Source organism: Ensifer sp. ENS03, from assembly GCF_014852035.1.
Lineage (GTDB): Bacteria > Pseudomonadota > Alphaproteobacteria > Rhizobiales > Rhizobiaceae > Ensifer > Ensifer adhaerens.
On the sequence record NZ_JACVAV010000004.1, the window covers coordinates 337,913 to 393,489 of the forward strand.

General features: G+C 63.3%; 54 protein-coding genes (2 of these 54 running past the window's edge). 28 read left to right on the forward strand and 26 right to left on the reverse strand.

The window, feature by feature from the left end; genetic code table 11:
• Window positions 1-157, forward strand: the final stretch of a protein-coding gene (lpdA, locus tag IB263_RS17980) for a dihydrolipoyl dehydrogenase (RefSeq protein WP_192438788.1). Its footprint begins 1,250 nt before the window's first position; the window shows 157 of its 1,407 coding nt (coding positions 1,251-1,407); the start codon falls outside the window, past its left edge; its stop codon occupies window positions 155-157.
• A gap of 146 nt (window positions 158-303) precedes the next feature.
• Here the strand turns inward: lpdA and IB263_RS17985 are convergent, their stop codons facing one another.
• On the reverse strand, window positions 304-798 hold the full coding sequence (locus tag IB263_RS17985; protein WP_060521394.1) for an acyl-CoA thioesterase: 495 nt from the start codon (window positions 796-798) through the stop codon (window positions 304-306).
• A 190-nt stretch (window positions 799-988) separates the two neighbouring features.
• Between IB263_RS17985 and IB263_RS17990 the strand changes: the two genes are divergently transcribed.
• Complete coding sequence (locus IB263_RS17990; protein ID WP_192438789.1) at window positions 989-1,465, forward strand: DUF2867 domain-containing protein; 477 nt, start codon at window positions 989-991, stop codon at window positions 1,463-1,465.
• Here the strand turns inward: IB263_RS17990 and IB263_RS17995 are convergent.
• Window positions 1,462-2,058, reverse strand: coding sequence for a TetR/AcrR family transcriptional regulator (locus tag IB263_RS17995; protein WP_192438790.1), 597 nt, complete (start codon window positions 2,056-2,058; stop codon window positions 1,462-1,464). The genes IB263_RS17990 and IB263_RS17995 overlap by 4 nt on opposite strands.
• A 124-nt stretch (window positions 2,059-2,182) precedes the next feature.
• Here IB263_RS17995 and IB263_RS18000 point away from each other — a divergent pair, with 124 nt between their 5' ends.
• Complete coding sequence (locus tag IB263_RS18000; protein WP_192438791.1) at window positions 2,183-3,421, forward strand: MFS transporter; 1,239 nt, start codon at window positions 2,183-2,185, stop codon at window positions 3,419-3,421.
• 44 nt (window positions 3,422-3,465) lie between these two features.
• Here IB263_RS18000 and IB263_RS18005 read toward each other — a convergent pair whose 3' ends face one another.
• Both IB263_RS18005 and IB263_RS18010 read right to left on the reverse strand, forming a co-directional pair.
• On the reverse strand, window positions 3,466-4,551 hold the full coding sequence (locus IB263_RS18005) for a TraB/GumN family protein (RefSeq protein ID WP_113187421.1): 1,086 nt from the start codon (window positions 4,549-4,551) through the stop codon (window positions 3,466-3,468).
• Between the two features lie 99 nt (window positions 4,552-4,650).
• A complete protein-coding gene (locus IB263_RS18010) occupies window positions 4,651-5,586 on the reverse strand; it encodes a tyrosine recombinase XerC (protein ID WP_034802532.1) in 936 nt (311 codons plus the stop codon).
• 135 nt (window positions 5,587-5,721) lie between these two features.
• On the opposite strand from IB263_RS18010, the gene IB263_RS18015 reads away from it, so the two are divergent.
• Complete coding sequence (locus tag IB263_RS18015) at window positions 5,722-6,645, forward strand: GNAT family N-acetyltransferase (RefSeq protein ID WP_034802530.1); 924 nt, start codon at window positions 5,722-5,724, stop codon at window positions 6,643-6,645.
• Window positions 6,646-6,713: 68 nt separating this feature from the next.
• On the forward strand, window positions 6,714-7,847 hold the full coding sequence (locus IB263_RS18020; protein WP_192438792.1) for an AAA family ATPase: 1,134 nt from the start codon (window positions 6,714-6,716) through the stop codon (window positions 7,845-7,847).
• Between the two features lie 55 nt (window positions 7,848-7,902).
• Here the strand turns inward: IB263_RS18020 and fsa are convergent, their stop codons facing one another.
• Complete coding sequence (fsa, locus tag IB263_RS18025; RefSeq protein ID WP_034802519.1) at window positions 7,903-8,556, reverse strand: fructose-6-phosphate aldolase; 654 nt, start codon at window positions 8,554-8,556, stop codon at window positions 7,903-7,905.
• Between the two features lie 179 nt (window positions 8,557-8,735).
• On the opposite strand from fsa, the gene IB263_RS18030 reads away from it, so the two are divergent.
• The 8 genes from IB263_RS18030 (at window position 8,736) to IB263_RS18065 (ending at window position 18,420) form a co-directional block, all read left to right on the forward strand.
• Window positions 8,736-10,952, forward strand: a complete 2,217-nt coding sequence (locus tag IB263_RS18030) for a primosomal protein N' (RefSeq protein ID WP_112983406.1) — start codon at window positions 8,736-8,738, stop codon at window positions 10,950-10,952.
• 138 nt (window positions 10,953-11,090) lie between these two features.
• The gene (locus tag IB263_RS18035) at window positions 11,091-11,477 is read left to right on the forward strand and encodes a DUF4345 domain-containing protein (RefSeq protein WP_113081103.1); all 387 of its coding nucleotides are present in this window, start codon (window positions 11,091-11,093) and stop codon (window positions 11,475-11,477) included.
• Between the two features lie 257 nt (window positions 11,478-11,734).
• Entirely contained in the window at window positions 11,735-12,301 is a 567-nt protein-coding gene (locus IB263_RS18040; RefSeq protein WP_034802509.1) for a F0F1 ATP synthase subunit delta, read from the forward strand.
• Window positions 12,301-13,830, forward strand: coding sequence for a F0F1 ATP synthase subunit alpha (gene atpA, locus IB263_RS18045; protein ID WP_034802507.1), 1,530 nt, complete (start codon window positions 12,301-12,303; stop codon window positions 13,828-13,830). Before IB263_RS18040 ends, atpA begins: the two co-directional genes overlap by 1 nt.
• A 27-nt stretch (window positions 13,831-13,857) precedes the next feature.
• Window positions 13,858-14,739 (forward strand): F0F1 ATP synthase subunit gamma, encoded by an 882-nt coding sequence (locus tag IB263_RS18050; protein ID WP_034802504.1) that lies wholly within the window; start codon window positions 13,858-13,860, stop codon window positions 14,737-14,739.
• 24 nt (window positions 14,740-14,763) lie between these two features.
• Window positions 14,764-16,281, forward strand: coding sequence for a F0F1 ATP synthase subunit beta (gene atpD, locus IB263_RS18055; RefSeq protein ID WP_034802502.1), 1,518 nt, complete (start codon window positions 14,764-14,766; stop codon window positions 16,279-16,281).
• 120 nt (window positions 16,282-16,401) lie between these two features.
• Window positions 16,402-16,803 (forward strand): F0F1 ATP synthase subunit epsilon, encoded by a 402-nt coding sequence (locus IB263_RS18060; protein WP_034803086.1) that lies wholly within the window; start codon window positions 16,402-16,404, stop codon window positions 16,801-16,803.
• 189 nt (window positions 16,804-16,992) lie between these two features.
• On the forward strand, window positions 16,993-18,420 hold the full coding sequence (locus tag IB263_RS18065; RefSeq protein WP_192438793.1) for a mannose-1-phosphate guanylyltransferase/mannose-6-phosphate isomerase: 1,428 nt from the start codon (window positions 16,993-16,995) through the stop codon (window positions 18,418-18,420).
• A gap of 86 nt (window positions 18,421-18,506) precedes the next feature.
• Here the strand turns inward: IB263_RS18065 and IB263_RS18070 are convergent, their stop codons facing one another.
• A complete protein-coding gene (locus IB263_RS18070; RefSeq protein ID WP_192438794.1) occupies window positions 18,507-19,610 on the reverse strand; it encodes a saccharopine dehydrogenase family protein in 1,104 nt (367 codons plus the stop codon).
• A gap of 125 nt (window positions 19,611-19,735) precedes the next feature.
• On the opposite strand from IB263_RS18070, the gene IB263_RS18075 reads away from it, so the two are divergent.
• Window positions 19,736-20,167 carry an Lrp/AsnC family transcriptional regulator gene (locus IB263_RS18075; protein ID WP_034802493.1) on the forward strand — a complete coding sequence of 144 codons (432 nt, stop codon included), beginning with the start codon at window positions 19,736-19,738 and terminating at the stop codon, window positions 20,165-20,167.
• Between the two features lie 36 nt (window positions 20,168-20,203).
• Here IB263_RS18075 and IB263_RS18080 read toward each other — a convergent pair whose 3' ends face one another.
• Window positions 20,204-21,118: a DUF6030 family protein gene (locus IB263_RS18080; protein ID WP_246811033.1), complete on the reverse strand. Its 915-nt coding sequence runs from the start codon at window positions 21,116-21,118 to the stop codon at window positions 20,204-20,206.
• Between the two features lie 283 nt (window positions 21,119-21,401).
• Here IB263_RS18080 and IB263_RS18085 point away from each other — a divergent pair, with 283 nt between their 5' ends.
• Window positions 21,402-22,307: an aminoglycoside phosphotransferase family protein gene (locus tag IB263_RS18085; protein ID WP_060586429.1), complete on the forward strand. Its 906-nt coding sequence runs from the start codon at window positions 21,402-21,404 to the stop codon at window positions 22,305-22,307.
• Between the two features lie 330 nt (window positions 22,308-22,637).
• Entirely contained in the window at window positions 22,638-23,387 is a 750-nt protein-coding gene (locus tag IB263_RS18090) for a F0F1 ATP synthase subunit A (RefSeq protein WP_090295342.1), read from the forward strand.
• 40 nt (window positions 23,388-23,427) lie between these two features.
• Here the strand turns inward: IB263_RS18090 and IB263_RS18095 are convergent, their stop codons facing one another.
• The 4 genes from IB263_RS18095 to IB263_RS18110 are packed head-to-tail and all read right to left on the reverse strand — an operon-like array spanning window position 23,428 to window position 26,970.
• Window positions 23,428-24,279 carry a metal ABC transporter permease gene (locus IB263_RS18095; protein ID WP_034802483.1) on the reverse strand — a complete coding sequence of 284 codons (852 nt, stop codon included), beginning with the start codon at window positions 24,277-24,279 and terminating at the stop codon, window positions 23,428-23,430.
• On the reverse strand, window positions 24,276-25,136 hold the full coding sequence (locus tag IB263_RS18100) for a metal ABC transporter permease (protein WP_034802481.1): 861 nt from the start codon (window positions 25,134-25,136) through the stop codon (window positions 24,276-24,278). Before IB263_RS18100 ends, IB263_RS18095 begins: the two co-directional genes overlap by 4 nt.
• The gene (locus IB263_RS18105) at window positions 25,133-26,068 is read right to left on the reverse strand and encodes a manganese/iron ABC transporter ATP-binding protein (protein WP_034802478.1); all 936 of its coding nucleotides are present in this window, start codon (window positions 26,066-26,068) and stop codon (window positions 25,133-25,135) included. The genes IB263_RS18100 and IB263_RS18105 overlap by 4 nt, the downstream gene beginning before the upstream one ends.
• A complete protein-coding gene (locus IB263_RS18110; protein WP_034802475.1) occupies window positions 26,065-26,970 on the reverse strand; it encodes a metal ABC transporter substrate-binding protein in 906 nt (301 codons plus the stop codon). Before IB263_RS18110 ends, IB263_RS18105 begins: the two co-directional genes overlap by 4 nt.
• Window positions 26,971-27,091: 121 nt before the next feature.
• Between IB263_RS18110 and IB263_RS18115 the strand changes: the two genes are divergently transcribed.
• Window positions 27,092-27,520, forward strand: coding sequence for a Fur family transcriptional regulator (locus tag IB263_RS18115; protein ID WP_034802472.1), 429 nt, complete (start codon window positions 27,092-27,094; stop codon window positions 27,518-27,520).
• 61 nt (window positions 27,521-27,581) lie between these two features.
• Here IB263_RS18115 and IB263_RS18120 read toward each other — a convergent pair whose 3' ends face one another.
• On the reverse strand, window positions 27,582-28,496 hold the full coding sequence (locus IB263_RS18120; protein ID WP_192438795.1) for a DMT family transporter: 915 nt from the start codon (window positions 28,494-28,496) through the stop codon (window positions 27,582-27,584).
• A gap of 158 nt (window positions 28,497-28,654) precedes the next feature.
• Window positions 28,655-30,139: a nucleobase:cation symporter-2 family protein gene (locus tag IB263_RS18125; RefSeq protein ID WP_192438796.1), complete on the reverse strand. Its 1,485-nt coding sequence runs from the start codon at window positions 30,137-30,139 to the stop codon at window positions 28,655-28,657.
• 333 nt (window positions 30,140-30,472) lie between these two features.
• Here IB263_RS18125 and IB263_RS18130 point away from each other — a divergent pair, with 333 nt between their 5' ends.
• Window positions 30,473-30,928, forward strand: coding sequence for a hypothetical protein (locus tag IB263_RS18130; RefSeq protein ID WP_127889535.1), 456 nt, complete (start codon window positions 30,473-30,475; stop codon window positions 30,926-30,928).
• Between the two features lie 116 nt (window positions 30,929-31,044).
• Here the strand turns inward: IB263_RS18130 and IB263_RS18135 are convergent, their stop codons facing one another.
• From IB263_RS18135 to IB263_RS18170, 8 genes are all read right to left on the reverse strand, one after another.
• Window positions 31,045-32,766, reverse strand: a complete 1,722-nt coding sequence (locus IB263_RS18135) for an ABC transporter substrate-binding protein (protein WP_034802459.1) — start codon at window positions 32,764-32,766, stop codon at window positions 31,045-31,047.
• Between the two features lie 82 nt (window positions 32,767-32,848).
• Complete coding sequence (locus IB263_RS18140; RefSeq protein ID WP_034802456.1) at window positions 32,849-33,271, reverse strand: DUF2160 domain-containing protein; 423 nt, start codon at window positions 33,269-33,271, stop codon at window positions 32,849-32,851.
• Window positions 33,271-34,089 carry a carbohydrate ABC transporter permease gene (locus IB263_RS18145; RefSeq protein ID WP_034802454.1) on the reverse strand — a complete coding sequence of 273 codons (819 nt, stop codon included), beginning with the start codon at window positions 34,087-34,089 and terminating at the stop codon, window positions 33,271-33,273. Before IB263_RS18145 ends, IB263_RS18140 begins: the two co-directional genes overlap by 1 nt.
• A 22-nt stretch (window positions 34,090-34,111) precedes the next feature.
• Window positions 34,112-34,978 (reverse strand): carbohydrate ABC transporter permease, encoded by an 867-nt coding sequence (locus tag IB263_RS18150; RefSeq protein ID WP_034802451.1) that lies wholly within the window; start codon window positions 34,976-34,978, stop codon window positions 34,112-34,114.
• A gap of 2 nt (window positions 34,979-34,980) precedes the next feature.
• Window positions 34,981-36,051, reverse strand: a complete 1,071-nt coding sequence (locus tag IB263_RS18155; protein ID WP_034802449.1) for an ABC transporter ATP-binding protein — start codon at window positions 36,049-36,051, stop codon at window positions 34,981-34,983.
• 21 nt (window positions 36,052-36,072) lie between these two features.
• Complete coding sequence (locus tag IB263_RS18160) at window positions 36,073-37,143, reverse strand: ABC transporter ATP-binding protein (protein WP_034802446.1); 1,071 nt, start codon at window positions 37,141-37,143, stop codon at window positions 36,073-36,075.
• 130 nt (window positions 37,144-37,273) lie between these two features.
• Window positions 37,274-38,791, reverse strand: coding sequence for a glycerol-3-phosphate dehydrogenase (gene glpD, locus IB263_RS18165; protein ID WP_034802443.1), 1,518 nt, complete (start codon window positions 38,789-38,791; stop codon window positions 37,274-37,276).
• A 131-nt stretch (window positions 38,792-38,922) separates the two neighbouring features.
• The gene (locus tag IB263_RS18170) at window positions 38,923-39,687 is read right to left on the reverse strand and encodes a DeoR/GlpR family DNA-binding transcription regulator (RefSeq protein WP_034802440.1); all 765 of its coding nucleotides are present in this window, start codon (window positions 39,685-39,687) and stop codon (window positions 38,923-38,925) included.
• Window positions 39,688-39,859: 172 nt separating this feature from the next.
• Here IB263_RS18170 and IB263_RS18175 point away from each other — a divergent pair, with 172 nt between their 5' ends.
• From IB263_RS18175 to IB263_RS18205, 7 genes are all read left to right on the forward strand, one after another.
• Window positions 39,860-40,627: an SDR family NAD(P)-dependent oxidoreductase gene (locus IB263_RS18175; RefSeq protein ID WP_192438797.1), complete on the forward strand. Its 768-nt coding sequence runs from the start codon at window positions 39,860-39,862 to the stop codon at window positions 40,625-40,627.
• 204 nt (window positions 40,628-40,831) lie between these two features.
• Window positions 40,832-41,728, forward strand: coding sequence for a LysR family transcriptional regulator (locus IB263_RS18180; protein ID WP_060521374.1), 897 nt, complete (start codon window positions 40,832-40,834; stop codon window positions 41,726-41,728).
• A gap of 176 nt (window positions 41,729-41,904) precedes the next feature.
• Window positions 41,905-42,384: a formate dehydrogenase subunit gamma gene (locus IB263_RS18185; protein ID WP_060586415.1), complete on the forward strand. Its 480-nt coding sequence runs from the start codon at window positions 41,905-41,907 to the stop codon at window positions 42,382-42,384.
• Window positions 42,381-43,937, forward strand: coding sequence for an NADH-quinone oxidoreductase subunit NuoF (locus IB263_RS18190; RefSeq protein WP_192438798.1), 1,557 nt, complete (start codon window positions 42,381-42,383; stop codon window positions 43,935-43,937). The genes IB263_RS18185 and IB263_RS18190 overlap by 4 nt, the downstream gene beginning before the upstream one ends.
• 10 nt (window positions 43,938-43,947) lie before the next feature.
• On the forward strand, window positions 43,948-46,827 hold the full coding sequence (gene fdhF / locus IB263_RS18195; RefSeq protein WP_060586411.1) for a formate dehydrogenase subunit alpha: 2,880 nt from the start codon (window positions 43,948-43,950) through the stop codon (window positions 46,825-46,827).
• Window positions 46,828-46,848: 21 nt separating this feature from the next.
• Window positions 46,849-47,688: a formate dehydrogenase accessory sulfurtransferase FdhD gene (gene fdhD / locus IB263_RS18200; protein ID WP_110818910.1), complete on the forward strand. Its 840-nt coding sequence runs from the start codon at window positions 46,849-46,851 to the stop codon at window positions 47,686-47,688.
• Window positions 47,678-47,911: a formate dehydrogenase subunit delta gene (locus tag IB263_RS18205; RefSeq protein ID WP_192438799.1), complete on the forward strand. Its 234-nt coding sequence runs from the start codon at window positions 47,678-47,680 to the stop codon at window positions 47,909-47,911. The genes fdhD and IB263_RS18205 overlap by 11 nt, the downstream gene beginning before the upstream one ends.
• A 146-nt stretch (window positions 47,912-48,057) precedes the next feature.
• Here IB263_RS18205 and IB263_RS18210 read toward each other — a convergent pair whose 3' ends face one another.
• The 4 genes from IB263_RS18210 to rocF all read right to left on the reverse strand — a co-directional run bounded on the left by IB263_RS18210 (window position 48,058) and on the right by rocF (window position 53,295).
• Window positions 48,058-49,842 carry a PAS domain-containing methyl-accepting chemotaxis protein gene (locus IB263_RS18210; RefSeq protein ID WP_060611057.1) on the reverse strand — a complete coding sequence of 595 codons (1,785 nt, stop codon included), beginning with the start codon at window positions 49,840-49,842 and terminating at the stop codon, window positions 48,058-48,060.
• A gap of 421 nt (window positions 49,843-50,263) precedes the next feature.
• Window positions 50,264-50,743 (reverse strand): chemotaxis protein CheW, encoded by a 480-nt coding sequence (locus IB263_RS18215; protein ID WP_034803080.1) that lies wholly within the window; start codon window positions 50,741-50,743, stop codon window positions 50,264-50,266.
• Between the two features lie 285 nt (window positions 50,744-51,028).
• Window positions 51,029-52,234 (reverse strand): ornithine--oxo-acid transaminase, encoded by a 1,206-nt coding sequence (rocD, locus tag IB263_RS18220; protein ID WP_112985084.1) that lies wholly within the window; start codon window positions 52,232-52,234, stop codon window positions 51,029-51,031.
• A 137-nt stretch (window positions 52,235-52,371) separates the two neighbouring features.
• On the reverse strand, window positions 52,372-53,295 hold the full coding sequence (gene rocF, locus IB263_RS18225) for an arginase (protein ID WP_060582860.1): 924 nt from the start codon (window positions 53,293-53,295) through the stop codon (window positions 52,372-52,374).
• A 155-nt stretch (window positions 53,296-53,450) separates the two neighbouring features.
• Here rocF and IB263_RS18230 point away from each other — a divergent pair, with 155 nt between their 5' ends.
• Both IB263_RS18230 and IB263_RS18235 read left to right on the forward strand, forming a co-directional pair.
• Window positions 53,451-53,885, forward strand: a complete 435-nt coding sequence (locus IB263_RS18230) for an Lrp/AsnC family transcriptional regulator (RefSeq protein WP_043614769.1) — start codon at window positions 53,451-53,453, stop codon at window positions 53,883-53,885.
• Between the two features lie 111 nt (window positions 53,886-53,996).
• Entirely contained in the window at window positions 53,997-54,479 is a 483-nt protein-coding gene (locus IB263_RS18235) for a VOC family protein (protein WP_034802409.1), read from the forward strand.
• 67 nt (window positions 54,480-54,546) lie between these two features.
• Here IB263_RS18235 and IB263_RS18240 read toward each other — a convergent pair whose 3' ends face one another.
• Window positions 54,547-55,338: an APH(3') family aminoglycoside O-phosphotransferase gene (locus IB263_RS18240; protein ID WP_060582920.1), complete on the reverse strand. Its 792-nt coding sequence runs from the start codon at window positions 55,336-55,338 to the stop codon at window positions 54,547-54,549.
• Window positions 55,339-55,569: 231 nt separating this feature from the next.
• Between IB263_RS18240 and IB263_RS18245 the strand changes: the two genes are divergently transcribed.
• On the forward strand, window positions 55,570-55,577 hold the 5' portion of the coding sequence (locus IB263_RS18245; RefSeq protein WP_192438800.1) for a MerR family transcriptional regulator. 487 nt of this gene lie beyond the right edge of the window; the window shows 8 of its 495 coding nt (coding positions 1-8); it begins with the start codon at window positions 55,570-55,572; the stop codon falls past the right edge of the window.

Consider the following 55,577-nt stretch of genomic DNA (forward strand, 5'->3'; position numbering starts at 1 on the left):
CTTCGGCGCCGGCGAGATGATCCACGAGATCGCGGTTCTGATGGAATTCGGCGGTTCGTCGGAAGACCTCGGCCGCACCTGCCACGCGCACCCGACCATGTCGGAAGCGGTCAAGGAAGCGGCACTTTCGACCTTCTTCAAGCCGATCCACATGTAAGGATCATGCAGGGGGCTGCGATCACGCGGCCCCCTGTTTCCGGCCGCGTTTCTGCGTGCCGGCTGGCCCTTGTGGCCATTGCTCACCTTATCGGCGTCAGCGCCCGCATTGCCGCTATCGGCGTTTCCGGTCGCCAAGCGACCGTATCATTCTTCTGAAGCAGACCTGAGGGCGTGGAAACGCTCCTCGAACTCGCGCCTCAGGCTGCGCCGTGCCTCGGCAGCGCGCTGCCGGCGCTTGCGGTCGGCCGTGTCGGTGACAAGGGTCGGAACCGGGGTCGGGCTGCCGTCGGCATCGACCGCGACCATGGTGAAATAGCAGGAATTGGTGTGGCGGCGCTCGCCGCTCCTGATGTTCTCGGCCTCGACCCGGATGCCGATTTCCATCGAGGTGCGGCCGGAATTGTTGACGGCTGCACGGAAGGTGACGAGCTCGCCGACATGGATCGGCTGGCGGAAGGTGACCTGGTCGACCGAGAGCGTCACGGCATATTGCTGCGAATAGCGCGAGGCACAGGAAAACGCCACGCGGTCGAGGAGGTTGAGGAGCGCGCCACCATGGACCTTGCCGCTGAAGTTCGCCATATCCGGCGTCATCAGCACGACCATTTCGAGTTCGCGTGTGTCGTAGCTGGTTTCCATTGTCCATCTCCAGATTTTGCAGCATCCCGCCTGAGTTATGCAGCTTGCCGGAGCGAAGGGAAGGGGGAGGATCTGGAAGAGGGGATGTGACGATTGGCCCGAGGGCTGCGACAAGCGGTCTTCTGTCCAGGCACGGGGGAGGGCGCGATCATGTCTGCAAGGACAGACGACGCGCGCGTCAGGAGGAAAGATGAAACCGAGAGCCGTGGCCATATCGTTGCCGAGCCGGCATCTACCGGATGCCGATTGGGCCGACCGCTTCGAGCTTGCCCTTGATGGCAAGGGCGTGACCGCGGCGGTAGCCGCCGAACGTTCGCTTGGCCGGTCGCCGCGATGGGTCCGCGTGTTGCTGCGCCTGCGCAACCGCATCGTCTCGATCGTCGGCCTGAAGTCGGCGGCGCCGTCCAGCCGTCTGGGACTGATCGGGGCGTTTCCTGTCGTTTCGAAGAGTGATGACGAAGTGGTGCTTGGCTTCGATGACAAGCATCTCGATTTCCGCATCGTCGTCGACGTCCGGGCGGGGTCGGCGGTCAATCAGATCGTCGGCGTCACCACGCTTGTGCGCAGGCACAACACGCTCGGGCGGGTTTACCTCATGGCCGTCACGCCGTTTCACAAGGCGATCGTGCCGACACTTCTGGCGCGGGTGGCGGGTCCCGGCGGTTAAGCCCGGGGTTCAATTTTCAGTCCGGACAAAAGCAGGTCGAGATTGTCGCGCGCGCTGGTGAGGCGCATGGCCGGATCGTCCGCCTCGGCAATCCAGAGCGCCGCATCGGAGAGCGCGCCATTGATCAGCCGCGCCAATGTCTCGGCATTTCCCGGACGTACGACGCCCGCGGCGATCATCGCCGAAAGCCTGGTGGCAAGCGACGCGAGGCATTGGCGCCGGCTCGGTTCCAGCACGCTTGCGCCGAGTACGGCCGGCGCATCCTTCAACACGATCTGTCGGATTTCCGGTTCGAGCGCCATTTCCAGATACAGCCTGCAGCGGCGCACGAAACCGTCCCACGGGACCGGGGTCGCGGAGGCTGCGTCGAGCCGTGCGTCCATCTCGCCGTCCAGAGTCTCCACGACCGCACGCAGCAGGCCCTTCTTGTCGCCGAAATGATGATAGAGCGCGCCACGCGTGAGCCCGGCCAAGGCGGTGAAATCGTCCATCGAAGTCTCCGCATATCCGCGTTGCCTGAACGCTTCCCGGGCGGCGGCGATCAGCTTTGCCTTCGTTTCCGCGATCATGTCGCTGCGCGCGCGCCTTGTCATTTGCAGCTCCTCCTTTTGCATACGGTTCGTATGTTAATTGACATGCGAAGCGTATGTCAATATCACTGCCATACGCAGCGTATGTTAATGACGCGACGCTCAGACATGTATTGCAGGAGTTTTCATGGCCAATCCCTATGCACAGATCTTTGCTGCCAAAGGCACGGTGGGCTTCACCTTGGCGGGATTGGTGTCACGGTTGCCGTTGTCGATGATGGGCATCGGCATCATCACCATGCTGGCCCAGTCCCGCGGCAGCTACGGGCTGGCTGGCGGTGTGGCCGCCGCCTTCACGCTGGCCTCGGCGCTGCTGGCGCCGCAGGTTTCCCGGCTCGTCGATCGCTTCGGCCAGAGCCACGTCCTGCCGGTCGCCGCGGCACTCAGTCTTCTCGGCAGCTCGGCTCTCCTCGTCTTCACCCATTGGCGGGCGCCGGATTGGACACTCTTCGTCTTTGCCATTCTTGCCGGGTGCACGCCCAGCATGTCGGCGATGACCCGGGCGCGATGGACCGAGCTCTATCGCGGCCGTCCGGAGCTGAAGACCGCCTTTTCGCTCGAATCGGTCTTCGACGAGATCTGCTTCATCGTCGGGCCGCCGATCGCCGTGGGCTTAAGCGTCGGCCTGTTTCCCGAGGCCGGACCGCTGGCGGCTGCGGCATGCCTGGCCATCGGGGTCACCGCCTTCGTGCTGCAGAAAGGCACCGAGCCACCGGTCAAGCCGGCCGAGACGATGGCGCCCGGTTCGGTCCTTCGTTACCCGGCGCTGCGCGTGCTGATTGTCGCGCTTGCCGGCATGGGCATCATTGTCGGCACGATCGACGTGGTCAGCGTCGCCTTTGCCGAGGCCGAAGGGCGACCAGCGGCGGCGAGCCTCGTGCTCTCCCTCTATGCCCTCGGTTCCTGCATCGCCGGTCTGGCGTTCGGTGCGGTCCGGATCGGCCTGCCTTTGGCGAAGCTGTTCATGATCGGTGCGGGCATGACCGCCGCCAGCACATTGCCGCTGCTCTTTGCCGACGGGATCGGCAGCCTTGCGACGATGATGTTCATTTCGGGCGTGTTCTTTGCGCCGACGATGATCGTCGCCTTGAGCATCGGCGAAACCGCCGTGCCGCCGTCGAAGTTGACGGAAGGGCTGACCTGGTTGACCACCGGTCTCGGCATCGGTGTTGCGGCGGGTGCGGCGGTGTCAGGCGGCGTGGTCGCGCGCTTCGGCGTTCAGGCCGGCTTCACCATTGCGCTCGCCGCCGGGGCCTTGATCCTTGCCGCAGCGTTCTGGGGCTATCGCCGTCTGTCGTGGATCGAGAGTGATTCTGCCACCGCAAGCGCGTCCGAGGTCGTTTCCCGTGCCGGTGCGCAAGGCTGAGAAGGGAGCGTCGTGCCGGCGGGCGCTCGCTGACGGCCGGCCCGTCAGTTGGCGCGCGTGACCGTAAAACCCTGGGCGCGCAGCAGTTCGACCAGACCTTCCTTGCCCGGCAGGTGCAGTGCGCCGACCGCCATGAAGGCGCCGCCGTCCTTGAGGATCGGTTCGGCGCGCGTCGCCATGGTTTTGTTGCGGTCGACGATGATGCGCTGCTCGAAATCGGCATAGCCGAAATCCTCGGCGCTCTTGTCCGACACGGCTTTCATCATCGGCATGATCATGCCGGTGTCGCCTGCGAGATAGAGATCGGTCATCGTCGCGAAGACGTCGTCGATGGTCTTGCCGAGCGCGAGCGTCTCGATGAGGGCGCGCAGATGCAGTTCGGTCGGCAGCGAGTCCATGGCGGCGAGCTGCTCGACCAGCGTTTCCAGCCCCTTCAGCGTCTTGCCCTGACTGACGGCATCCTCGGCGATCTTCTTGTCGAGGAAGGAGGCGCCTGCAGCCTTGCGGCTCATTTCGCAGGCGGGCAGCGCAACGAAGCTCGCGATCATCCAGGGCTTCATGCGGGAAACCAGGGTCAGCGGAATGCCGCGTGCCTTGAGGCCTGTTTCGAGCTGTTCGCGGTCGTCGGGCTTCAGGAAGTCGGCGATCGTCTTGTTGTCCGGAAGCATGGTAAGATCGGGCCGCATCAGGATCGCGGCGGCCGACTTCTTCTCGTCGATGATCTCGTCCGATTCGACGATGACGGTCGAGGCTGCCTCGAAAGCGGCGGGCGCCTCAGTCGGCAGGGCCAGCACGCGCGGATCGGTGACATGCATCGTGCCAAGCAGCCAGGACGGCGCGACACCGTCCTTCTCGATCTTCCAGAAGATGCCCTTGCTGTTCGGGATGGCGGCAGCTTCCGCTTCGAGTGCGGCCAGTTTCGTCGGGTCGGATTTTGCAAGCGCGGTCAGAACATTCGCGCCGCCACATTCGACCTCCGTGGCATCAGCCTCAGCGACGAAGACGAGAGCGACGAGGAGGCAGGCGGCGAGCATGACATGGAGCAGGGCGGCCAGCCAAAGTGCGCCATCGGCGAGCCGCGCAAGCAGGTGCCGCGGCAGGTTTTGCTGAGGTCTCGCAAAGGCGGTCATCGTTCTTCCCTGACAGTCGCATGGTCGATAGTCGACCCTAGGCCCGGGCCGGTCACGGCTTCCTTAACGGGCATGGTTAATCCGCCCTTTCGCCGAAAATCAGGCGCGCGGGTGGGCGCGGTCGTAGATTTCCAGAAGCCGTGCCGAATCGACGCCGGTATAGACCTGGGTGGTCGACAGGCTGGCATGGCCGAGCAGTTCCTGAATGGTCCTGAGATCGCCGCCGCCGGCCAGCAGATGGGTGGCGAAGGAGTGGCGCAGCGCATGCGGCGTTGCCGTCTCGGGCAGGCCGAGCGCCCCGCGCAGCTTCTGCATTTCGCGCTGGATGATCGCCGGCTGCAGCTTGGCGCCGCGCGCGCCCAGGAACAGCGGCGCATCGGCCGCGATCGGATAGGGGCAGAGCTTCAAGTAGGTGGCGACGGCCTCGCGCGCCGCTTCGATCAATGGCACGATGCGGGTCTTGTCGCCCTTGCCGACGATGCGCAGTGACGAGGGCGCGCCGGCAAATGCTGACGGCGTGAGGCCGAGCGCCTCGGAAATGCGCAGGCCGCAGCCGTAGAGCAGGGTCAGCACCGCTGCGTTGCGCGCCGCGATCCAGGGTTCCTCGGCAAGCTGCGCCTCGGACGTCACGACATTCAGCGCTTCGCGATCGGTGAGCGGCTTCGGCAGGGATTTGGGCTGTTTGGGCGAACGCACCGCAGCCGCACCGGCCGCGTTGGCAAGGCCGTTGCGTTCGAGATAGCGCAGGAAGGAGCGAAGCCCGGCCAGCCCGCGGCCGAGCGTGCGGGCGCCGGCGCCGCCCTTGCGACGCTGGGCGAGGAAGCCGCGAAGGTCGGCCGGCCTCAGCGTGCGGATATCGGAAAGCCGTGGCGGCCCGGCGAGATGGCCGGTGAGAAATGTCAGGAATTGCCGGGTGTCACGCTCATAGGCCTCGACGGTATTGTCGGAGAGGCGGCGCTCCCGCATGAGGCCGTCCAGCCAGCGCTGACGCTCGGCAAGTAGCTCGGGATGGCCGATGACGAGGAACTCGTTCATTGTCGTTTTCCTGAGTTTGTCGGTCCGCGACAATGCCCTGACGCATCTTAGGTTTTTGCTAATGCACCCTTGGAATCTGTCATCCTTCGATCATATAGAATTGCGATGGTCAGCCGCAAACAAACGGATCGGACTATGGCGGGACGGGATTCGGTGAACGGATTCGCGCATTTTGCTGAAGTAATCACCCTGGTCTCCCAGGGGCAGCCTGGCCACATCGTCGACACGCTGATCGCGGAGCGTGGCCAGCGGATCGTCAAGAGCCCGCTATGGCCGCTGATGCGGCCTTTTCTCTACACGTTGCTGAACTATCGCAAGGCGCACGAGTTCGCCGATGCCGTCGCCAACATGCCGGGATTCCAGGCCTTCGAGCACCTGAGCTCGCTGCTTTCGCTGGAGGTGCGGGTCGACCGGGCCGAGCGCATTCCCGCCAAGGGCGGCTTCCTGCTCGTCAGCAACCACCCGACCGGCATTGCCGATGGGATCGCCGTTTTCGACCTCTTGAAGAGCCGGCGGCCGGACATGATGTTCTTCGCCAATCGAGACGCCATCCGCGTCAATCCGCGTTTCGTCGAAATGGTCATCCCGGTCGAATGGCGCGAGGAACACAAGAGCAAGCTGAAGGCGCGTGAGACGCTGCAGGTGACCAACCGGGCGATCGGCGAGGGTAAGGCGACGGTGCTCTTCCCCTCGGGACGCATCGCCTACTGGGCCGAAGGATGTCTCAACGAGCGGCCATGGAAGACATCGGCCGTGGGCTTTGCGCGCAAATACGGCCTGCCGATCCTGCCGGTGCATATGAGCGCCCGCAATTCCGGCCTGTTCTACTGGTTCGCCAAATGGTCGACCGAGCTGCGCGACATGACCGTGTTCCACGAACTGCTGAACAAGAAGGGCGATCTTTTCGACTTTCGCATCGGCAACCTCATCCCGCCGGAGGCGCTGGAAGGTGAAACGGGCGAGGTGACGAAGGCGCTCGAACGACACACGGTCTTCGATCTGGCGCTGGATGCCGACGCGGCCTTCAAGCCCCGGCTGCAAACGGCGGCCGCGCTCTAGCGACTGTCGTGGCTTACGGAAACGCTGGCAGGCTTCACCCCGCGCGGCGGATCGGCTAGGTCTGAGCCATGCAGCTTCAATCCATGTTTGCCGAAAACTACCGTTCGCTGAGGTCGATCCGCATGGATCTGACCGGGGTCAACCTGTTCATCGGCGAAAACGGCGTCGGCAAGTCCAATCTCTACCGGGCGCTTCAACTCGTGCAGGCCGCCACGCGGGGCACTTTGGCGCGCGAGATTGCCGAAGAGGGCGGAATGTCGTCGGCGCTCTGGAGCGGCCGCCGGCGTGCCGACAAGCCGGCGCGCATAAGGCTCGAAACCGAGCTTCTGGACGAGGAGCGGGCCATCACCTTCCGCTACCGCATCGAGGCCGGGCTGCGTCCGCCGAAGGCTGCGGCCGGGTTCGCCTATGAGCCACAGGTCAAGGAAGAGGAACTGACGGTCGAAACCGGCCGCCGCCCGGTGACGATGATGAAGCGATCCGGCCCCGGCATCTTCGTGCGCGGCGAACGCGGGCGGATGGAGGATTATCCGGAGCAGGCGCTGACGTCCGAAACGGCGATCTCGCTGCTCGGCGATGCCGGCCATTATCCGGAGGTCGGCACCTTCCGCCGTGCGGTCGAGCAGTGGCGCTTCTTTCACGGCTTCCGCACCGACCGCGATTCGCCGTTGCGGCTGCCCTGCCTTGCGGTGACCGCGCCGATGCTCGACGAGACCGGCGTCAATATGGCGGCCGTCTTTGCAACGCTGCGCCACACGCGCGAGGACACGGTCGACCTCGACCGGGCCATCGCCGACGCGTTCGGCGGCGCTTACCTCGATGTTCCCGAACCCGGCCAGTTCGCCGAGTTTTCGCTGGTCTTTCCGGATTTTCCCAACAGACCGTTTTCGCCGCGCGAGCTTTCCGACGGGCAGATGCGTTTTCTGGCGCTGGCGGCCGCACTGCTTTCCTATCGCCGGCCGCGCTTCATCGCGCTCAACGAGCCGGAGACGAGCCTGCACCCGGACATGCTGCCGGCGCTTGCCGAGATGATCGCCAGCGCGTCGCGCGAAAGCCAGATCTGGATCGTCACCCATTCGGAGCGGCTGGCGCAGGAAGTGCGTCAACGCTCGGGCATTCGTCCGCGGCGAGTGATCCGCAAGGACAGCGCCACCTGGATCGACGGCATGCGGCTGACAGGGCTGATGGACGATGACGAGTAGGCAACAAAAAAGCCCGGCGCGGTGGCCGGGCTCTTTCTGAACTTTCCTGAAAGTATCAGGCGATCTTCTGGCCGGTCTTGGCCCAGTCGGCCAGGAAGGTTTCGAGGCCCTTGTCGGTCAGCGGGTGCTTGACCAGCGCCTTCAGCGTTGCCGGCGGTGCGGTGACGACGTCCGCGCCGATGAGGGCGGCTTCCTTGACGTGGTTCACGGTGCGGATCGAAGCTGCAAGGATCTCGGTCTCGTAGCCGTAGTTGTCGTAGATGTGGCGGATCTCGCGGATCAGGTCCATGCCGTCAAACGCGATGTCGTCGAGGCGGCCGACGAAAGGCGAGACGAAGGTCGCGCCGGCCTTGGCGGCGAGCAGCGCCTGGTTGGCCGAGAAGCACAGCGTCACGTTGGTCTGGTGACCGTCAGACGTCAGCGCCTTGCAGGCCTTGAGGCCGTCGAGCGTCAGCGGCAGCTTGATGCAGATATTGTCGGCGATCTTCGAGAGAACGGCGGCTTCCTTCATCATCTCGGCGTATTCGGTTGCGGTCACTTCAGCCGAAACCGGGCCTTCGACGATGCCGCAGATTTCCTTGGTGACTTCCGTGATGTCACGGCCCGACTTCAGGATCAGCGACGGGTTGGTGGTGACGCCATCGAGGAGGCCGAGATCGTTCAGCTCACGGATTTCCTTGACGTCGGCGGTATCAACGAAAAATTTCATGGGGTCACTCCCTTGGGGCACGATTGCCGTTCGGCGCATATCTACCGGGGAGGAATTCCGTTGGCAGAGATCGCGCGCGTTGAAACTCTGGTGGAACCGTGACAAACCCTGCGGCCTGCAAGGCTGCGGTTCGCAGCGCAGTTTTCTTTAACCGAAACACGTGGCAAGGTCACGGCAAAATGACTCGCGATTCAACCGATTTATTCGGCGATTTGCTCGGGCCCGTTTCGGCCCGTCGCGTCGTGCCGGTCCTGGTGCCCATGCCGGCGCCGAAAGCCTATTCCTATGCGGTTCCCGACGGCATGGCGGTCGAACCGGGCTCGATCGTGCAGGTGCCTCTGGGGCCCCGTCTCGTCGTCGGCGTGGTCTGGGATGGCGACGACGACGGGAGCGTCGATGCCAAGAAACTCAAGACGATCGAGAAGGCTTTCGACTGCCCGCCGCTGACGCGCGACATGCGGACCTTTCTCGATTGGGTGGCCGCCTATACCGTCACGCCGCCGGGGCTGGTGGCGCGTATGGCGCTCCGCGCACCGGCGGCGTTCGATCCCGAACCGATGGTGGAGGCACTGCGTCTCACCGAGATGCGGCCGGAGCGCATGACGGCTGCGCGCGAGCGCGTAATCGCTGCCGCCAGTGACGGTTTTTCCTGGACTCGCTCGGGGCTGGCGCATGCCGCCGGCACGTCGTCGAGTGTGATCGAAGGGCTAACCCAGCAAGGCGTCTTCGAGACCGTCTTCATGGCGCCGCCGCCTGTCGTCGCCTTGCCAGATCCCGATTTCACCGCGCCCCGGCTCGAAGGCCCGCAGAAGGATGCGGCCGCCGATCTGCTGGCAGCGGTAGAGGAGGGCGGCTTCTCGGTGTCGCTGATCGACGGCATCACCGGATCCGGCAAGACCGAGGTCTATTTCGAGGCGATCGCTGCGACCCTTCGCGCCGGCAAGCAGGTGCTGATCCTGCTTCCCGAAATCGCGCTGACGTCGAGCTTCCTCGAGCGCTTCCAGGATCGTTTTGGCGCCAAGCCCGCCGAGTGGCATTCGGACTTGGCTCCCCGCACCCGCGAAAAGGTCTGGCGCCAGGTGACCACAGGCACCGTCCGCGTCGTGGCCGGCGCCCGCTCGGCGCTGTTCCTGCCCTTCGAGGAACTGGGCCTCATCATCGTCGACGAAGAGCACGACCCTGCCTACAAGCAGGAAGATCGCGTCTTCTACAATGCGCGCGACATGGCGGTCGTTCGTGGTCGCATCACCGGCTTTCCCGTCGTGCTCGTCTCGGCGACGCCGTCGCTCGAAAGCCGGGTCAATGGCGATGTCGGCCGTTACAAGCCGATCCACCTGCCGACCCGTTTCGGCGATGCGGCGCTGCCGCGGCTCGGCGTCGTCGACATGCGTCAGCACCCGCCGGCACGCGGGGGCTTTCTGTCGCCGGTGCTCTTGAACCAGGTCGGCAAGGCGGTCGAGCGTGGCGAACAGGCGCTGCTCTTCCTCAATCGTCGCGGCTACGCACCGCTGACGCTCTGCCGCGTCTGCGGCCATCGCTTCCAGTGCCCGGATTGTTCGAGCTGGCTCGTCGAGCATCGCTTCCGTGGGCAGATCCAGTGCCACCAGTGCGGCTATTCCGAGCGCACGCCGGAAGCCTGTCCGGAATGCGGCACGCTCGATCATCTGGTGGCCTGCGGGCCGGGGGTCGAGCGCATCGCCGAAGAGGTGGAGCGGCATTTTCCCGAGGCGCGCACCATCGTGCTTTCTTCCGACCTGATGGGCGTCAAACGGTTGAGGCTGGAGCTTGAAGCCATCACGCGTGGCGAAGCCGATATCGTCATCGGCACGCAACTCGTCGCCAAGGGACATAACTTCCCCCTGATGACACTGGTCGGCATTGTCGATGCGGATCTGGGTCTTGCGAACGGCGATCCGCGTGCGGCGGAGCGGACCTTCCAGCTGCTCTCGCAGGTGACGGGTCGTGCGGGCCGAACGGGTCTCAAAAGCCTCGGCTTGCTGCAGACCTATCAGCCGCAGCATCCGGTGATGCAGGCGATCGTTTCCGGCGATGCCGACGCCTTCTACGACCGCGAGATCGCCGAGCGCGAGAAAGCGCTGCTGCCGCCTTTTGGCCGGCTTGCCTCGCTGATCGTTTCGGCCGACACGCGCCAAGATGCCGAGGGCCACGCGCGCGGCTTGCGGATGGCCGCCCCCCGCACCGAGGGTATCAGTATTCTCGGTCCGGCCGAGGCGCCGCTGGCGCTGGTGCGCGGACGGCATCGCTTCCGGCTGCTGGTGCATGGCCGGCGCAACAGCGACATGCAGGCCTTCGTCAAGGCGATGATCGCCGCCGGTCCCAAGGAGCGCGGCTCGATCAGCGTCCAGCTCGACATCGATCCCCAAAGCTTCCTGTAGTTCAAGTTTCCTGTGATCGCCGCATTCTGAAGCCCGTGGGCGATTCACAACCGGGGCGACATGCGCTAGAGGTCAGGGACGCATTGCTCCGGCCGACGACGGGGCAGCATGACAACGGGCTCATCTGCGGGAACGGGCATGGAGTTTTATATTCCGACGGAAACCGGCGAGTTCCTCGCCTTCTGCGCGGCGGCGGTCGCAGCGTTGATCGGCGTCGTCATGCTGTTTGCTCCGCGGCTGACATTTCGCGCAGCCGGCCTCGGTATTGCCGAGGGGCGGCGCGGCGGCCTTGCCGAGGCGCGCTCGACCATGGGCGGCATGCATGTGGGGCTCGGTCTTGCCGCCATTCTGCTCGCCCAGCCGATGGTTTATCTCGCTGTCGGCGCGGCCTTTGCGCTCGCCGCCTTCGGCCGAATCCTCTCGATGATGAGCGACAACGGCAGCACGCTCTACAACTGGGCGGCGCTCATCGTTCAGGCGGCACTCGCCATCCTTCCGCTCGCCTATGTCTTCGGCATGATCTGATTGCGATTGCGGGCTTCCCCGCGATTCACAGCGCAGGACCGAATTTACGGCAAAATTCGGCCAAAGGTGGCCGACTTATGCCGCATTACTGCCCTTCGCGTGTTGCGAGTCCAAACATCCTATGCTAGACGAACCGCGAATTGCGGGGGAAGTGGGTCGCCAGGCCTCGATATCCTGCAAATTATTGCAGCAAATTCAAGACCTTAAGTTGACGGCCCACCGCCAGCGCAGTTCTTGGATGAAATTGAGAGAAGCTTGTGCCCGTGGCAGACACATCCCAGCTTATTTCCGGTGTTGCAGAAAGATATGCGTCCTCGCTTTTTGAACTCGCGCTCAGCGCCGGTTCGGTCGAGGCAGTCGGTGCGGATCTTACCCGCGTCCAGGCCCTGATCGACGGCAGCGACGATCTGAAGCGGCTGATCGCCAGCCCGGTCTTTTCTGCAGACGACCAGTTCAAGGCCATTTCGGCAGTTGCCGCGAAGGCTGGCATCTCCGGGCTCGTCGGTAACTTCCTCAAGGTCGTTGCCCGCAATCGCCGCCTCTTCGCGCTGCCGGGCATGATCAAGGCGTTCCGCCTGATCGCCGCGCGCCATCGTGGCGAAATTTCTGCCGACGTCACGTCGGCCCATGCGCTCTCCGCGGCGCAGGAAACTGAATTGAAGGCGACGCTGAAGAGCGTCACCGGCAAAGACGTGGCGGTCAACGTCACCGTCGACCCGTCTATTCTTGGAGGTCTGATCGTCAAGGTCGGGTCCCGCCAGATTGACACTTCCCTTCGCACCAAACTCTCTACCCTTAAGCTTGCACTGAAAGAGGTCGGCTGATGGATATCCGCGCCGCGGAAATTTCCGCAATTCTCAAAGATCAGATCAAAAATTTCGGCCAGGAAGCAGAAGTCTCCGAAGTCGGTCAGGTGCTTTCCGTCGGTGACGGTATTGCCCGCGTCTACGGCCTCGACAATGTCCAGGCAGGCGAAATGGTCGAATTCCCGGGTGGAATTCGCGGCATGGCGCTGAACCTCGAAGCCGACAACGTCGGTGTCGTTATCTTCGGTTCGGACCGCGACATCAAGGAAGGCGACACCGTCAAGCGGACTGGCGCCATCGTGGACGTTCCGGTTGGTCCGGAACTGCTCGGCCGCGTCGTCGACGCGCTCGGCAATCCGATCGACGGCAAGGGCCCGATCAACGCCAAGCAGCGCTCGCGCGTTGACGTCAAGGCTCCGGGCATCATTCCGCGCAAGTCGGTGCATGAGCCGATGTCGACCGGCCTCAAGGCCATCGACGCCCTCATCCCGGTTGGCCGTGGCCAGCGCGAGCTCGTCATCGGCGACCGCCAGACCGGCAAGACCGCGATCATCCTCGACACGATCCTCAACCAGAAGGCCATTCACGACAATGGTCCGGAAGGTGACAAGCTGTATTGCGTCTACGTCGCAATCGGCCAGAAGCGTTCGACCGTTGCCCAGTTCGTGAAGGTTCTGGAAGAGCGTGGCGCTCTGCAGTACTCGATCATCGTTGCTGCGACCGCTTCCGACCCGGCTCCGATGCAGTACCTCGCACCGTTCGCCGGTTGCGCGATGGGCGAATACTTCCGTGACAACGGCAAGCATGCCCTGATCGGCTACGACGACCTGTCGAAGCAGGCTGTTTCCTACCGCCAGATGTCGCTCCTGCTGCGCCGCCCGCCGGGCCGCGAAGCTTACCCGGGTGACGTTTTCTACCTGCACTCCCGTCTGCTCGAGCGCGCTGCAAAGCTGAACGACGACATGGGCGCTGGCTCGCTGACGGCTCTGCCGGTCATCGAAACGCAGGGTAACGACGTTTCGGCGTTCATCCCGACCAACGTGATCTCGATCACCGACGGCCAGATCTTCCTCGAAACCGACCTGTTCTACCAGGGCATCCGTCCGGCCGTTAACGTCGGTCTGTCGGTTTCGCGCGTCGGCTCGGCCGCGCAGATCAAGGCGATGAAGCAGGTTGCCGGCTCGATCAAGGGCGAACTCGCCCAGTATCGCGAAATGGCCGCCTTTGCGCAGTTCGGCTCGGACCTCGACGCCGCTACGCAGCGCCTGCTGAACCGCGGTGCCCGCCTGACCGAACTCCTGAAGCAGCCGCAGTTCTCGCCGCTGAAGACGGAAGAACAGGTCGCTGTCATCTTCGCAGGCGTCAACGGTTACCTCGACAAGCTGCCGGTCAACCAGGTCGGCAAGTTCGAGCAGGGCCTGCTTTCGTACATGCGTTCGGAAGGCAAGGACATCCTGGAAACCATCCGCAAGGACAAGGCGATCTCCGACGACGTCAAGGGCAAGCTGAAGGCTGCAATCGACAGCTTCGCCAAGTCTTTCGCCTGAGCGGATTTCATTTAGGACGGATAACGGATGCCTTCACTTAAGGATCTGAAGAACCGGATCGCCTCCGTCAAGGCGACGCAGAAGATCACCAAGGCGATGAAAATGGTCGCCGCGGCGAAGCTTCGGCGCGCGCAGGAGGCGGCCGAGGCCGCCCGGCCTTACTCGCAGCGTATGGCTGCCGTTCTCGCCAACATCGCCCAGGCGGTTGGCGCGGACGACAGCGCGCCTGCGCTGATGACCGGAACCGGCAAGGACGATACGCACCTTCTGGTCGTCTGCACGGCTGAACGCGGCCTTTGCGGCGGCTTCAACTCGCAGATCGCCCGTCATGCCCGCGACCACGTTCGCAAGCTGCTTGCAGCCGGCAAGACGGTCAAGATCATCTGCGTCGGCAAGAAGGGCTTCGATATTCTGCGCCGCGAATACGCGTCGCTGATCATCGATCGTGTCGACCTGCGTGAGGTCAAGAAGATCGGCTTTGAAAACGCCGACCAGATTGGCCACAAGATCATCGCGCTCTTCGAAAAGGGCGAGTTCGATGTCTGCACGCTGTTCTATTCTGAGTTCAAGTCCGTTATCGCCCAGATTCCGACGGCTCAGCAGCTGATCCCCGCTTCGGCCGGCCCGGTCGCAGCGGAAGCATCGGATGCTTCGGCTGTCTACGAATATGAGCCGGACGCGGGCGCGATCCTCAGCGATCTCATTCCGCGCAACATTTCGGTGCAGATCTTCCGGGCCTTGCTCGAGAACGTCGCCGGCGAAATGGGCGCCAAGATGAGCGCGATGGATAACGCGACGCGCAATGCTGGTGAGATGATCAACAAGCTGACGCTGAACTACAACCGTCAGCGCCAGGCTCAGATCACCAAGGAACTCATTGAAATCATCTCGGGCGCGGAAGCGCTCTAAGGTCACGAGAAGAGGGTAAGGATTATGGCTAAGGCAGCTACCCCGAAAGAAACCGCAGCGGAGAAGAAGCCCGCTGCACCGAGGAAGGCAGCTTCCGCCAAGACCGCAGCAGCAGCCGCAACCGGCGCTGTCGGTCGCGTAACGCAGGTCATCGGCGCCGTCGTCGACGTCGCGTTCGATGAAGGCCAGCTTCCGCAGATCCTGAACGCGCTGGAAACCGACAACAACGGTAACCGCCTCGTTCTCGAAGTCGCACAGCACCTCGGCGAAAACGCCGTCCGTACGATCGCCATGGACTCGACCGAAGGTCTCGTCCGCGGCCAGTCGGTCACCGACACCGGCGCACCGATCACGGTTCCGGTTGGCGACGAAACGCTCGGCCGTATCATGAACGTCATCGGCGAGCCGGTTGACGAAGCAGGCCCGCTCGTCACCTCGGGCAAGCGCGCCATCCACCAGGAAGCGCCGTCCTACGTCGAGCAGTCGACGGAAGCGCAGATCCTCGTCACCGGCATCAAGGTCGTCGACCTTCTCGCTCCTTACGCAAAGGGCGGCAAGATCGGCCTCTTCGGCGGCGCAGGCGTCGGCAAGACCGTTCTCATCATGGAACTGATCAACAACGTCGCCAAGGCGCACGGTGGTTACTCGGTGTTCGCAGGCGTGGGTGAACGTACCCGCGAAGGCAACGACCTTTACCACGAAATGATCGAGTCCGGCGTTAACAAGCACGGCGGTGGCGCAGGCTCCAAGGCTGCCCTCGTGTACGGCCAGATGAACGAACCGCCGGGCGCCCGCGCTCGTGTCGCTCTGACGGGTCTGACGATCGCTGAAGACTTCCGCGACAAGGGCCAGGACGTTCTGTTCTTCGTCGACAACATCTTCCGCTTCACCCAGGCAGGTTCCGAAGTGTCGGCTCTGCTCGGCCGTATTCCGTCGGCCGTGGGTTACCAGCCGACGCTGGCGACCGACATGGGTCAGATGCAGGAACGCATCACCACGACGACCAAGGGCTCGATCACCTCGGTTCAGGCCATCTACGTTCCGGCCGACGACTTGACCGACCCGGCACCGGCAACCTCGTTCGCCCACCTGGACGCAACGACCGTTCTGTCGCGCTCGATCGCCGAAAAGGGTATCTACCCGGCCGTTGACCCGCTCGACTCGACCTCGCGCATGCTCGACCCGATGATCGTCGGCGAAGAGCACTACGAAGTGTCGCGTAAGGTGCAGACGACCCTGCAGCGCTACAAGGCGCTCCAGGACATCATCGCCATCCTGGGCATGGACGAACTGTCTGAAGAAGACAAGCTGGCCGTTGCCCGCGCTCGTAAGATCGAACGCTTCCTGTCGCAGCCGTTCTTCGTCGCCGAAGTCTTCACCGGTTCGCCGGGCAAGCTCGTCGCTCTCGAAGACACGATCAAGGGCTTCAAGGGCCTGGTCAACGGCGAGTACGACCACCTGCCGGAAGCTGCCTTCTACATGGTTGGCTCGATCGAAGAAGCGATTGAAAAGGCCAAGAAGCTGGCTGCCGAAGCCGCTTGATAGCACTGTTAAGCCTCGGCGCTGCACAAGCGCCGAGGCTTTCATCCTGTCCTTTCGCAAGGATAGGGAAGACATGCACAGCCGCCTCTCAGGTGGCGCGCCCACAAGAAGTGAATGGTCATGGCCGATTTCAACTTTGAGCTTGTTTCCCCCGAGCGCCTGCTCGTCTCCGAAAAGGTGACGGAAGTCGTCATTCCGGCGACCGAGGGCGAGATGACCGTGATGGCCAATCACGCGCCGACGATGACGACGGTGAAGCCCGGCGTGGTCACGGTGAAGCTGGCCGACGGCAAGACGGAGCGCTTTGCGGTGTTTGGCGGCTTTGCCGACATCCTGCCGACCGGCTGCACGCTGCTCGCCGAATCCGCCGTTCATGTCGATGAACTCGACCGCACGGCTCTCGAAAGCCGTATCGACGCGGTTCGTGCCGAGCTGGAAGGCGCCGGCGACGAAAAGAAGACCCGTCTGGAGCAGTTCGTCGCCGAACTGACGAAGCTCGGCGAGATCGTGATCCCGGCCTGAAAGGGACACCCGGAAGGGTGAAGCGAATGAGAAAGCCCCGCCTTCGAGCGGGGTTTTTTGTTGCCCGGTTGAACGCCGCCGCCCGATCGGACGAAGGAGCCTTGGCCTTTGTCGTCTGTTTCAGCGATTTTTCACCACCGTTCCTGTATTGCTCGCTGATTACACAGCCTATCAAGAAGGGCCGCTGGCATGACGTCGAAGATAGTTCCTGTCATCATGGCGGGGGGAAAGGGCACGCGTCTCTGGCCGCTCTCGCGCTCTGCTGCGCCAAAGCAATTCCTGCAGATCTTGTCGGATCGCTCGCTGTTCCAGCAGACGTTGGAACGGGTCAGCGATGCGGCGCGATATGAGCCGGCCATCATCGTCACGAACAGCGATTTTCGCTTCATCGTCGCGGAACAGGCCCGTGCGATCGACGTTCTCGTTGGCGACATCCTGCTGGAGCCGGTGGCCCGCAATACGGCGCCGGCGCTCGCCGCGGCTGCCTTCTCGATCCTCGACCGTTTCGAGCCGGACGCGATCATGCAGGTGCTTGCCTCCGATCACCAGATCGATGCGGGCCCGATCTATCAGGAATGCATTCAGACGGCACATGCGGCAGCCCTTGAAGGCGAGTTGGTGACGTTCGGCATTACCCCCTCTGAGCCGGCCACCGGTTACGGGTACATCGAGTGTGGCGCGCGACTGACGGCGGGTACGAACCGGGTGGCGCGCTTCGTCGAAAAACCCGATCGGGCCAAGGCCGAAGCGATGATCGCGACCGGCCGCTATCTCTGGAACTCCGGCATGTTCATGCTGCCGGCCACGCGCTTTGCCGATGAGCTGAAACGATTTGCGCCTGAGGTTTTCGATGCGGCAAGGGCGTCCGTCGAGGGTGCCCACAAGGATCTCGATTTCACCCGGTTGCAAGCGGACCATTTTGCCGCGGCGCCGGATATCTCCGTCGACTACGCCGTGTTCGAGAAGACCGAACACGCCGTGGTGGTGCCGTCGTCCTTTCTCTGGTCCGATCTCGGCAGCTGGGATGCTGTCTGGAAGACGGGGCGCAAGGATACTGACGGCAATGTGGTCACGGAACGCGCGACCGTGCTCAACACGCGCAATTCGCTGGTGCTGTCGCGCGACATTCATCTGGCCGTTCAGGGACTTGAGGATGTCGCCGTCGTTGCCGGCGAGGATGCGGTCTATGTCGGTCGTCTGGACGACAGCCAGAGCGTCGGCAATATGGTCAAAGTGCTGGCCCGGTCGCCGCGCACGGCCGTGCTCACCGAGACCCATCCGACCTCCTACCGCCCCTGGGGCGCGGTGGCCGCGCTTTCCGACGGCGAGCGCTTCTCGGTGAAGCGGCTGCGTGTGACGCCCGGCAAGAAAATCTCCCTGCAGAAGCACCATCACCGCGCCGAGCACTGGATCGTCGTGCGCGGCACGGCGGAGGTCACCATGTGCGGCGAGACGCGGCTCCTGCACGAGAACGAGTCGGTGTTCATTCCGCAGGGCACGGTGCACCGGCTGCACAATCCGGGCAAGATTCCGCTGGAGCTGATCGAGGTGCAGACCGGCTCCTATCTCGGCGACGACGACACCGTTCGCATCGAGGACGAATTCGGCCGCAACTAAGCGCATCGCATCGTTGCCGGACCGTGAAACGAAAAATGCCCGGGCTGAACCCGGGCATTGAAGTCGGCGCATCAGGACTGATTGGCTCAGCCGGCGACGCGCGCGCTCTCGCCCTTCTGGGCGTAGTAGTGACCGAAGCGGTTGGCGAGGAAGGTGTCGAGGCCGATGTCTTCCTGACGAACGAAACCCTTCTGGGCGATCTTGCCTTCGGCGAGCAGATCGAGCACGGCGCAGATGCTGCCGGCCGTGGTGATCTGGATGCCGCTCTGCATGCGACCGGCAACGACGCCGCTATAGACCTTGTTGGCGTAGGTTTCCTGGATCAGGCGACCGTCGCGGAAGCCCGAAACGGTGACGAAGATCACGACGACGTCCTGGGTGGTGGTCGGCAGCGAATTTTCGAAGATGTCCTTGAGGACTTCGCGGCGGTGACGCAGGCCGAGGTCGTTCAGCAGCGCCTTCATGATGGCGGCGTGACCCGGGTAGCGGATTGTCTTGTAGTTCAGCGTGCGGACCTTGCCCTTCAGCGTTTCGCAGAGCGTGCCGAGGCCGCCCGAGGTGTTGAAGGCTTCGTAGGTGACGCCATCAAGCGAGAATTCTTCGCGCTCTTCCATGGCCGGAACTTCGATCAGGTTGCTCTCAACGATCGCCTCGCAGGGCTCGATGTATTCGTTGATGACGCCGTCGGTGCTCCAGGTGAGGTTGTAGTTCAGAGCGTTCGACGGGTACTGCGGCAGGGCGCCGACGCGCATGCGCACGCTTTCCAGCGTCTGGAAGCGGCTGGCGAGATCGTTGGCGACGATCGAGATGAAGCCCGGTGCGAGGCCGCACTGGGGGATGAAGGCGGTGTTCGCCTGGGCGGCGATCGCCTTGACCTGGCGGGTGGATTCGACGTCTTCGGTAAGATCCAGGTAGTGGATGCCGGCTTCGGCAGCGGCTTCGGCGATTGCGACCGTCAGGTGGAACGGAGCGGCGCTGAGCACGGCGAACTTGCCGGAGAGAAGGGCGACGAGCGCCTTCTTGTCGCCGATATCGACGGTTGCCGTCGTGATCGCGGCATGCTTTTCGACCTGTTCCAGCTGCTCGGCGGCGCGGTCGGCGACGCAGACGCTGTAGTCGCCGGTGTGGGCCAGCATGCGAGCGATGGTGGAGCCGATCTTGCCTGCTCCGATGACGACGATATTCTTCATTCTTTCCCCCGGGGTATGAGAACTGTTTGTGTCTCTATTGTCGAGGGAGGGGCTGTTGATTTGAAGCGCTGATATGACTAAATCGCCTATCTAAATTCGGCAAATTGCCCAACAGGACAGACGAAATGCAGATCACCGACAAGGATCGCGAGCTTCTCGCCATCTTGAGCGAGAACGCCCGCATGCCGACGGCGACGATTGCCCGAAGGCTTGGTCTGTCGCGCACGACGGTGCAGGCCCGTATCGAGCGGTTGGAGCGCGAAGGCATCATCGCCGGCTATGGCGTGCGCCTCTCGGAAAGCTACGAGAAGGGGCTGGTCAAGGCGCATGTGCTGATCACCATTGCGCCGCGGGCGCTCTCGCGCGTGACCCCGGAATTGAGCGCCATCCGGGAAATCCAGACGCTGCATTCGGTCAGCGGCAGCTTCGACCTGATCGCCGTGGTCGCCGCGATGTCGATCAGCGAACTCGACCTGCTGATCGATCGGATCGGCGAAATCGACGGTGTCGACCGGACGCTGTCGTCGATCATCCTCTCGACGCGGATCGACCGCTAGGCCGTCCTTCGGCTCAAGCGACAAGCGACGCGGCCGTCAGGGTGGGCTAGCGGACGGCGCGGATTCCTCTTTGTTGCTACCCGTTCCGTCGGGCACCTTGGCTGGAGCGTTCCAGGCGCTCGGTCCCCGAACGAAACTGCGCAGGCTGCCATCGCCATAGGCGAGCCACTTGCTGCGGTCGAAATATTGTTCGGCAATGTTCTTTGGGCGGGCGCGGGCGGGTTGATTGGCGAGGAAATTGTAGCGCTGCGTCTCCTCGTCGGATTCACGCTTGAGCTGGATGCGGCTGCCGAAGCGCTTGAGGTCGAATTCTCTCAGCGCCTGGATCTGCAAGGTGACGCTGGCCGCATCCGCCCAGCGCACGTGGTCGAGGAACACGGATGCCGCGCGCGCCGCCGCCGTCGTCACCGCCTGGCTGTCCTCCTGGCGCTCGATGTTGAGCTTGACCCGGAACGATGAGATCTCTTCCTCGCCGCTGCCCTTGACGAAGATGAAGATCGAGGAGGGTTTGTCCTCGCCCGGCCGGGGGAAGGAAATGAGCGAGGAGCATTCCCATTGGGCCTGTTCGCCGGCGCTCGATTTCCATTCGAGTTCCCGAAACCCGGCGTCGCGCAACTCGTCGCAAAGCGCCTTGGGGTCGCTGCGGATGGCGCGCAGGAACGGCTGCTCCGGCGTCTGCAGATCCTGGAAGGTCCAGGCGGGCAGGGCGATGCGCGGTGGCACGCGCCTCGCGCGCTTCGTGCCCGTCGTCTCGTCTGGTTTCCCCCGTTCGAGGAAGGTCGTCGGCAGGCCGAATGCGAGCAGAACCCTTTTCAGATTGCGCTGCTCGTTGGCGAGCAGGGCCGTCGCGACGATGGCGGTGACGATCAGCAGCAGGGCCACGACGAAGAAGCGCAGACCGGTGCTGCGGGCCGGCTTGCCGGCGGGCGTCTTGCCCTTGGCCGTGCTCATGCAGCCTCGCCCGCCCGATGATGGGCGATGAGCTGCGGAGCCTCCAGCGAAGGGTGATCGGTCTGCCGGGTTTCCATGATCTCAGGCTAGCAAGATGTCCAAGCTTTCTTCATCCTCGAAATCCGTCGCGGCGGCAATATGCAACCGCCGATAACCGCGCGGCGACTGTTGCATCTCGGTACAACGCGCCGGTGAATGGTTGTCGGCGTGAACTAAAAAGTTGAATCCGGAAGCGATTGCATAGCTTGCGTCCGCAGACATTCAAACGGGGCGTATGTTCGTCATGACAGAGCCGACATCCGCAACTCCCTCGATCGACGTACCACTGGTGCGCCGGCTGCTCGCGGCGCAGTTTCCGCAATGGTCGGAACTCGACGTACGGCCGATCGAACCGGGCGGCTGGGATAACCGGACGTTTCGCCTCGGCGACCGGATGACCGTCCGGTTGCCGAGCGCCGAGCACTACGTTTTGCAGGTGGAAAAGGAACATCGCTGGCTGCCGCTGCTGGCGTCGCAACTGCCGCTGCCCATTCCGGTGCCTCTCGGCAAGGGCGTGCCGGGAGAAGGTTTTCCCTGGCCCTGGTCGGTCTATCGTTATCTCCCCGGGCAAACACTGGCTGTCGAGCGGGTCGACGATGTCAGTCAGGTGGCGAAGGACCTGGCGCGGTTCCTGCGCGCGCTGATGCAAGCGGATGCCATCGGGGCACCCTTGCCCGGCGATCACAATTTCCATCGCGGCGGGCCGCCCGCCTTCTATGACGCGCAGACGCGTCAAGCGCTCACGCTGCTTGCGGACAATGTCGATACGACAGTGGCAGCAGAGGTGTGGGAGGCCGCACTTGCCGCGTCGTTCGAAGGAGCGCCTGTCTGGTTTCACGGCGATATCGCCTGGGGCAACCTGCTGGTCGAGAACGACAGCTTGAGCGGCGTCATCGACTTCGGCACCTCCGGCGTCGGGGATCCGGCCTGCGATCTGGCGATCGCCTGGACGTTTTTCGACGGCGAGAGCCGCGAGGTTTTCCGCGACGGCATGGCTCTCGATCGCGGCGCTTGGGCGCGCGGCCGCGGCTGGACCCTGTGGAAGGCGCTGATCGTCCTTGCCGACATGACTGGCGCGCCCGCGAGCGAAAAGGCAAAGCAGCGCGTGGTGATCGACGAGGTGCTTGCGGATCACCGTCGCTACGGCTGAGACCGGTTGGGCGGCGGCCAAGCGCCGACTTGACCCCGGCGCAAATTGCCTCTAGGTCAGGCGCACGCGGGACGACCCGCGTCGGTGTTTCGCCTGGGGACGGCCCCATTATCTCGACCGAGATATTGGAGACGATCGTACCATGCAGCCCCGTAGCCCGCGGCACGTCCGCGTGACCAATTCCTTCATCGAGCAGCCCGATTGCCCCGCCGGAAGCCATCGTTTCGTGGAACGATCTCGGCCGCCGATCGCTTTCCCAACATATTGAAGCGCGCAGGTGGCCGCCTGCGCGCGCCGCCGCCGTTTCATCACCAACGCACGAGGTTGATGATGGCCGGACCCATCGAACAATTTGAGATCAAGTCGCTCTTCCCGATCGCCGAAGTCGGCGGCCACCAGATCAGCTTTACCAACTCGGCCGCCTACATGGTGCTGACGATCGCGATCGCCAGCCTCTTCCTGATCCTGTCGACCAGGAGACGCGGCCTCGTGCCGAACCGGGCGCAATCGGCGGCCGAAATCCTCTACGAGTTTGCGGCGAAAACACTGCGCGACAATGCCGGCGAAAAGGGCATGCGCTTTTTCCCGCTGGTCTTCTCGCTGTTCATGTTCATCCTCACCGCCAACCTGATCGGCATGTTTCCCTATGCCTTCACGGTAACGAGCCATATCGCCGTCACCTTCGCGCTGGCGATGCTGGTGTTCCTGACGGTCACGCTCTACGGCCTCTACCGGCACGGCCTCGGCTTTCTCAGGCTGTTCATGCCCTCAGGCGTGCCGTTGATCCTGGCACCGATCATCATCCCGATCGAGGTGGTCTCCTACCTGTCGCGCCCGGTCAGCCACTCGGTCCGTCTGTTCGCGGTCATGCTCGCCGGTCATATCACGCTCAAGGTTTTCGCCGGCTTCGTCGTGGGCTTGAGCGGTTTCGGCGCGCTGGGCATTCTGGCGGCGATCATGCCCCTGCTGATGACGGTGGCGTTGACGGGGCTGGAGCTGCTGATGGCCCTGATCCAGGCCTATATCTTCACCATGCTGACCTGCATGTATCTCAACGACGCGCTGCATCCGAGCCACTGAAATAAGGCAAGGAGGCTCCCCGCCAAGGGGAGCCTTTTTTTCATTCGGCCGCCACGCGCCGGGCTTCGTTTCGGTAGGTCCGCCAGGACGACCAGGCGAAGGCCATCAGGAACATTGCGGTCATCAGGAGCACGATGGTCGGCGCCGGCGCGCTGTCGATGAAGAAGGACAGATAGACGCCGGTGAAGGACGCCGTCATCGCGATCAGCACGGCGACGATGAGCATCATGCCCATTGTCCGGGTTATCAGGAAGGCGATGGCGCCGGGCGCGATCAGCATGGCGATGGCGAGGATCAGCCCCACCGCCTTCAGCGCACCGACAATCGTCAGCGACAGGATCGCCAGCAGCCCATAGTGCAGCCAGTTGACCGGCAGGCCGACCGCCTTGGCCTGGGCCGGGTCGAAGGCATGCAGCAGGAAATCCCGCCACTTGACCGCGAGGATGCCGGCGGCGACGAGCGCGATCACGCCGGTCTCGACAATGTCCGGCCAGCCGATGCCGAGCATGTCGCCGAAGAGGATGTGATCGAGGTGCACGTCGCTCTGGATCTTGGTGTAGAGCACCAAGCCGAAACCGAACATGCCGGAGAAGACCACGCCCATGACCGTATCCTGCTTGATGCGGCTGTTTTCCTTGAGATAGCCGGTGAGCAGCGCGCAGGACATGCCGGCGGCAAAGGCACCGACGGCGAGCGGCAGGCCGACGATGTAGGAGATCACCACGCCGGGAAAGACGGCATGTGAGATCGCATCGCCCATCAGCGACCAGCCCTTCAGCACCAGGAAGCAGGAGAGCATCGCGGTCGGGATCGCCACCAGCACCGAGATCAAAAGCGCGTTGCGCATGAACTCGAATTCGAACACGGCAAGCATCATGTCGAGCGAGATCATCGGCCGGCCTCCACCGGTTCGGCGCCGCGCCGGCGCGCGGCCAGAAGCCCGTGCTTCGGGGCAAAGACGAAGGCCGTCAGGAAGATCAGCGTCTGCAGCACGATGATGATGCCGCCGGTGGCGCCATCGAGGAAATAGCTGAAATAGGCGCCGAAGAAGCTCGTCAGCGTGCCGATGGCGACGCTGATGAGGATCAGCCGCGGAAAACGATCCGTCAGCAAATAGGCGGTGGCGCCCGGTGTTACGACCATGGCGATGACGAGAAAGGCGCCGACGGTCTGGAGGGCCGCGACCGTGCAGGCCGAAAGCAGCGTGAAGAACAAGACCTTGAGGAAGGTCGTCGGGATGCCGATCGAGCGGGCGTGGCTCTCGTCGAAGAAGGTCACCATCAGGTCCTTCCACTTGGCCGTCAGGATGATGAGCGAGACGATGCCGATGATCGCCAGTTGCAGCGTGTCGGCGGGCGTGATCGCCAGGATGTTGCCGAGCACGATCGTCTGGATGTTCACCGACGTCGGCGACAGCGAGACCATGAAGAGGCCGAGGCCGAAGAAGGAGGTGAAGATCAGCCCGATGATCGTGTCTTCCTTGAGCCTTGTGCGCTGATTGAGAAACAGCATGGCGCCGGCGGCAAGGGCGCCGGAGAAGAAGGCGCCGAGCGAGAAGGGCAGGCCGAGCATGTAGGCGCCGGCAACGCCGGGCACAATCGAGTGCGAGAGCGCGTCGCCGATCAGCGACCAGCCCTTAAGCATCAGATAGGAGGACAGGAAGGCGCAGACGCCGCCGACCAGTGCGCTCACCCACATGGCGTTGAGCATGTAGCCGTAGGTGAAGGGTTCGGAGAGCGTGGCGATCATTTGCCGTTCTGTTCCCCGTTGGTCTCGGGCTTTGCCGGTTGCGCCACCATGCGGTCCTTGTCGCCATACATGACGAGCGGACGCTCGTCGTCGGTGATGACGGCAAGCTGGCGGGGATCGGCGTCGTCGTGCAGGCTATCGCCGCCGAGCACGAAGTGCCGCAGCACGCCACCGAAGGCGAGCTCGAGGTTCTCGCGGGTGAAGGTCGTCTCGGTCGGGCCATAGGCGAGCACGGTGTTCTTCAGAAGCACGGTGCGGTCGCAGAATTCCGGTACGCTGCCGAGATTGTGGGTCGAGACCAGCATGACCCGGCCCTCGTCGCGAAGGCCGATCAAAAGCCGAATGATCGCGTCCTCGGTTTTGACGTCGACGCCGGTGAAGGGTTCGTCGAGCAGGATGACCTTGCCGTCCTGGGCAAGGGCGCGTGCGAGGAAGACGCGCTTCTTCTGGCCGCCGGAGAGTTCGCCGATCTGGCGCTTGCGGTAGTCGCTCATGCCGACGCGGGCAAGGGCTGCCTCGACCGCTTCGTGATCGACTTTCTTCGGGATGCGCAACATGTTCATGTGGCCGTAACGGCCCATCATGACCACGTCCTCGACCAGCACCGGGAAGTTCCAGTCGACTTCTTCGGCCTGCGGCACATAGGCGACGAGGTTTTTCTTCAGCGCGTCCGGCACGGAAAGACCGAGGATCGCGATCTCGCCGCGCGACAGGCGGGCAAAGCCCATGATCGCCTTGAACAGCGTCGACTTGCCGCTGCCGTTGACGCCGACGAGCGCAGTGATCGTGCCGGTCGGGATCTCGAAGCTGGCGTCACGCAGCGCCCGCAGGCCGTTGCGGTAGGTGACGGTGGCACCCGCGACGCGGATGCCGCTTCCTTGCTCACCGGAAGAAGGTGCTGGCCCGGAGCGCGTCTTCACCTGAAGGTTCATTGTGCAAGACCCTTGGCGATGGTTTCCGATGTGACGCGCAGCAGGTCGACATAGGTCGGAACCGGGCCGTCCGCTTCGCTCAAGGAATCAACGTAGAGCACACCGCCGTATTTTGCACCGGTCTCGCGCGCCACTTGTTCTGCCGGGTCCGGCGAAATCGTGCTTTCGGAGAAGACGACCGGGATATGGTTCGCCCGGACGGCGTCGATCACCTTGCGGACCTGCTGCGGGGTACCCTGCTGGTCGGCGTTGATCGGCCAGAGATAGAGTTCCTTCATTCCGAAATCGCGGATCAGGTAGCTGAAGGCGCCTTCGCTCGAGACCAGCCAGCGCTTGTCCTCGGGGATCTTGGCGATCTCGGCGCGGATCGGTGCAATGGTCGCCTCGATCTTCTGCTTATAGGCCTCGGCATTGGCCTTGTAGGTCTCGGCATTATCAGGGTCGTACTTCACGAAGGCGTCGCGGATGTTGTCGACATAGATCAACGCGGCCGATGGCGACATCCAGGCATGCGGATTGGGCTTGCCGGTATAGGGGCCCTCGGCAATGCCCATGGGGTCGATGCCGGTCGAGACGACGACACCGGGAACATCGTCGAAGTTCTGGAAGAATTTCTCGAACCAGCGCTCCAGGTTCAGGCCATTCCAGAGGATCAGCTTGGCGTCATGCGCCTTCAGGATATCGCGCGGCGTCGGCTGGTAGTTGTGGATCTCGGCGCCCGGCTTGGTGATCGATTCGACGATGGCCGCGTCGCCCGCGACGTTCTTTGCCATGTCGGCAATGACCGTAAAAGTCGTCACTGCCTTGAATTTCTCCTGCGCGTAAGCGGCGCCTGGAACGAGCGCAATGGCTGCGACGGCCGTCATTGCCGCCAGGATCGCGCGCCTCGTCTGATCGATCATTCTCTACTCCCAGATGTTGATGCTCACAGGAGTAGGGGAATGATTTGCATAAGTCAATGCAAATGAGAAGCATTCGCAACTAGCTATTTTCAAAGGCCGTGCCCTTGGCTAGTGTACGACCATGAAACAGAACAAGAATCGTGTCGAAGAACTGGAAGGCGTGTTGAGGGATGGCGGCGTGCGCGTGACGCGCCAGCGTGCCGCTATTCTGAAGATCCTCGCCACCGCCGAAGACCATCCGGATGCAAACGAACTGCATCGCCGGGCGAAGGAAATCGACGCCACCGTCTCGCTATCGACGGTCTACCGGACGTTGTCTGCGCTTGAGCAACAGGGCGTGGTGCAGCGCCATGCCTTTGAGAGTGCGACCGCTCGCTTCGAGACCGCCGACGCGCCGCACCACGATCATCTGATCGACATCGACACCGGTGCGGTGATCGAGTTCCGCTCCGACAAGATCGAGCAGCTTCAGGCGGAAATCGCCGCCGAACTCGGCTATGACCTCGTACGTCACCGGCTGGAACTCTACTGCCGCAAGCGCAAGGACTGAGGCGTCGGCAATGGCGCGCCAGACGGCGCGCGCAATCTCTTCTCTTTATCCGTAAGTGGCCTCAGCCGCGGTCGGCGATCGTCGCGGCGCCGCGTCGCCGCGCCGGAATGGTCATGGCCGCGACCCCGACGATGACGCAGCCAAGGCCGATCCAGGCGGTGTCCGACAGCCGTTCGCCGAGGAAGAGCGCGCCGATGGCAACGCCGATCGGCACGCGCAGATAGGCCTGTGCCGTGGCGCCGACCGAGCCCAGTGTCTGGATCAGACGGAAGTAGATGGCAAAGGCAAGGGCGGTCGAGAAGACGGCGAGGCCGAGCAGTGCCAGCAGCGACTCCGTCGACGGCGCAAGCGTCCAGGGCCTGTCGACGACGAGGCTTACCGGGATCAGCAGGGCAGCACCTGCGATCAACGAGCCGGCGGCGGGCATCATCGAGTCGAGCCCCTTGAAGCCGCGACCGAAGATGGCGGCGCCCGCGTAGCAGGCGGTGGCGAGCACCACGGCCAACTGTGGCAGCAACTGTTCCCCGAGGCCGCCGAAGGCCTCCATGCCGATGATCAGGCTGATGCCGGTCATGCCGGCGACGATGCCAACGAGCTTGCGGGCCGTGATCGCTTCGTGGCGGGTGATCAGCGCCGTCATCAGGAAGGCGAAGATCGGCGTCGTCGCATTGAGGATCGAGGCGATGCCGGCATCGATCGTCTGCTCGGCCCAGGCGATCAGCGTGAAGGGCACAACGCTGTTGAGGCAGGCTTGGAACAGGAAGCGCCGCCAGGTCGCCGCGTCACGCGGCAGGCTGAGACCACGCCAGTGCAGAACGGCAAGAAGAAGTGCGCCGGCAATCAGGGTGCGGGCGGCAATCAGCGTGACCGGCGGAATGGTCTCGATGCCGATCTTGATGAAGGTGTAGGAGGCGCCCCAGAGCGTCGCGAGCGCAAGAAGCAGCAGGAGTTCGAGAGAAAGGTTGGTCTTGGCCATCGGGATCGCATCCTTGTGTCGTCATTGTTGCCATCGTTCTAGCGCGACGCTTACGGCGGATGCTTCGTTGGCGATCGAAGTATCGGGATCCTCCGAGATGTGGAAAAGCGAAACCCCGGCTTTCGCGGGAAAGCCGGGGTTCCGTGATTGCGGGTGGCTCAATGGCTGTCGGCGAGCTTGGCCGCGTTGACGCTGGCTGTGCTTTCGAAGCTGAGGCCATTGAAGAAGGCGTTGAGCACGACGGCCGAGATCGAGGCAAGCACGATGCCGGACTCGATGATCGGGCGGATCGCATGCGGCAGCCAGATCAGGAAGTTCGGCGCGATCAGCGGGATCAGGCCGAAGCCGACCGAGACGGCGACCACGAACAGGTTGTTGCGCGACGACTTGAAATCGACGGTCGACAGGATGCGCACGCCGGTCGCAGCGACCATGCCGAACATCACCAGGCCGGCGCCGCCGAGCACGAAGGTCGGAACCGCTTCGACCAGTGCGCCCATCTTCGGGATGAGGCCGAGCGCGATCATGATGACGCCCCCCATCACGCAGACGTAGCGGCTCTTGACGCCGGTGACGCCGACAAGCCCGACATTCTGCGAGAAGCTCGTGTAGGGGAAGGTGTTGAACAGGCCGCCGATCATGGTGCCGAGGCCATCGACCCTGAGCCCCGCCGTCAACTGCTGCCGCGAGACTTCGCGATTGGTGATTTCGCCGAGTGCCAGGAACATGCCGGTCGATTCGATCATCACGACGATCATCACCAGCGACATGGTGGCGATCAGCACCGGATCGAAGATCGGCATGCCGAAGCGCAGCGGCGTGACCACGGCAAACCAGCCGGCATCGGCCACCCGGTCGAAATGCATCATGCCGAGTGCTGCGGCGACGACGCAGCCGACGACGACGCCGGTCAGCACCGCGATGTTGCTGATCAGTCCGCGGCCGAAGCGGGCGATCACGAGAATGGAGAGAAGCACGAAGCCGGCCAGCGCGATGTGGCTCGGCTCGGCGTAGAGCGGGTTCGGCACGCTGGCGCCAAGCACTAGGCCGTCCGGTACCGCCGGGCCTCCGGTGGCCGCGGCCTTCTTGAGCTCCGCCAGCCATTCCGCATGGCTCGGATCGACGAGCTTGGGTGCGGTCGGACCGAAGGGATTGCCGAAGATCCAGTTCACGCCGACGCGCATCAGCGAAACGCCGATGACGAGAATGATCGTGCCGGTGACGACGGGGGGGAAGAACCTCAAAAGCCGGCCCATGACCGGCGCGAGCAGGAGCGCGACGAGGCCGGCGCCGATGATGGCGCCGAAGATCATCCGGGCACCCTCTTGCCCGGGTGTCATCGCCGCCATCGAGACCATCGGGCCGACCGAGGCGAAAGTAACGCCCATCATGACCGGAAGCCGGATGCCGATGCTGCGGCCGAGGCCAAGCGACTGGATGATGGTGACGAGGCCGCAAACGAAAAGATCGGCGGAAATCAGGAAAGCGACGTCCTGGGGGCTGAGCTGCAAGGCGCGGCCGACGATCAGGGGCACCGCGACGGCGCCGCCATACATGACAAGGACATGCTGCAACCCGAGGGTCGCAAGTCTGCCCACGGGCAGCCTCTCGTCCACCGGGTGTATGCTGGAAACGTCGCTCATGGTTCCTCCTCCCATTACATCGACCAGTCCGGCCCCCCGTCCTCCAACAGGGGAACCGCTATCTTCGGTTGTCGAGACAGAATGTCGCAAGTATCGCCGGAACGAAAACACTTTCCGGATTTCGGGGGAAATTGTCGAGGGGTGATCGGGGCGGGAAAGGTTCGGATTTGCCCGTCGAATGGCTCCGACCGGGCAGGTATTGCCGAAGAAAGCCTCAAGGCGCCAACGAACAGCTTGATCCTAGCAACGATGCAACGTTGCTGCAATGCGAAGCGACGATGGTTCGTCGCGCCGGGTGCGAAGGCTCCGCCGCAGTTCGTTGGGATCATGTCGATGAAATCTTGCAGAGTGGCCTTTTCGTCTCCCTGCCGTGCGCTTTTCGTGCTGCTGATCGTTCTCTGGCCGGCGGTCGCCGGGGCGAGCGGCGTCAGCTTCCAGGGGCAATGGCAGCAGGTCACGTCCGGCGCCGGTGACTGCGAGAGCTGCTCGGTCGAGATCCGGCGGAACGGGCCCGTGCTGAAGGTGACGGGGAGGGATGGATGGTTCGCGGTGACCCATCTCGGGCGCGTCGGCGGCGGTTCGAGCGCTGCGGGCATCGGGCGCTGGAACGAGGACGGCGCCGGCCGCTATCGCGGCAAGCCGTTCGACATCCGCATCACGATCGTCGATGAGCATCTCCACATGGATATGAGCGTGCGGATGGATGATGGCTCGACGCAGGCGGTCAGGGCCATCTTCGACAAGCGACGATCCGAGAAGTCCGGACGCCTGCGGCTTGCCCACATGTAGGCGCGACAGGTCTTTTCACGCCTATGGGCAAAGAAATACCGGGGCCGTTGCCGACCCCGGTGCCGCATCTCCCGAGGAGATGAGGGCCGCCCGTTTTGCAGGCGGCCGTTGGTTTCTTACTTCTGCCAGCTCTTGACCAGATCGTCGTAGTTAACGGTCTGCGGCTTTTCCTTCTCGTTCTCGATCTTCAGCTGCGGAGCGAGGTTGCCCTTGGAAACGGCATCCTTGTTCCAGTACTCGAGATCGTGCTCTTCGGCGAGCTTCGGACCGATGTCGCCCTGAACGCCCGAGCGTTCGAGACGGGAGAGAACCTTCTCCTGCTCGGCGCACAGCGAGTCCATGGCTTCCTGAGCGGTCTTGGCACCCGAGGATGCATCGCCGATCGCCTGCCACCAAAGCTGAGCCAGCTTCGGATAGTCAGGAACGTTCGTGCCGGTCGGCGACCACTGCAGGCGGGCCGGCGAACGGTAGAACTCGATCAGACCGCCGAGCTTCGGAGCGCGGTCGGTGAAGCTCTTGTGGTCGAGCGTCGACTGGCGGATGAAGGTGAGGCCGACATGGCTCTTCTTCACGTCGACGGTCTTCGAGGTGACGAACTGCGCATAGAGCCAGGCGGCCTTGGCGCGGTCGTCAGGCGTGGACTTCAGCAGCGTCCAGGAACCGGCGTCCTGGTAACCGAGCTTCATGCCGTCCTTCCAGTAGACGCCATGCGGGCTCGGAGCAAAACGCCACTTCGGCGTGCCGTCCTCGTTGACGACGGGCAGGCCCGGCTTGACGAAGTCGGCGGTGAACGCCGTGTAGGTGAACATCTGCTGGGCGACTTCGCCCTGCGACGGAACCGGGCCGGATTCCGAGAAGGTCATGCCCTGCGCAGCTGCCGGTGCGTAGGCCTTCATCCAGTCGAGATACTTCTGGATGGAGTAGACAGCGGCCGGGCCGTTGGTGTCGCCACCGCGGGCAACGCAGGAGCCGACCGGGCGCGAGTTTTCGTCGACCTTGATGCCCCACTCGTCGACCGGCTTGCCGTTCGGGATGCCCTTGTCGCCGTTGCCGGCCATCGACAGCCAGGCGTCGGTGAAGCGCCAGCCGAGCGACGGGTCCTTCTTGCCGTAGTCCATGTGGCCATAGACTTTCTTGCCGTCGACTTCGCGACCGGTGAAGAACTCGGCGATATCCTCATAGGCCGACCAGTTGACCGGAACGCCGAGGTCGTAGCCGTACTTCGCCTTGAAGTCCGCCTTGTTCTTCTCGTCGTTGAACCAGTCGTAGCGGAACCAGTAGAGGTTCGCGAACTGCTGGTCGGGAAGCTGGTAGAGCTTGCCGTCCGGTGCTGTCGTGAACGACTTGCCGATGAAGTCGTCGATGTCGAGGTTCGGGTTGGTGACGTCCTTGCCTTCATTGGCCATGAAGTCGGTCAGGCTGCGGGCCTGCTGGTAGCGCCAATGGGTGCCGATCAGATCCGAGTCGTTGATGTAGGCGTCATAAACGTTTTCGCCCGACTGCATCTGCGTCTGCAGCTTTTCGACGACGTCGCCTTCGCCGATCAGGTCGTGGGTGATCTTGATGCCGGTGATGTCGGAGAAGGCCTTGGCCAGGGTCTTCGATTCGTATTCATGGGTGGTGATCGTTTCGGAAACGACCTTGATTTCCATGCCGGCAAAGGGTTTCGCCGCATCGACGAACCACTGCATTTCGGCTTCCTGGCCGGCGCGGTCGAGCGAGGACATGTCGCCGATCTCGCTGTCGAGGAATTTCTTGGCTTCGTCCATGCCGGCAAAAGCGCTGCCGGTGAAAGCCAGCAGCATAGCTGCCGTCGTAGTCAAAAGATGCCGTCGCATAATTCCCTCCCTTAGGTTTGCGAATGCGGTTCTTTATCTTTCGAGGGGCCGCCCGTCTGGCGGCCCCTCAAATCGGTTCGCCTCAGACGTAGCGGAAGACGCCGACGGCATAGACCAGGGAGAGCGCGAGCGCCCACCACAGGTTCTGCCCGCCGACGAAGCCGAGCCATGCGAGGTGAATGAAGGCGCTGCCGAGCAGTGACACGAAGAGGCGATCGCCCCGTGTCGTCTCGAAGCGCAGGATGCCGACGCGCGGGTTGCCACCGGGCGAGGCATATTCCCAGACCGCCATCATCGACAGCAGTGCGAAGATCGTCAGGAAGAACATGGCCGACGGAAACGACCAGGCCATCCAGCCACCGGGGATGAGCGGCGCGAACCAGTCGCGCGCGCCGTCCTTGATGGGCAGCATGCTGAAGAGCAGCCCGGCAACGGCGGCGTAGACGACGAGAACGGCGGCAAACGGCAGTTGCCAGCGAGCGTTGCGAACGGGTTGAGCGGTCATCATACCCTCCCCAGGGCAAAGCCCTTGGCGATGTAGTTGCGAACGAAATAGATCACGAGTGCGCCCGGAATGATGGTGAGCACGCCGGCGGCCGCCAGCACGCCCCAGTCGAGACCGGAGGCGGAGACCGTGCGGGTCATGGTGGCGGCGATCGGCTTGGCGTCCGTGGTCGTCAGCGTGCGGGCAAGCAGCAGTTCGACCCAGGAGAACATGAAGCAGAAGAACGCAGCGACACCGATGCCGGAGGCGATCAGCGGCATGAAGATCTTCACGAAGAAGCGCGGGAACGAGTAACCGTCGATATAGGCGGTCTCGTCGATTTCCTTCGGCACGCCCGACATGAAGCCTTCCAGGATCCAGACCGCGAGCGGCACGTTGAACAGGCAGTGCGCAAGGGCAACCGCGATGTGCGTGTCGATCAGGCCGAAGGCCGAATAGAGCTGGAAGAAGGGCAGCGCGAAGACGGCCGGCGGCGCCATGCGGTTGGTCAAGAGCCAGAAGAACAGGTGCTTGTCGCCGAGGAAGCGGTAGCGCGAGAAGGCGTAGGCCGCCGGCAGCGCTGCCGTCACCGAGATCACCGTGTTCATCACGACGTAGATGATCGAGTTGATGTAGCCGTTGTACCAGGAGGGATCGGTGAAGATCACCTGGTAGTTCCGGAGCGTCGGATTGACCGGCCAGAGCGAGAAGGTGCTCAGGATCTCGCTCGTTTCCTTGAAGCTCATGTTGACGAGCCAATAGATCGGCAGGAGCAGGAAGACGATGTAGACCGTCGGCACCAGCCAGGAGAGGCGTTCGGTAAGTGGTTGTTTTTGCATTTTGTTTCTCCTCCCGCCTTTGTCAGCCCTGCGCGTCGCTCGTGGTCATCACGGTGTAGAAGATCCACGAGAGCAGCAGGATGATGAGGAAGTAGATGATCGATAGCGCTGCCGCCGGACCGAGGTCGAACTGGCCGATGGCCGTCTTGACGAGGTCGATGGACAGGAAGGTTGTCGAGTTGCCGGGACCGCCGCCGGTAACGACGAAGGGCTCGGTATAGATCATGAAGCTATCCATGAACCGCAGCAGGAAGGCGATCAAAAGCACGCGCTTCATCTTCGGCAGCTGGATGTAGCGGAACACCGACCAGCGCGAGGCGCCGTCGATCTTGGCCGCCTGGTAATAGGCGTCGGGGATCGAGACGAGGCCGGCATAGCAGAGCAGGACGACGAGGCTCGTCCAGTGCCAGACGTCCATGACGATCAGCGTGACCCAGGCGGCAACGGGGTTCTGCACGTAATTGTAGTTGATGCCGATCGCTTCGAGCGTGCGGCCGAGCAGGCCGATGTCGACGCGGCCGAAGACCTGCCAGATGGTGCCGACGACGTTCCACGGGATCAAGAGCGGCAGCGCCATCAGGACGAGGCAGACCGGCACGCCGAGACCCTTCTTCGGCATGTTGAGCGCGATGATGATGCCGAGCGGGATTTCGATTGCCAGGATGATCGCCGAAAAGATCAGGTTGCGGCTGAGCGCGTCCCAGAAGCGGTCCGACGTCAGCACCTGCACGTACCAGTCGGTGCCGGCCCAGAAAAACTGGTTGTTGCCGAAGGTGTCCTGGACCGAATAGTTGACGACGGTCATCAGCGGGATGACGGCCGAGAAGGCGACCAGCACGAGGACCGGCAGCACCATGAACCAGGCCTTGTTGTTCCAGGTTTTCTCCATGGTCAGGCCTCCTCGCCGACGCGCCAGGAATCGGCGTAGATGTTGATCGCTTTCGGATCGAAGGTGACGCGCGGCTCGGCGGGGATCTCGCCGTCCTCGTCGACGATGATCGAGATCGGCTGGTCGGCAAAACGGGCGCGCACGATCTTGTGGCGGCCGATATCCTCGACCTTGGTGATCGCGACCGGCATGCCTTCGCGACCGAGCGAGACGAATTCCGGGCGGATGCCGAGCTCGGTCTTGGCGCCGGCCTTGACCTTGGGCTGGAAGGTGAGGCCCAACTGCTCGCCGCCGATCGTCGCGGTGCCGCCGTCGAGCTTGACCGGCAGCACGTTCATGCCCGGCGAGCCGATGAAGTAGCCGACAAAGGTGTGGCGCGGGCGCTCGAAGAGTTCCGCCGGCGTGCCGATCTGCACGATCTGGCCGTCATACATGACGACGACCTTGTCGGCGAAGGTCAGCGCCTCGGTCTGGTCGTGGGTGACGTAGACCATGGTGAAGCCGAACTGCTTGTGCAGGCGCTTGATCTGTGAGCGCAGCACCCACTTCATTTCCGGATCGATGACCGTCAGCGGTTCGTCGAAGAGGATCGCGCTGACGTCGTTGCGCACGAGGCCGCGGCCGAGCGAGATCTTCTGCTTCTGGTCGGCGGTGAGGCCCCGAGCCGTCTTCTTCGCCCAGCCGCCAAGGCCGATCATCTCGATCGTTTCCTTGACGCGGCGGTCGACCTCGGCCTCCGGCACATGCCGGTTGCGCAAGGGGAAGGCCAGATTATCGTAAACCGTCATCGTGTCGTAGATGACCGGGAACTGGAACACCTGGGCGATGTTGCGTTCCTGGGTCGACAGATGCGTCACGTCCTTGCCGTCGAAGAGGATCTCGCCTTCGGACGGGTTGATCAGGCCAGAGATAATGTTGAGCAGCGTGGTCTTGCCGCAGCCGGAGGGCCCGAGCAGCGCATAGGCGCCGCCGTCGTTCCACTCGTGGTGCACTTCCTTCAGCGCGTAGTCGTTTTCCGACTTCGGCTTGGCGCCATAGGCGTGGCGGATATGGTTGAGATTGATGCGTGCCATGTTTTCCTCCCAGCGCCTCCTTTAGGCCGTGCCGCCGATGGCGCGTCCGTCCGGCCCGAAGGCCATGAGATGGCGGGTATCGACGAAGACCTCGAGGGTTGCGTCGGGTTCGATGTCGTGAATGCCCGGCGCCAGCATCACCCAGCGCGCATTGGCAAAACCGACGTGAATGAAGCTTTCGGAGCCGGCAATTTCGGAGATCGCCGTCTTCACCGTCAGGGCATCGCCGCCACCCTGCGGGCGGTCAAACGACAGGTGATGCGGCTGGAACGCGACGGTGCAGGGACCGTTGCCGATGCCAGCCAGATGTGCCGGGACGGTGAGCACAGACTTGCCGTCGAGCGTGAAGGCCGAGCCCGCTTTGACCAGCTCGATGCAGTTCAGCGGCGGATCGGCGAAGGTGCGGGCGGTGATCAGGTCGACCGGGCGGCGATAGACGTCGATTGTCTTGTCGAACTGGGTGATGCGGCCCTGGCTGAGGGCTGCGGTGTTGCCGCCGAGCAGCAGCGCTTCCGAAGGCTCGGTCGTCGCATAGACGAAGATGGCGCCGGAGGCGGCGAAGATCTTCGGCAGTTCCTCGCGCAGTTCCTCGCGCAGCTTGTAGTCGAGGTTGGCGAGTGGCTCGTCGAGCAGCACCAGATCGGCGTTCTTGACGATGGCGCGGGCAAGTGCCGTGCGCTGCTGCTGGCCACCTGAGAGGTTCAAGGGCGTGCGGTCGAGATAAGGCGTCAGCTTCAGCAGATCGGCCGCCTTGCGCACCTCGCGGTCGATGGTGGCGGTGTCGGCGCCGCTGATGCGCATCGGTGAGGCGATGTTTTCGTAAACGGTCATCGCCGGATAGTTGATGAACTGCTGGTAGACCATGGCGACCGAACGCTTCTGCACCGGCAGGCCGGTGACGTCGGCGCCGTCGAAAAGGAGCGAACCGGAGGCGGGCTTGTCGAGACCGGCCATCAGCCGCATCAGCGACGTCTTGCCGGAAAGGGTCGGGCCGAGCAGAACGTTCAGCGACCCCCTCTCCAGCACCAGGTCGGTCGGGTAGATATGCGTCTCCCCGCCTACGACCTTGGATATCTTCTTCATTTCAAGCATTGAATTCTCCACCCAGCCTGTCGGCAGTCCGAGCGTTTTCCACCCCAGCGCGGAAACGCTCTATCTCATCGGTTTTCTGCATTTCCGGGCGCGCGCGCCCGTGTTGGAAATGCATTGAATGCGAGCGTTGTCAGGCGGCTGCGTTGGCCGCGCCTCGCATGTATTCCTCCAGCGCTGCCGCCTCGCCCGGCGTCAGCTTCAATCCCAATTTCGTGCGCCGCCACAGCACGTCCTCGGCGTGCCGCGCCCATTCCTGCGTCATCAGCCACTTGACCTCGGCCTCGTAGAGATCGGCGCCGAAATGGTGGCCGAGACCGGCCTCGTTCGACGCCGAACCCAGAAGTGCTGCGGCGCGCGTGCCATAGAGGCGCACGAGGCGACGCGCATGCTGGGGCGCAAGGAAGGGATATTGCTTCCGCAGTCTTGCGACTTCGTCGGCATAACCCTGGGCGGGAAAATCGCCGCCCGGAAGCCTGGAGCCGGCGGTCCATTTCGAACCCTTGACGCCGATCGCCTCGCCGATCTTTTCCAGTGCGGATTCGCCGAGGCGGCGATAGGTCGTGAGCTTGCCGCCGAAGACGTTGAGCAGCGGTGCCGCACCCTTGTCACCCTCGACCCGCAGCACGTAGTCGCGCGTCGCTTCCTGCGCCTTGCTGGCGCCGTCGTCGTAAAGCGGGCGAACGGCCGAATAGGTCCAGACGATGTCGTCCTTTTCCACCGGCTCGAGGAAATACTCGCTTGCTGCCCGGCAGAGATAGTCGACCTCCGCGTCGCTGATGCGCACCTCGCCCGGATTACCGGTGTAGTCGCGGTCGGTGGTACCGATCAGCGTGAAGTCTTCTTCGTAAGGGATGGCGAACATGATGCGGCCATCCGGGTTCTGGAAGAAATAGGCGCGCGGATCGTCGAACTTCTTCTTCACGACGATGTGGCTGCCCTGAACGAGGCGGACATTGTGCACGTCGTTCTTGCCGAGCGCGCCCGAGAGAACCGCGTCGACCCAGGGGCCGGCGGCATTGATGAGCATGCGGGCCTTGAGCGTCTTGCGTTCGCCGGTTGCCTGGTTCTCGGTTTCGATGGCCCAGAGCCCACCGTCGCGACGTGCAGCGACGACGCGGGTACGGGCCATGATGACGGCGCCGCGGTCGGCAGCGTCGCGGGCATTCAAGACCACGAGGCGGGCGTCGTTGACCCAGCCGTCGGAATATTCGAAGGCCTTGTTGAACAGGCGCTTCAGCGGTTTGCCGGCGGGATCGCGGTTCATGTCCAGCGTCGCCGTTGCCGGCAGCAGCTTGCGGCCGCCGATATGGTCATAAAGGAAGAGGCCGAGGCGGATGAGCCAGGCCGGGCGCAGGCCGCCCTTGTGATAGGGCAGCACGAAGCGCATCGGCCAGATGACGTGCGGCGCCATCGCCCACAGCACCTCGCGCTCCATCAGCGCTTCGCGCACGAGGCGGAATTCGTAATGTTCGAGGTAGCGCAGGCCGCCGTGAATGAGCTTGGTGGAGCCGGAGGACGTGCCGGAAGCGAAATCGTTCATTTCGGCCAAGGCGACCGAGTACCCACGGCCGACCGCGTCGCGCGCGATGCCGCATCCGTTGATGCCGCCGCCGATGACGAAGACGTCGTAGATTGCCTGCTCTGACACTGCTGTTTCCCCTCCACATTTCGCGATGCACAAATTGATGCATCAGCGAAAGTGAAATCAGTTAAAACGAAAACATATCGAATGTCAAACGAATGCTCCCCGAATCTTTAGGGGTGGCTAAATCTCCCGTTTCAGGCGTCGGTTTCGATCAGGCGAACGTCCTGTTCAACACAGATTTTCCTGACGTTTTCGAGCGTGCAGCGGTCGGTGATGAAGGTCTGGACCTGCGATATATGGCCGATGCGAACAGGCGCGGTTCTTTCGAATTTGGTCGAGTCGGAAACCAGAATGACATGGCGCGCATTGGCGATGATCGCCTGGGCGACTTTCACTTCGCGAAAATCGAAATCCAGCAGCGCGCCGTCATGGTCGATCGCCGAGGCGCCGATGACGGCGAAGTCGACCTTGAACTGCTTGATGAAATCGACGGCGGCCTCGCCGACGATGCCGCCGTCCGAGCCGCGCACGACGCCGCCGGTGATCACCACCTCGATCGAGGGGAAAACGCGTAAGCGATTGGCGACATTGATGTTGTTGGTGATGACCATCAGTTCCTTGTGGTCGAGCAGGGCCTCGCCCACAGCTTCGGTGGTGGTGCCGATATTGATGAACAGCGAAGCGTTGTCGGGGATGAGTTCGGCGGCGGCCTTGCCGATCGCCTGTTTCTCCGGCGCCGCGATCTGGCGGCGGGCGTCGTATTTGACGTTTTCCTTGCCGCTCGGGAAGATCGCGCCGCCATGAATGCGGTTCAGGATCTTGGCGTCGCAGAGGTCATTCAGGTCCTTTCGGATGGTCTGCGGCGTGACGGAAAAGCGCTGCGCCAGCTCCTCGACCAATACCCGGCCCTCGCTTTTTGCCAGTTCCAGGATCTCCTCCTGCCGACCGGTCAAATACATTCCATCCTCCCCATTTTCGTTTTGTTTCATAATATGCAAAAACGAAAGCCGCGCAATTTCAGAATCGGCGTTTGCGGCGAAATTGCTTTCGCAGCGGGTCCAGGGTGTCGGCGCGCGTTGCATTCGCTACGGCGATAGGCGACCCTGCCTTAGGAGTGAAGAGGGGAAAGACATGTTTCATCCGGCCTTGTTCAAGGGCATGACCGTCGTGATCACCGGTGCCGGGCGCGGCATCGGGCTCGAGGTTGCCCGGCAGTTCCTGGATTGTGGCGCGCATGTACTCGTCCATGCCGGCCGGTCGATCGGCGACCTGCCCGATTTTCTCGAATCTGCGGCGACGGAAGGCCGGGCCTATGTGGCGACGGCGGATTTCCTCGCGCCGGATGGTGTCGAGGGGCTGGCCGACGTGGTGCGCAGCCGCTTCGAGAGCATCGATATCCTCATCAACAATGCCGGCACGATGGTCGGCCGCTTCCCGGCGGCGGAGCTGTCCGACGAGCAGTACCAGACCGTCGTCCAGCTCAACCAGACCGCGGTCGTCGAGATGACGCGGGCGATGCTGCCGCTGTTGCGCAAGGGTGCGCATCCGGCGATCGTCAACACCGTCTCGATCTCTGCGGTTACCGGCGGCAGCGCCGGATCGTCGATCTATTCGGCGACGAAGGCGTTCGTTTCCACCTATTCCAAGGCCTTGGCGCGGGAACTCGCGCCCGAGGGCATCCGGGTCAACTGCGTTTCGCCGGGGACGATCACCACCGAATTCCACGAGCGCTACTCATCGCCGGAGAAGCTGGAGGCGACCCGCAAGACCATTCCGCTTGGTCGGCTCGGGACGGCGGAAGACTGCGCGCCCGCCTATCTCTTCCTCGCCTCGCATGCGCTGTCGGGCTACATCACCGGGCAGGTGCTGGAGGTGAATGGCGGGCAGCTGATCGTTTGAGCGGTAGATGAAGTCGGCTACCCCTCATCCGCCTGCCGGCACCTTCTCCTCGCTTGCGGGGAGAAGGAAGGCTGCGGCGCCCGCTCGCGTCCCCCACTCCATTCGGGGCCCGCATCATGAAGGGGCGACCTCGCGAAGCGCCACGTCCCGCAAGCGGGAGAGGGTTAGGGTGAGGGGCAGAGCCACAATAACTGAAGGCCGGACATGATCGACAAGCTGGAAATGTTCCTCGTTCTCGCCCGCGAAAGGCATTTTGGTCGCGCGGCGGAGGAGTGTGGGGTGACGCAACCGACGCTGTCGGCGGCCATCCGCCAGCTTGAGGATCAGCTCGGCGTCATGCTCGTCAGCCGCGGGTCGCGCTTTCAGGGCCTGACGCCCGAGGGCCAGCGCGTACTCGAATGGGCGCGGCGCATCGTCGGCGATACCCGCACCATGCGTGAGGAGATGCGGGCGGCGCGCAAGGGTCTTTCCGGCCATATCCGGCTGGCCGCGGTGCCGACGACACTTGCCATGGTGCCGATGATCACCGCGCCATTCCAGGAAAAGCACCCTGATGTCACCTTTTCCGTGCTCTCGACGACATCGGTGCAGATCCTGGCGCTGCTCGAAAATCTCGAGATCGATGCGGGGCTCACCTATCTGGAGAACGAGCCGCTCGGCCGGGTGACGAGCGTTCCGCTCCAGGTCGAGCGCTATCACCTCGTCACCGCCGCCGGAACGCCGCTTTCGGAGCGGGAAAGCGTGACGTGGAAAGAGGTTAGCGACGTTCGGCTTTGTCTATTGACGGCCGATATGCAGAACCGCCGCATCATCAACCAGCATTTTTCGGAGGCCGGTGCCGTCGCCAAGCCGACGCTCGAATCGAACTCGATGATCGTGCTTTTTTCGCATGTGCGCACCGGCCGCTGGGCCAGCATCATGCCATTCAACGTCGCGAAATCATTCGGTTTTCACGAAGATATCCGAATGATCCCGATCGTCGATCCGGACGCCCGTCACACGGTCGGCCTGGTTGCGACGCATCGTGAGCCGTTTACGCCGTTGGTGTCGGCCTTGCTGCACGAAGCACGCATTCTCGGCGAGCGAAATCAGGCTCAATAGATTTTTTCTATCGATCGACGGAACAGCCTTATTGACCCATGCGGCCATAAGCGCGAAGCTTTTTGATCATGGCCGGAGACCGCCGAGGAACGGCCTTCGCCAGAAGTGAAATGTCGGCTGGGCCGGTCGTCCGTTTCGGGTGCTGCCGCCTCGCCCATGAGCCGGGAGGGCTCCCGTTGAACATCCATCAGCCGCGCGCCGATATCGCGGAAACCACGCTCGCCATCGTCGAGGAGCTGAAGCGGCTGGAAGGGCCCTTGCTGCCGATCCTGCACGAGCTGCAGGAAGAGTTCGGCTATGTGCCGCAGGAATGTCTTCCGGTGATTGCCCGCGAACTCAACCTCTCGCGCGCCGAAGTCTATGGGGTGATGAGCTTCTATCATGATTTCCGCGAGCACCCCGCCGGGCGCCACGTGCTGAAGCTCTGTCGCGCCGAAGCCTGTCAGTCGATGGGCGGCGACCAGCTGGCCGAGCGCGCGAAGCGGCTGCTCGGTATCGATTTTCACCAGACGACCCCGGATGGCGCGGTGACGCTGGAGCCGGTCTACTGCCTCGGGCTCTGTTCCTGCGCACCCTCCGCCATGCTGGACGGAGAGGTGCATGCCCGGGTCGATGCCGCCGATCTCGAAGCGCTCGTTCAGGAGGCGCGTCGATGACCGCAAAGATCTACATTCCGCGGGACGCCGCGGCCGTGGCGCTCGGCGCCGACAAGGTAGCCAAGGCAATGGCCGAGGCGATCGGCGCACGCGGCCTCGACGCCACGATTGTGCGCAACGGTTCGCGCGGCATGCATTGGCTGGAGCCGCTGATCGAGGTGGAAACGGCTGACGGCCGTGTTGCCTATGGCCCGGTCAAGGCACATGACGTTTCCTCGCTGCTCGATGCCGCCCTGCTCGACGGCGGCGATCATGCCCTCTGTCTCGGGAAGACCGAGGAGATCCCCTTCCTGAAGCAGCAGACGCGGCTGACCTTTGCCCGCTGCGGTATCATCGATCCGCTTTCGCTCGACGATTACCAGGCCCATGGCGGGCTCGCCGGTCTGCGCAATGCCATTGCCATGGCGCCGCAGGACATTGTCGCGCAGGTGACCGAAAGCGGCCTTCGCGGCCGTGGCGGCGCAGGCTTTCCGACCGGCATCAAGTGGAAGACCGTTCTCGATGCGGCGGGCGATCGGAAGTACATCGTCTGCAACGCCGACGAGGGCGATAGCGGCACCTTTGCCGACCGGATGATCATGGAAGGCGATCCCTTCGTGCTGATCGAGGGCATGGCGATCGCCGGCATCGCGACCGGCGCGACCAAGGGCTTCATTTACACCCGCTCCGAATACCCGCATGCGATCGCGGCGATGGCTGAGGCGATCGAGATCGCCCGCAAGGCCGGCGTGCTCGGCACCTCGGTGCTCGGCTCCGGTCGTGCCTTCGATATGGAAGTGCGCGAGGGCGCAGGTGCCTATGTCTGCGGCGAGGAAACGGCGCTGCTCAATAGCCTCGAAGGTAAACGCGGCATCGTGCGGGCCAAGCCGCCGCTTCCCGCGCACAAAGGCCTCTTCGACTGTCCGACCGTGATCAACAACGTGATCTCGCTCGCCTCCGTCCCCATCATCATGGACAAGGGCGCCGCCTATTACCGCGACTTCGGCATGGGCCGGTCGCGCGGCACGATCCCGATCCAGATCGCCGGCAACGTCAAGCATGCCGGTCTATACGAAACCGCCTTTGGCCTGGCGCTCGGCGAGATCATCGATCACATCGGCGGCGGCACGGCGAGTGGCCGGCCGGTCAAGGCCGTGCAGGTCGGCGGTCCGCTCGGCGCCTACTTCCCGCGGGCGCTGTTCGACACGCCGTTCGACTACGAAGCCTTCGCCGCGCGTGACGGTCTGATCGGCCATGCCGGCATCGTCGTCTTCGACGACACCGTCGACATGCTGCACCAGGCGCGCTTCGCCATGGAATTCTGCGCGGTAGAAAGCTGCGGCAAGTGCACGCCCTGCCGCATCGGTTCGACACGCGGTGTCGAGGTGGCCGACAGGATCGCCGCCGGCATCGAGCCGGAGAAGAACCGCGAGCTGCTCGCCGATCTTTGCAACACGATGAAGTTCGGTTCGCTCTGCGCGCTAGGCGGCTTCACGCCCTATCCGGTCATGAGCGCCATGACCCATTTCCCGGATGATTTTCAGCCGGCACCGCGCGTTCAAGCGGCGGAGTGAGGAAAAGACCATGTCTCTCATTCATGAAATCGACTACGGCACTCCGGCCTCCAAGTCCGAAAAACTGGTGACGCTGACGATCGACGGACGCGAGGTCACCGTGCCCGAGGGCACTTCGATCATGCGCGCGGCGATGGATGCCGGCATAGAAGTACCGAAGCTCTGCGCTTCCGACATGATGGATGCCTTCGGCTCCTGCCGGCTCTGTCTCGTCGAGATCAAGGGACGCGCCGGCATGCCGGCCTCCTGCACGACGCCGGTTGCAGCCGGTATCGAGGTCTCCACCCAGACGCCGCGGCTGAAGGACGTGCGCCGCGGGGTGATGGAGCTCTACATTTCCGACCACCCTCTCGACTGTCTGACCTGTGCTGCCAATGGCGATTGCGAGCTGCAGGACATGGCCGGCGCAGTCGGCCTGCGCGACGTGCGCTACGGCTATGAGGGCGAGAACCACGTCACGGCGCGCAACAATGGCGAGATCAACGCCAAGTGGATGCCGAAGGACGAGTCCAATCCCTATTTCACCTACGATCCGGCCAAATGCATCGTCTGCTCGCGCTGTGTGCGCGCCTGCGAGGAAGTGCAGGGCACCTTCGCGCTGACGATCGGCGGCCGCGGTTTCGACAGCCGCGTTTCGGCCGGGATGGCGGAAGACTTCATGTCGTCGGAATGCGTCTCCTGCGGCGCCTGCGTCCAGGCCTGCCCGACGGCGACGCTCATCGAAAAGTCGGTGATCGAGATCGGCCAGCCCGAACATTCCGAAGTGACGACCTGCGCCTATTGCGGCGTCGGCTGCTCGTTCAAGGCGGAAATGCGCGGCGAGGAACTGGTGCGTATGGTGCCGTGGAAGGATGGCCAGGCCAATCGCGGCCATTCCTGCGTCAAGGGCCGCTTCGCTTACGGCTATTCCAACCACAAGGACCGCATCCTCAACCCGATGATCCGCGAGAAGATCTCCGATCCCTGGCGCGAGGTCACCTGGGAGGAGGCTTATGCGCATGTGGCCTCCGAGTTCCGGCGGATCCAGTATCAGTACGGCCGCGATTCCGTCGGCGGCATCACCTCGTCGCGCTGCACCAATGAAGAGACCTATCTGGTGCAGAAGCTGGTGCGCGCCGGCTTCGGCAACAACAATGTCGATACCTGCGCCCGCGTCTGCCATTCGCCGACCGGCTACGGCCTCGGCCAGGCCTTCGGGACCTCGGCCGGTACGCAGAACTTCGACAGTGTCGAGTTCACCGACGTCGCCGTCATCATCGGCGCCAACCCGACCGACGGCCATCCGGTCTTCGGCTCGCGACTGAAGAAGCGGCTGCGCGAAGGCGCCCAGTTGATCGTCATCGATCCGCGCCGCACCGACATCGTGCGCTCGCCGCATGTGGAGGCCGCCTATCACCTGCCGCTCCAGCCCGGCACCAACGTCGCGATCTTGACGTCGATCGCCCATGTGATCGTCACCGAAGGCCTCGCCAACGAACAGTTCATCCGCGAGCGCTGCGACTGGTCGGAGTACGAGGATTGGGCCGCCTTCGTCGCCGAGCCCTACCATAGCCCGGAGGCGACCGAAGCCTATACCGGCGTGCCGGCCGATCTCGTGCGGGGCGCGGCCAGGCTCTATGCCACCGGCGGCAACGGCGCGATCTATTACGGTCTCGGCGTCACCGAGCACAGCCAGGGATCGACGACGGTCATGGCGATCGCCAACCTCGCCATGGTCACCGGCAATATCGGCCGGCCGGGCGTCGGCGTGAACCCGCTGCGCGGCCAGAACAACGTGCAGGGTTCCTGCGACATGGGTTCGTTCCCGCACGAGCTGCCGGGCTACCGTCACATCTCCGACGATGCCACCCGCGAGACCTTCGAGAAGCTCTGGGGCGTCGAGATCTCCAACGAGCCGGGCCTGCGCATCCCCAACATGCTCGATGCCGCGGTCGACGGCACCTTCAAGGCGCTCTACATCCAGGGCGAGGACATCCTGCAGTCCGACCCGGACACCAAGCATGTGGCAGCCGGCCTCGCCGCGATGGAATGCGTCGTCGTGCACGACCTGTTCCTGAACGAAACGGCCAACTACGCGCACGTCTTCCTGCCCGGTTCGACCTTCCTCGAAAAAGACGGCACCTTCACCAATGCCGAGCGCCGCATTAACCGCGTGCGCAAGGTGATGACGCCGAAGAACGGTTATGCCGACTGGGAGGTCACGCAGAAGCTCGCCCAGGCCATGGGCCTCAACTGGAACTACCGCCATCCGTCCGAGATCATGGACGAGATCGCCGCGACGACGCCGAGCTTCGCGCTGGTTTCCTACGATTATCTCGAAAAGATGGGCTCGGTGCAGTGGCCCTGCAACGAGGCGCATCCCGAGGGTTCGCCGATCATGCATATCGACGGTTTCGTGCGTGGCAAAGGCAAGTTCATCCGCACCGAATATGTGGCGACGGATGAACGCACCGGCCCGCGCTTCCCGCTGCTTTTGACGACCGGCCGCATCCTTAGCCAGTACAATGTCGGCGCCCAGACGCGACGCACCGACAACGTCGTCTGGCATGCGGAAGACCGGCTGGAGATCCACCCGCACGACGCCGAGCAGCGCGGCATCCGTGATGGCGACTGGATCCGGCTCGCAAGCCGCGCCGGCGAGACGACCCTGCGTTCGCTGATCACCGATCGCGTCGCGCCCGGCGTCGTCTACACCACCTTCCACCACCCGACGACGCAGGCAAACGTCATCACCACCGACTTCTCCGACTGGGCCACCAACTGCCCGGAATACAAGGTGACGGCGGTGCAAGTGATGCCGTCGAACGGCCCGTCGGACTGGCAGGTCGACTATGACGAGCAGGCCCGCCAGTCGCGCCGGATTTCCGGCAAGCTGGAGGCGGCGGAGTAATGCCTTTCGCTGCGACCGATCATGGCGACGTTTAGGACATCCAAGACCGTTCCCGAGGCCGCCCGCCGCAACGGCGCGCTTCGGGACGGTGCACGCGCCGTGCCGGAGGAGACGCCGGTCGCCTTCAGCTATGGTGGTTCGACCCATGCGGTGATGATGGCGACGCCCGGCGATCTCGAAGATTTCGCCGTCGGCTTCAGCCTGACCGAAGGCATCATTACCGATCCCGGCCAGATCGAAACGGTCGAGTTCGTCTCCGAGACGGTCGCCGGCAATCTCGGCATCGACTTGCAGATCGTGCTTCAGGACGAAGAGAACGACATGCTGCGTCAACGCCGACGGCACATGGCGGGGCCGGTCGGTTGCGGTCTTTGCGGCATCGAATCGATCGAGCAGGCGGTACGGCCGACGCCGGACGTTTCCCGTTCGAGACTGACGTTGTCGCAGGAGGACGTGGTTTCGGCCGTAGCGCTGCTCAATGGCCAGCAGCCGCTGCATTTCGAAACGCGCGCCGTGCACGGTGCCGCCTTCTATGTGCCGGGCCGCGGGCTGATCGCGGTGCGTGAGGATGTCGGCCGCCACAATGCGCTCGACAAGCTGGTCGGTGCCGCCGCACGCGCCGGCTTCAAGGGCAGCGAGGGCGCCGTGGTCGTCACCAGCCGCGTGTCCGTCGAGATGGTGCAGAAGACGGCAGTCGTCGGCAGCCCTGTGATCATCGCCATTTCGGCGCCGACGGCGCTTGCCATCCGCACGGCGGAAGCTGCGGGCATGACGCTGATTGCGCTCGTGCGCGGCGACGAATTCGAGATTTTCACCCATGCCGAACGCATCAAGTCCGGAGCTGCCGTCGATGTCGCATGACAATACCAACGCCAAGCTGATCTATATGGCGAACCAGATCGCCACCTTCTTCAAGAGCCAGCCCGAGAGCGAGGCGGCGCAGGGCGTTGCCACCCATATCAACAAGTACTGGGAGCCGCGCATGCGGCGCAAATTGTTCGAGCATATCGACAATGGCGGCGAGGGGCTGACGCCGCTGGTGCTGGAGGCGGCCGCAAAGATCAAACGTCCGGAAGCGGTCTAGCCTGCATTCCTTACCCGCCAGCGCTTTCTGCACGCTCATCGAGGGCGCGTTTTCCTAAGCGGGCACTCTCCTGAAAAGATTTAAGGGAAGGCGGCTACCGGTCGCCGCCTTCCCCATTCCCGAGCGCGGGGTGCAGGGATGTGCGCTCAGAAATTCTGCCAGCCATCCGCGGCTGGCGCCGCGGCGAGGCTTGTTCGTTGTCCGCCGCGCATGGCGCGGGCGGTGGCATGCAGGCGTGATGGCTGCGCGCGATCGTCGAGGTGGCGGTTCGCGTCGACGACCTGGGCCTGCTCGCCGTAGCGGAACTGCCGGAGCAGTTCGTGCAGGGCTTCGGCCTCGCGGGCCATGGCGTGGCTTGCGGCCGTGCTTTCCTCGACCATCGCGGCGTTCTGCTGGGTCGCCTGGTCCATCGAGTTGACCGCCTGGTTGATCTCCTTGAGGCCGGTCGACTGTTCCCGTGCCGCTTCCACGATCGCCGAGACGTTGGCGTTGATCTCCTGGACCTGAACGAGGATTTCCTCAAGCGCCGCCCCGGTCTGGCCGACCAGCGACACGCCGTTCTTGACGTGTTCGGTCGAGGTGCCGATCAGCGACTTGATGTCCTTGGCGGCACTGGCGGAGCGTTGGGCCAGTTCACGCACTTCCTGGGCGACGACGGCGAAGCCCTTGCCGGCTTCACCGGCGCGCGCCGCCTCGACGCCGGCGTTCAGCGCCAAAAGGTTCGTCTGGAAGGCGATGTCGTCGATCACGCCGATGATGTTGGAGATTTCGCGTGACGACTGTTCGATCTGGTCCATGGCGCCGATCGCGCTCTTGACCACATTGCCGGAGCGTTCGGCACCGGCCTTGGTCTTGGCGACCAAGCCTCCGGCCTCCTCGGCGCGGCGGCTGGAGTCCGAGACGGTCGTGGTGATCTCGTCGAGCGCTGCGGCGGTCTCTTCCACGGAAGCGGCCTGTTGCTCGGTGCGCTTCGACAGGTCGTCGGCGGCGGCCCGGATCTCGCGGGCGCCGGAGGCGATCGCGCTGGCATTGTCGCCGACGGTTCGCATCGCCCCGCGCAGCTTTGCGGTGGCATCGTTGAAGTCGATCCGCACCGCTTCCATGCTTGGTACGAAGGGCGTGTCGAGGTTGCGCGTCAGATCGCCTTCGGCGAGCGCCCGCAGGCCCGCGCCGAGGCTGTTGATGGCGCTCATGCGCTCGCTGACATCGGTCGCGAACTTGACGACCTTGTAGACCTTGCCGCTGAAGTCGCGGATCGGGTTATAGGCCGCCTGGATCCAGATCTCCTTGCCACCCTTGCCGTAGCGCACGAACTCGTTGGAGAAGAACTCGCCGGCGGCGAGCCGCTTCCAGAAGTCGGCATATTCGGCGGTGCGGGCATAGTTGGGCTCGCAGAACATGCTGTGGTGCTTGCCCTGGATTTCCTGGAGGCTGTAGCCGAGCGCGGCGCAGAAGTTTTCGTTGGCGGTCAGGATCTCGCCCGATGGGGTGAATTCGATTACAGCCTGGGAGCGGGAGATCGCGTCGAGCTTGCCGGCATCTTCCGTGGCCCTTGCCTTGGCGGCAGTGATGTCGCTTGCGAACTTGACCACCTTGTAGGGCTTGCCGCCCCGAAGCACCGGGTTGTAGGTCGCCTGGATCCAGATTTCGCGGCCGCCCTTGGCGACACGCTTGTAGGCATTGGCGTCGAATTCGCCGCGGCCGAGCCGGGCCCAGAAGTCGCGGTATTCCTGCGTCTGGGCGTAGTCGGCGGGGCAGAACATGCGGTGGTGCTGCCCGACGATTTCGCTGAGGTTGTAACCGAGTGCCTGGCAGAAATTCTCATTGGCGGTCAGGATCTTGCCGGTCAGGTCGAACTGGATGATAGCCTGCGACTTCGAGAGCGCGGCGATGATCTGGTTCGCGTCTGCAATTTTTCCGAGAGCGAACATTGTAACCCTCTTCTCGTTTGTTGGCTCAAGCCGGGGGCTTCGTGCCTTCTTTGACAGGGTTTGCGGAGCCGAAGCGGCGCAAACTCCCGGACTAAGACAAATGCCGGCCTGCCGAAACATGTCTGGTCGTCCCGCGCCGGCCCACCGGGTCAGCGATTTAGTGCTTCGTGAGGGGAGTTCGAACTGGCGGGCTTCATGCCCAGGCGCCGTGTTTATGCAATCTAGGTTAGTGATAGGACTATTAAGCAGGTGTTAAAATAGCAACTATCAAATTTCAGTTGTAAGAACTCGTAGATCCCAATTTTAGTTGAATTAGTTTCTCCTGTTTTTCTAAAGTATTGCCCTCTGGCTGAGCAAATAACCAACAAAAAAGCCGCCCGACGAGACGTCGGACGGCCTTGAATATCGCTGAGCTGTTGCTTTAGGCGGCCAGTTCCTCGACCTCGCGTTCCTTGAACATGCGGGCAAGGTTCAGGAAGCAGATCATGCCGGTTTCGTTGGCGATGATGCCTTCGGCGAAGCTCTTGTCGAAGGAGGCCGTCACTTCCGGCACCGGCTGCACCTGGCTGCCCTGGACCGTGAGGATATCCGACACGCGGTCGACGACGAGGCCGATGACCATGTTGTGCACTTCGGCGACGACGATGGCGCTGCGCTCGTTGGCGGTGGTCGATTTCATGCCGAGCTTGTGGGCGAGGTCGATGATCGGGATCACCGTGCCGCGCAGGTTCATGACGCCGATCACTTCCGGCGGCGAATGCGGGATAGGCGTCGAGGGCGCCCAGCCGCGGATTTCACGGATCGTCGTCGTCTTGACGCAGAATTCCTGATCGTGGAGGCGGAACGCAATGATTTCCAGCGTCTCGCCGTCGAACCCGGCCGTCCTGAGTGTGCTTGTCATCGAAGGTCCTTCCAGCTTTCCGGTCGACGCCTCTGGGCGCGACACCGCCAAACTCCAGATCTCTCCGCATGGCTGACGGCGCATCAGGCGCGGTCAATGATCCGTAAAGGAGAGATCCTTCCAGTCCGCCGATCACATCCGGCAGGGCGCAGCTGCATCATGCGCGGAGGAACCGCTTTGCGCTTTGGGAAAGGACTATAGGCCGGGATTCGTTAAGACTTGCTTTTGCAAGTGCTTACGAAGATCTCGCCCCGGGCGTGACCCCGGGGCGGAAGCGATTTGCGATCAAGCGGAGGCGAGAACCTTGGCAAACTGTTCGACCGCCCAATCCACCTGCTCGGCGGTGATGACGAGCGGCGGCGCGATGCGGATCGTGTCGCCGTGGGTGTCCTTGGCAAGGATGCCGAGCTGCTTCAGCGCTTCGCAATACTTGCGCGCGCCGCCGGCTTCCGGCACCAGTTCCACCGCCAGCATCAGGCCGCGACCGCGCACTTCCTTGATGATGTTGGAACGGATGTCGGTGAGGCCCTTCTGGAAGCGCTCGCCCATCTTTGCCGAGTTCTCGATCATGCCTTCCTCGGTCAGCGCCTTCAGCGCCGCGCGGGCAATGGCGCAGGCAAGCGGATTGCCGCCGAAGGTCGAGCCGTGCTGGCCGGGCTTCAAGACGCCGAGCACTTCGGAATTCGAAAGCACCGCCGAGACCGGATAAAAGCCGCCGGACAGAGCCTTGCCGATCAGCGTCACGTCGGCTTCGATCGCCTCATGCTCTTCGGCAAGCAGCTTGCCGGTGCGGCCAAGCCCGGTCTGGATCTCGTCGAGGATCAGCGTGATGCCGTGCTTGGTGCAGAGCTCGCGCACCGTCGTGAAGTAGCCGACCGGCGGGACGATGACGCCGGCTTCGCCCTGGATCGGCTCGACCAGGAAGGCGACGGTGTTTTCGTTGATCGCCGCACGGAAGGCGTCGATGTCACCGAAGGGTACGACCTTGAAGCCCGGCGCAAACGGGCCGAAGCCGGTGCGGGCGTCCGGATCGGTCGAGAAACCGACGATGCCCATGGTGCGGCCGTGGAAGTTGTTGGAGCAGACGATGATCTCGGCCTTGTTCTCGGCCACGCCCTTGACCTCGTAGCCCCACTTGCGCACGGCCTTGACGGCGGTCTCGACGGCTTCGGCGCCGGAGTTCATCGGCAGCACCTTGTGCGAGCCGGTCAGCGCAGCGATCTCTTCGTAGAAATGCGCCAGCTGATCGTTGCGGAAGGCGCGGGAGGTCAGCGTCAGCTTCTGCGCCTGCTCCATCATCGCCTTCAGGATCTTCGGATGGCAATGGCCCTGGTTCACGGCAGAATAGGCCGAGAGACAGTCGAGGTAGCGGTTGCCTTCCATATCCCAGACATAGACACCTTCGCCGCGCGAAAGCACCACGTCGAGCGGTTTGTAGTTATGGGCGCCGAGCCGGTATTCGGTTTCGATCAGGGCAGCCGTCGTGTTCATATATCGTCCTCCGGTGTTTCTTTGTCTGAGCGGGATGAGGAAAAGTGTGCGCGGTTTTCCGCCCGCATCCCGCTCTGACTAATGAGAGCCGTTCACGCCTATGATCTTGGATCCAGTCGACCCAAGATCTCCGTGATCTAGGCGCTGCGTGTCGGCCGGTCGAGAACACGGCGGCCGAAGAGGCTCGCCGTCAGTTCGACCAGGATGCGCGCGCTCTTGCCGCGATCGTCGAGGAAGGGGTTGAGCTCGACGACGTCGAGCGAGGAAACGAGCCCGCTTTCCCAGAGCACTTCCATGATCAGGTGCGCCTCGCGGAATGTGGCGCCGCCCGGAACGGTGGTGCCGACGCCCGGCGCCAGTTCCGGATCCATGAAATCGACATCGAGGCTGACATGCAGCAGGCCATTGGCGGCGCGGACCTCTTCGAGGATCTGGCGCATGATGTGAGCCATGCCGAGTTCGTCGACGGCGCGCATGTCGAAGACGCGCACGCCATGTTCTGTGATCTCTTCGCGCTCGCGGTCGTCGACCGAGCGGATACCGACCTGGAAGACCTTCTTCGGATCGACGAGCGGACGGTCCGACGGCAGGATCGGGGCGAATTCGGCCTGGCCGCAGAAGAAGGCGACCGGCATGCCGTGCATGTTGCCGGAGGGCGAGGTCGACGGCGAGTTGAAGTCGGCATGGGCGTCGAGCCAGAGCACGAACAGCGGCCGGCCGACGTCTGCGGCATAGCGCGCCATGCCGGAGACGCTGCCCATCGAAAGCGCATGGTCGCCACCCAGAATGATCGGGAAATGGCCCTTGCGCACGGTATCGTGCACGGAATCATGCAGGGCGCGGGCGAAGGCTGCGACGATCTGCAGGTTGTTGGCGCCGGGATGGTTGGCGAGATCGCGCGCCGGCAGCGGCTTGACGTCGCCTTCGTCGTGAACCGTATGGCCGAGATCGCGCAGCACCGTATCGATGCCGGCGATGCGCAGGGCCGTCGGGCCCATGGCCGCGCCGCGTCGTCCAGAACCTTCCTCGATGGGTGCGCCGATCAGCGTGATAGTCGTCATGTCCGCCCGATTCCTTCTCAAGATAATTCCCATGTGATCCCGTCCGGGATGTGTGGATTATGGCCAAAATGGGCGTCAGCAAAAAGATGGAAAACTGCCGATTAGTGAGCTAGATTCGACAGATTGCTAAGTCCGATTTTACAAAGTGGCAGGCTATGGATGATCTCGACCAGGCGCTGATAAGCGCTCTGCGCCAGAATGCGCGCATTCCCGTTTCGACGCTATCGGAAATGACGGGCGTGTCGCGGGCGACGGTGGCGGCCCGTATCGACAGGCTGGTGGCCAATGGTACGATCGCCGCCTTCACCATCCGCACCGGTGCCGAAATCCCGGCCTCCGGGGTGCGCGCCGTGGTCATGATCGAGGTGCACGGCAAGATGGCCGATCGTGTCGCCGAGCAATTGCGCGGACTGCCGCAGGTGCGGGCGCTGCACAGCACCAATGGCCGCTGGGACTTCATCGCCGAGCTTCAGGACCGCGATCTCGTCTCTTTCGACGAAACGCTGCGGCGCATCCGCCTGATCGACGGCATCACCGTTACGGAGACGAATATCCTGTTGAAAACCAGCAAGATGACCGGTGCGTTCTGAGCATTTCTGGCCGCCCGAAGCGGTGAGGGAATTGCCTCTCAGAGTCGAATTGTTCTTGCTTTGTTCTCATATTTCGCTATGATGGCCGCCTCACCCAAGATGGAGGATGTCATGGTTGCCAATGGCGGCAGGCTTGCCGATCGGCAGATCTGTGTGAAGCTGTTCGTCAGGCATGGCGACGAGGATCGCGCCATCGCCTTCTATCGCGAAGCACTCGGCGCCGAACTGCTGCAAAGGCATGAATGGCCGAGCGGCATTCTGACGAGTGCGGATCTGAGGATCGGGGAATCGGTGTTCCGTATTGCCGGGGCCAATCCGCGCCGCGATGCGGAACCCAAGCTTGGCGGGCCGCGCTCGCCGCATGCGCTCGGCACCACGGCGGTGATCCTGGAGCTGCATGTGCGCGACGTCGATCGCGTCATCGGCCGAGCGATCGGCGCAGGCGCAAGCCTTCGCAATGCGGCCGAAACCTTGTCGACGGGCGATCGCGTCGGCGCCTTCATCGACCCCTTCGGCCACATCTGGGCGTTGTTCAACGCTATGGAAGATGCCGACGTCGTTGATCTGAGCATCGAGGCCCGCAACGCCGCCTGAGGCGTTGCGGGCCCTTTCGCTGCCCGGGCATGTGCTCTGGGTGGATTTCATGCCTGCTGCCTGACGATCAGAAGAACTCGTCGAGCAGGCAGTAGAAGTCACGTTTCTCCGAATCGTCCTTGTCGAGGCCATAGCGGGTCAGAAACGGCTGAACCCATTCCTCGCCGAGATTGTGGACGATGCTGCGGCAGGCAAGAGCGATGTCCTGGTAGGGGTCGGCGACGCCCAGCCGGCTGCAATCGATGAAGCCGGAAAACCGGCCGTTCTTCTCGATGATGTTCGGCAGGCAGGCGTCGCCATGGGTGACGACGAGTTCGCCGGGTTGGGGCACGCGCGCCTGAAGTTCGGCAAAGAGATCCGCCGCCGTTCGGCCGAGCCGCGTCTCGTCAAAGTCGCTTTCGTCGATCACGCCTGCCTGGGTGCGCGCCTTCGCGATGGCGATGCGCTCTTCGATCCGGTGATCGAAGGGGCAGTTGGCGATATCCAGCGCATGCAGTTGCTTCAGCGCGTCCGCGAGGATGACGATTTGGTCCTTGGGCGAGAGCGTCGAGGAGGCGAGGTCCGTCCCTTGCACTGCTTGCAGCAGCAGCCAGTTCGTCTCCGCGCCGAAGGCACGAGCGATCACCCGCGGGCAGGGCACGTCCTTTGATGCCAGCCAATCAAGCCGCGCCGCCTCGTCGACGAACTCGCTGAACAGGCCGGCTTCCTCGAGTTTCAGCACCAGCATGGGTCGATCGGGCGCTTTCAGGAGAAAGATGCTCGAGCCGGATTGCCCGAGCAGATCACGGTTCCACTGATAGCCAGCGACAAGAGGGCGGAATGGTTCGGGCAGTTCGGGACGCGGAAAAGAAGAGGGCAAGGCAATCACCTGAAAAAAGGAATGAAACAACGGGGCGCGCGGTCGCGCCTGGATGCCGATGTAGGTTTGGCAAAGTGGCATTTCCACGGAGCGGTCCCGCAAGTTTTGACGGCGCGTGCCTGTAAATCGCCTTTCACGGTGCGTCTTCGCCAAATCTCCATCAAAGCTTCGCAAAGCCCGCTCGGGTCGACCGCAAAGTCACCTTTTTAAAAGTGTTTCGAAGAGGTGCTCATGGGCGT

Excerpts from the sequence above, each read along its gene's own strand:
- IB263_RS18110 (WP_034802475.1), bottom strand. The coding sequence starts at position 26,970 with ATGATCGATCAGACGAGGCGCGCGATCCTGGCGGCAATGACGGCCGTC.
- IB263_RS18000 (WP_192438791.1), top strand. The coding sequence starts at position 2,183 with ATGGCCAATCCCTATGCACAGATCTTTGCTGCCAAAGGCACGGTGGGC.
- IB263_RS18180 (WP_060521374.1), top strand. The coding sequence starts at position 40,832 with ATGATCGACAAGCTGGAAATGTTCCTCGTTCTCGCCCGCGAAAGGCAT.
- IB263_RS18060 (WP_034803086.1), top strand. The coding sequence starts at position 16,402 with ATGGCCGATTTCAACTTTGAGCTTGTTTCCCCCGAGCGCCTGCTCGTC.
- IB263_RS18215 (WP_034803080.1), bottom strand. The coding sequence starts at position 50,743 with ATGACAAGCACACTCAGGACGGCCGGGTTCGACGGCGAGACGCTGGAA.
- IB263_RS18085 (WP_060586429.1), top strand. The coding sequence starts at position 21,402 with ATGACAGAGCCGACATCCGCAACTCCCTCGATCGACGTACCACTGGTG.
- rocF (WP_060582860.1), bottom strand. The coding sequence starts at position 53,295 with ATGACGACTATCACGCTGATCGGCGCACCCATCGAGGAAGGTTCTGGA.
- IB263_RS18070 (WP_192438794.1), bottom strand. The coding sequence starts at position 19,610 with ATGAAGAATATCGTCGTCATCGGAGCAGGCAAGATCGGCTCCACCATC.
- fdhF (WP_060586411.1), top strand. The coding sequence starts at position 43,948 with ATGTCTCTCATTCATGAAATCGACTACGGCACTCCGGCCTCCAAGTCC.
- IB263_RS17995 (WP_192438790.1), bottom strand. The coding sequence starts at position 2,058 with ATGACAAGGCGCGCGCGCAGCGACATGATCGCGGAAACGAAGGCAAAG.
- IB263_RS18160 (WP_034802446.1), bottom strand. The coding sequence starts at position 37,143 with ATGCTTGAAATGAAGAAGATATCCAAGGTCGTAGGCGGGGAGACGCAT.
- IB263_RS18150 (WP_034802451.1), bottom strand. The coding sequence starts at position 34,978 with ATGGAGAAAACCTGGAACAACAAGGCCTGGTTCATGGTGCTGCCGGTC.
- IB263_RS18090 (WP_090295342.1), top strand. The coding sequence starts at position 22,638 with ATGGCCGGACCCATCGAACAATTTGAGATCAAGTCGCTCTTCCCGATC.
- IB263_RS18080 (WP_246811033.1), bottom strand. The coding sequence starts at position 21,118 with ATGAGCACGGCCAAGGGCAAGACGCCCGCCGGCAAGCCGGCCCGCAGC.
- IB263_RS18015 (WP_034802530.1), top strand. The coding sequence starts at position 5,722 with ATGGCGGGACGGGATTCGGTGAACGGATTCGCGCATTTTGCTGAAGTA.
- IB263_RS18020 (WP_192438792.1), top strand. The coding sequence starts at position 6,714 with ATGCAGCTTCAATCCATGTTTGCCGAAAACTACCGTTCGCTGAGGTCG.
- IB263_RS18135 (WP_034802459.1), bottom strand. The coding sequence starts at position 32,766 with ATGCGACGGCATCTTTTGACTACGACGGCAGCTATGCTGCTGGCTTTC.
- rocD (WP_112985084.1), bottom strand. The coding sequence starts at position 52,234 with ATGAACACGACGGCTGCCCTGATCGAAACCGAATACCGGCTCGGCGCC.
- fdhD (WP_110818910.1), top strand. The coding sequence starts at position 46,849 with ATGGCGACGTTTAGGACATCCAAGACCGTTCCCGAGGCCGCCCGCCGC.
- IB263_RS17990 (WP_192438789.1), top strand. The coding sequence starts at position 989 with ATGAAACCGAGAGCCGTGGCCATATCGTTGCCGAGCCGGCATCTACCG.
- IB263_RS18170 (WP_034802440.1), bottom strand. The coding sequence starts at position 39,687 with ATGTATTTGACCGGTCGGCAGGAGGAGATCCTGGAACTGGCAAAAAGC.
- atpA (WP_034802507.1), top strand. The coding sequence starts at position 12,301 with ATGGATATCCGCGCCGCGGAAATTTCCGCAATTCTCAAAGATCAGATC.
- IB263_RS18175 (WP_192438797.1), top strand. The coding sequence starts at position 39,860 with ATGTTTCATCCGGCCTTGTTCAAGGGCATGACCGTCGTGATCACCGGT.
- IB263_RS18115 (WP_034802472.1), top strand. The coding sequence starts at position 27,092 with ATGAAACAGAACAAGAATCGTGTCGAAGAACTGGAAGGCGTGTTGAGG.
- IB263_RS18190 (WP_192438798.1), top strand. The coding sequence starts at position 42,381 with ATGACCGCAAAGATCTACATTCCGCGGGACGCCGCGGCCGTGGCGCTC.
- IB263_RS18145 (WP_034802454.1), bottom strand. The coding sequence starts at position 34,089 with ATGCAAAAACAACCACTTACCGAACGCCTCTCCTGGCTGGTGCCGACG.
- IB263_RS18050 (WP_034802504.1), top strand. The coding sequence starts at position 13,858 with ATGCCTTCACTTAAGGATCTGAAGAACCGGATCGCCTCCGTCAAGGCG.
- IB263_RS18155 (WP_034802449.1), bottom strand. The coding sequence starts at position 36,051 with ATGGCACGCATCAATCTCAACCATATCCGCCACGCCTATGGCGCCAAG.
- IB263_RS18005 (WP_113187421.1), bottom strand. The coding sequence starts at position 4,551 with ATGACCGCCTTTGCGAGACCTCAGCAAAACCTGCCGCGGCACCTGCTT.
- IB263_RS18205 (WP_192438799.1), top strand. The coding sequence starts at position 47,678 with ATGTCGCATGACAATACCAACGCCAAGCTGATCTATATGGCGAACCAG.
- IB263_RS18140 (WP_034802456.1), bottom strand. The coding sequence starts at position 33,271 with ATGACCGCTCAACCCGTTCGCAACGCTCGCTGGCAACTGCCGTTTGCC.
- IB263_RS18100 (WP_034802481.1), bottom strand. The coding sequence starts at position 25,136 with ATGATCGCCACGCTCTCCGAACCCTTCACCTACGGCTACATGCTCAAC.
- IB263_RS18125 (WP_192438796.1), bottom strand. The coding sequence starts at position 30,139 with ATGAGCGACGTTTCCAGCATACACCCGGTGGACGAGAGGCTGCCCGTG.
- IB263_RS18235 (WP_034802409.1), top strand. The coding sequence starts at position 53,997 with ATGGTTGCCAATGGCGGCAGGCTTGCCGATCGGCAGATCTGTGTGAAG.
- IB263_RS18095 (WP_034802483.1), bottom strand. The coding sequence starts at position 24,279 with ATGATCTCGCTCGACATGATGCTTGCCGTGTTCGAATTCGAGTTCATG.
- IB263_RS18075 (WP_034802493.1), top strand. The coding sequence starts at position 19,736 with ATGCAGATCACCGACAAGGATCGCGAGCTTCTCGCCATCTTGAGCGAG.
- IB263_RS18030 (WP_112983406.1), top strand. The coding sequence starts at position 8,736 with ATGACTCGCGATTCAACCGATTTATTCGGCGATTTGCTCGGGCCCGTT.
- IB263_RS18120 (WP_192438795.1), bottom strand. The coding sequence starts at position 28,496 with ATGGCCAAGACCAACCTTTCTCTCGAACTCCTGCTGCTTCTTGCGCTC.
- IB263_RS18130 (WP_127889535.1), top strand. The coding sequence starts at position 30,473 with ATGAAATCTTGCAGAGTGGCCTTTTCGTCTCCCTGCCGTGCGCTTTTC.
- IB263_RS18210 (WP_060611057.1), bottom strand. The coding sequence starts at position 49,842 with ATGTTCGCTCTCGGAAAAATTGCAGACGCGAACCAGATCATCGCCGCG.
- IB263_RS18105 (WP_034802478.1), bottom strand. The coding sequence starts at position 26,068 with ATGAACCTTCAGGTGAAGACGCGCTCCGGGCCAGCACCTTCTTCCGGT.
- IB263_RS18010 (WP_034802532.1), bottom strand. The coding sequence starts at position 5,586 with ATGAACGAGTTCCTCGTCATCGGCCATCCCGAGCTACTTGCCGAGCGT.
- fsa (WP_034802519.1), bottom strand. The coding sequence starts at position 8,556 with ATGAAATTTTTCGTTGATACCGCCGACGTCAAGGAAATCCGTGAGCTG.
- atpD (WP_034802502.1), top strand. The coding sequence starts at position 14,764 with ATGGCTAAGGCAGCTACCCCGAAAGAAACCGCAGCGGAGAAGAAGCCC.
- IB263_RS17985 (WP_060521394.1), bottom strand. The coding sequence starts at position 798 with ATGGAAACCAGCTACGACACACGCGAACTCGAAATGGTCGTGCTGATG.
- IB263_RS18065 (WP_192438793.1), top strand. The coding sequence starts at position 16,993 with ATGACGTCGAAGATAGTTCCTGTCATCATGGCGGGGGGAAAGGGCACG.
- IB263_RS18035 (WP_113081103.1), top strand. The coding sequence starts at position 11,091 with ATGGAGTTTTATATTCCGACGGAAACCGGCGAGTTCCTCGCCTTCTGC.
- IB263_RS18230 (WP_043614769.1), top strand. The coding sequence starts at position 53,451 with ATGGATGATCTCGACCAGGCGCTGATAAGCGCTCTGCGCCAGAATGCG.